Here is a 57,671-nt window from a genome sequence, read left to right as displayed (position 1 = left end):
AGGACGCCATTGCCCTGCACGACGGCCGGAGCGCGTTCCCCGCGGATCTCCACGCCCTTCGCGTCGGCCTCGGCGCGCACCTGGTCGACGGCGCGGTCGGCGACCTCGGCGAGGTCGACCGGTTTGCGCTCCACGATCTGGTTGTCGCTGCGGGCGAGCAGCAGCAGGCCCTCCACGAGCTGCTCGCTGCGCTCGTTGGTGGCGAGCAGGGTCTTGCCGAGCTGATGAAGCTCGGGCGGCGCTCCCGGGTCGGAGAGCGACACCTCCAAGAGCGTGCGGTTGATCGCCAAGGGCGTGCGCAGCTCGTGCGAGGCGTTGCCCACGAACCGCTGCTGGGCGGTGAAGGCCCGCTCCAGGCGGTCCAGCATCTCGTCGAAAGTGTCCGAGAGCTCCTTCAGCTCGTCGTCGGGCCCGTCCAGCTCGATACGGCGCGACAGGTCGGTGCCGGCCACCCGGCGCGCGGTGCGCGTGATGCGGCCGAGCGGCGAGAGCACGCGGCCCGCCATCGCGTAGCCGAAGGCGAACGCGATCACGGCGAGACCGAGCAGGGCGAGCAGCGAACGGCTGAGCAGATTGTCCAGGGCGTGCTGGCGCACCTGGTTGACGCACTCGTTGAGGGCGTCGTTGAGCTGCACCTCGGAGGGCCGCTCGGGCAGCCCGTGGAAGCTCGCGCAGGTGCTGCTGCTCACCTGGCTGTTGCCGGTGACGGTGAAGGGCAGCTCACTGCCCACGTTCAGCGCCTGGGCGGCGAGCAGATAGATGATCGAGAGCAGCAAGATGCCCGCGATCAGGAACATCCCGCCGTAGAGCAGGGTGAGGCGTATGCGGATGGTGGGGCGCAGCCAGGGATAGGGCGGTTCGACCTTCCGCGGGTCCCACGTGGGTTTCGGGGGCGCTCCTGGTGGCGCCGGGGTCGCGGCCACCGGGGGTCAGATCCGGTAGCCGGAGCCCGGCACCGTCACGATGACGGCGGGCTCGCCGAGCTTGCGGCGCAGCGTCATGACGGTCACCCGGACGACGTTCGTGAACGGGTCGGTGTTCTCGTCCCAGGCCTTCTCCAGGAGCTGCTCCGCGGAGACCACGGCGCCCTCGCTGCGCAGCAGCACTTCGAGGACGGCGAACTCCTTGGGAGCCAGCTGGATCTCCTTGCCCTCGCGGAAGACCTCGCGGCGGTTGGGGTCGAGCTTGATCCCGGCGCGCTCCAGGACGGGCGGCAGCGGCACGCTGGTGCGCCGGCCGAGGGCACGCACGCGTGCCGTGAGCTCGCTGAACGCGAAGGGCTTGGGGAGGTAGTCGTCGGCGCCGATCTCCAGGCCCTCGACGCGGTCGCTGACGTCGCCCGACGCGGTGAGCATCAGGACGCGGGTCGGCATGCCGAGCTCGACGATCTTGCGGCAGACGTCGTCGCCGTGGACGAGCGGGAGGTCCCGGTCGAGCACGACGACGTCGTAGTCGTTGACGCCGATGCGCTCCAGGGCCGCCGCTCCGTCGTACACGACGTCGACGGCCATGGCCTCCCGGCGCAGTCCGGTGGCCACCGCATCGGCGAGCAGCTGCTCGTCCTCGACGACGAGTACGCGCACGTCGCTGTCCTTCCTCTGTGCCCCTTGCGGGCAGGTCTGTGTGTCGGTCTCTCGGGGGTAGGGCTCCATCCTGCCCCTTTCGGCCATAAACCGGCTGTAAGACGGCCTGTCATCGCGTCCGGAGCGGGGAATGCCGGATTTTCTCCGGTGGTTGAGGTTTCTGCGGAAGGGAGCGAGGGGAGGACGGCTTTACACCCGCGATCACGCTTTGTATGTGGCACGCCCAAACTGCTTTCCGCAGAGCGGCTTGAGACGTGATCGCCCCTTCTTTGAGGCACACCCCGTGCCGACGACCCACGACCCAGCCGAGGGGGCGCAACCATGGACGCATTCACCGCAGGTCTCCTGCAGCGCATAAAGGCCACGGAGTCCGACCTCACGAAGGCCCGTGAGACGGGCGACGACTTCCTTGCCGAGGTCGAGCTGGCGGAGCTGGAGGATCTTCACCGCCTCGCGGCCGAGCACGGCGTCGAGGTGGGCGCTCTGCAGGCCTGACCGCCACCCCGGAACATACGCGCGAAGGGCCCCGACACCTGTGGGACGAGGTGTCGGGGCCCTTCCGCGTGCGGACCGCGCCAGTGGGCCGGTGGGCCTCGGCGGGGGTCAGTCGTGCCAGGCGCCGAGGTCCTCCAGGAGGCCCTGGAGCGTCTCGAAGAGGACGGGCGGGGCCGCGACGGCCAGCTCGCCCGAGAGGGCCTCTCCGGGGCGGCCACCGGTCAGCGCGCCCGCCTCCCGGGCGACGAGCTCGCCGGCCGCGAAGTCCCAGGGGTTGAGACCGCGCTCGTAGTACGCGTCGAGCCGGCCGGCCGCCACGTCGCACAGGTCGATCGCGGCCGAGCCGGCCCGCCGGATGTCCCGCACCCGCGGGATCAGCTGCCGGGCGACCTCGGCCTGCTGGACGCGGCGCTCGGTGATGTACCCGAAGCCGGTGCCGACCAGCGCCTGGTCGAGGGCGGGCGCGGGGCGCACGCGGGCGGGCTCGTCGTTGATGTGGGCGCCCTCGCCGAGCACCGCGCGGCAGGTCTCCCCGCGCATCGGGGCGTGCACGACCCCGACGAGCGTCTCGCCGTCCTTGCGGGCGGCGATGGACACGGACCAGTCGGGGCGCCCGTACAGGTAGTTGACGGTGCCGTCGATGGGGTCGACGACCCACTGGATCCCGCTGCTGCCCTCACAGCTCGCGCCCTCCTCGCCGAGCACCCCGTCGGCCGGCCTGTGCTCGGCCAGGAAGCCGGTGATCAGCTTCTCGGAGGCGATGTCCATCTCGGTGACGACGTCCACGGCGCTGGACTTGGTGGCGGCCACGCCGAGGTCGTCGGGGCGGCCGTCGCGCAGGAAGGCCCCGGCGCGGTGCGCGGCCTCCAGGGCGACGCGGAGCAGTTCCGCCTTGAGGTCGGTCGGGTCGGTCGGGTCGGTCACGGCGCTCACTTGGGGGTCCTCACGCGTACGGGCTGTCGGCGCCCGCGGCCGCGGGCTTGGGGGTGCGGGCGGGACAGCAGCCCACCGGGCACAGGTCGTGGCTCGCGCCGAGGGAGCCCAGGGCGCAGGGGGTGACGGGCGCGCCGCTCTCCGCGGCGGCCCGCTCCAGGACCAGTTCCCGGATGGCTGCGGCGAACCGCGGGTCGGCGCCGACGGTCGCCGAGCGGCGCACCGGAAGCCCCAGCTCCGCCGCCTTGGCCTCCGCCTCGGTGTCGAGGTCGTACAGGACCTCCATGTGGTCCGAGACGAAGCCGATGGGGACCATGACCACGGCGGGGACGCCTGCGGCGTGCCGCTCCTCCAGGTGGTCGCAGATGTCCGGCTCGAGCCACGGGATGTGCGGGGCGCCGCTGCGCGACTGGTAGACGAGCTGCCAGGGGTGCGCGACGCCGGTCTCCTCGCGGACGGCCTCGGCGATCAGCCGGGCCACGTCCAGGTGCTCACGGACGTACGCGCCGCCCTCGCCGTGTTCCGGCACCGGACCCGAGGTGTCCGCGGCGGCGGTCGGGATGGAGTGCGTGGTGAAGGCCAGGTGCGCGCCCTCCCGTACGTCCTCGGGAAGTTCGGAGAGCGACGTCAGGACGCCGTCGATCATGGGGCGGACGAAACCCGGGTGGTTGAAGTAGTGGCGGAGCTTGTCGACCTTCGGCGGCTCCAGGCCCTCGGACGCCAGGACGGCGAGGGACTCCGCGAGGTTCTCGCGGTACTGGCGGCAGCCCGAGTACGAGGCGTACGCGCTGGTGGCGAGGACCAGGACGCGGCGGCGGCCGTCGGCGGTCATCTCGCGCAGGGTGTCGGTCAGATACGGCGCCCAGTTGCGGTTGCCCCAGTACACCGGCAGGTCCAGGCCGTGCTCCGCGAAGTCCTTGCGCAGGGCGTCGAGCAGCTCGCGGTTCTGGTCGTTGATCGGGCTGACCCCGCCGAACAGGAAGTAGTGCTGCCCCACCTCCTTCAGCCGCTCCGTGGGGATGCCGCGCCCGCGCGTCACGTTCTCCAGGAACGGGACGACGTCGTCCGGGCCCTCCGGGCCACCGAACGAGAGCAACAGCAGGGCGTCATAGGGAGTCGAATCCAGCGCATCGGACATGCATCCGATCCTGCCACCCGCCACCGACAGCCGGAAAACGGCCTCCGCCGATCGGAAAACCCGGTGTGCGGATCCGCCCCGCGGCCGTAAGCTGTATCAGCCATCTTTACGCCTTACCCGGAGCCTCCGCCCTCGGATGCCGCCCGGAGCCCCAGCGGAGTTTCCCGTGCCCAGCCCCTACCGCGCCATCTTCGCCGCCCCCGGCACCAAAGCCTTCGCCGGGGCCGGTTTCCTCGGCCGTATGCCGCTGTCGATGATGGGCATCGGCATCGTGACCATGGTGTCGCAGCTCACCGGGCGCTACGGCCTCGCGGGCGCCCTGTCGGCGACGGTCGCCCTGTCGGCCGCCGCGATCGGCCCGCAGATCTCCCGGCTCGTGGACCGGCACGGCCAGCGCCGGGTGCTGCGGCCCGCGACGCTGGTCTCCCTGGCCGCCGTCGCCGGGCTGCTGCTCTGCGCGAAGTTCGAGACGCCCGACTGGACGCTGTTCGTCTTCGCCGCCCTGGTCGGCTGCGTGCCGAGCGTGGGCTCGATGATCCGGGCGCGCTGGGCGGCGCTCTACCGGGGCACCCCGCAACTGCACACCGCGTACTCCTTCGAGTCGGTGGTCGACGAGGCCTGTTTCATCTTCGGGCCGATCATCTCGATCGGGCTCTCGACCGTGTGGTTCCCCGAGGCCGGACCGCTGCTCGCCGGCGTCTTCCTCGCCGTCGGCGTCTTCTGGCTGACCTCCCAGCGGGCCACCGAACCGGTGCCGCACCCGCACGAACACCACACCAAGGAGTCGGCGCTGCGCTCGGTGGGGCTCCAGGTCCTCGTCGCCACCTTCGTCGCGACCGGCGCGATCTTCGGTTCGATCGACGTGGTCACCGTGGCGTACGCGGAGGACCAGGGCCACAAGTCCGCGGCCAGCCTGGTCCTCGCCGTCTACGCGCTCGGCTCCTGCCTGGCCGGTGCCGCCTTCGGACTGCTGCACTTCAAGGGGGCGCCGGCCCCGCGGTGGCTGCTGGGTGTCTGTGCGATGGCCGTGAGTATGATCCCGCTTCAACTGGTCGGGAACCTTCCGTTGCTGGCCGTGGCGCTGTTCGTGGCGGGCCTCTCCATCGCACCGACGATGATCACGACGATGGCCCTCGTCGAGCAGCACGTACCACGCGCGAAACTGACCGAGGGCATGACCTGGGTGAGCACCGGGCTCGCGGTCGGCGTCGCGCTCGGCTCCTCCGCGGCCGGCTGGGTCATCGACGCCGCCGGTCCGGACGCCGGGTACGCGGTGCCGGGGGTGTCCGGGGCCGTCGCGGTCGCGGTCGGCTTCCTGGGATATCGCCGGCTGAAGCGGCCGGTTCCGCGACGGGGAGGGACCCATGAGTACGGGCACGGGCAGCGGGAAGAGCACAGCGACGTGGCGTAACTGGGCGGGGAACGTGACCGCGCGGCCGGTCCGTGAGGCCACTCCCGCCTCGGTCGACGAAGTGGCCGCGGCCGTGCGCCGGGCCAAGGAGGACGGCCTGAAGGTGAAGCCGGTCGGCTCGGGTCACTCCTTCACCGCCACCGCCGTGACCGACGGCCTCCTGCTCCGTCCCGACCTGCTCACCGGCATCCGCGGCATCGACCGCGCGGCGGGCACGGTCACCGTGGAGGCCGGCACCCCGCTGAAGCGCCTGAACGCGGCGCTCGCGCGGGAGGGCCTGTCGCTCACGAACATGGGCGACATCATGGAGCAGACCGTCTCCGGCGCCGTCAGCACCGGGACGCACGGCACGGGCCGCGACTCGGCCTCGATCGCCGCCCAGATCACGGGCCTGGAACTGGTCACCGCGGACGGCACGGTCCTGACCTGCTCCGCCGACGAGAACCCCGACGTCTTCGCCGCCGCCCGCATAGGGCTCGGCGCGCTCGGCGTCATCACCGCCATCACCTTCGCCGTGGAGCCGGTCTTCTTCCTCACCGCCCGTGAGGAGCCGATGACCTTCGACCGGGTCACCGAGGACTTCGACGCGCTCGTCACCGAGAACGAGCACTTCGAGTTCTACTGGTTCCCGCACACCGGCAACTGCAACACCAAGCGCAACAACCGCAGCCAGGGCCCCGCGGCGCCGCCCAGCAGGATCAGCGCCTTCATAGAGGACGAACTGCTCTCCAACGGCCTCTTCCAGGTGGTCAATTCCCTCGGCCGGGCCGTGCCCGCGGCCATTCCCGGGATCGCGAAGATCTCCAGCAAGGCGCTCTCCGCGCGGACGTACACGGACATCCCCTACAAGGTCTTCACCAGCCCGCGCCGCGTGCGGTTCATGGAGATGGAGTACGCCGTGCCGCGCGCGGCCCTCGTGGAGACGCTGCGCGAGCTGAAGGCGATGGTGGACCGCTCCCCGCTGCGCGTCAGCTTCCCCGTGGAGGTGCGCACCGCCCCCGCGGACGACATCGCGCTCTCCACGGCCTCGGGCCGGGAGAGCGCGTACATCGCCGTCCACATGTACCGCGGCACGCCCTACCAGGCGTACTTCGCGGCCGCGGAGCGGATCTTCACCGCGCACGAGGGACGGCCGCACTGGGGCAAGGTGCACACCCGCGACGCGGAGTACTTCGCCGGGGCCTACCCCCGCTTCGGCGAGTTCACGGCCCTGCGCGACCGCCTCGACCCGGACCGCCTGTTCGGCAACGACTACCTGCGGCGGGTCCTGGGCGCCTGACCACGCTCCGGGAAGCGGCCGTCTCCTACGGAGTGGGCGTCGCGCCCTCCTTGGCGTTGTCACCGGCGCCCGATCCGCCGCCGTCGGACGGCGTGGGCGTCGGGGTCGGCGGGGTGGGCGTGGGGGTCGGATCCGTCTTGGAACCGTCGTCTCCGGAGTCGGAGCCGTTGTCCTTGTCGGTGTCCGTGCCCGTGCCCTTGTCCGGGTCGTCCTGGGAGCCGGTGCCGTTGCCGTTGCCGCTCCCCGGGGTCCGGCCGGTCCCGTCCGGGTCCTGCGTGCCGTTGCCGTCGCCCTTCTGGGAACCGTCACCCGTGCTCGGGGTGCCGTTGTCCGAGGGCTCACCGGAGGGTTCGTCGTCGGACGGCGTCGACTGCCTCTTCGGCGAGGAGTTGTGCCCCGAGAAGCCGTTGCCGATCGAGGTGCCCTCGCCGCCGCTCAGGTTCGCCCCGGAGACCACCTCGTATGTGGTGATCCCCGCCATCGAGACGCCGAACACGACGGCCGCGGCGATCAACGGCCGCTTCCAGCTGCGGACCTGTGAGCGGTGTGTGGTGCCGGCCGTGTACTCCTCCGGTGGGAGCGACGGCGGCGCGAAGGCGGTCGTCGGTGTCGGGTCCGGAGCCGCGCCGCCAGGTCCCGTGGTGCGGAGCACACGGGTGGCGTCGTCGCGCGGCACCGCCCGGGTGGCGTCGACCGCCCCGAGCAGCTGGGTCCGCTCGGCGTCCGCGCCGGGCGCCGCGGCGGGCAGCATCGTCGTCGCGTCGCCGTCCCCGGCGGCGGGCGGCACGGTGGTGGGGTCCGTACCCGCGGCGGGCAGCACCGTGGTGGGGTCCGCCTCCTCGGTGGTCGGCAGCAGCGTGGTCGCCTCCGCTTCGGCCGTGCCCTCCGCCGGCTGCGGCCGCCCCCAGGTCGTGGTCACGGGCCCGGTGGCCCGCACGGCTCCCGTGTACGCGGGCGATCTGAACGTCTCGGGCACCGGCGTCGCCGCGGTCACCGGGACCTGCCGCGCCCTCGGTTTGGCCTGCACCGTGACGTCACGTATCTGCTCGCCCGTACGCTTGAAGAAGTGCTGGAAGACGGTGCCGCCACAGGTCGCGATGGCGCTCACGACACCGGCGCCGAGGATCGTCCCGTAGACACCGAGGTTCGAGGCGAGCTTCGCCGCCACGACCGCGGCGATGGCGCTCCCCGCCACCTGCGGCAGACTCAGATCCAGGCGCCGCTTCTCGCCCGGCTCCTCCTGGCCCTTCGGCTGGTCCTTCGACTCCTTGCCGGAATCCGGCTTTTCACGCATCTCCGACCCTTGCCTGCCTTTCTCGACCTTTCTCAACTGACTACACGAGACAGGGACGTATGGGCGAAGTGTTTAGTTCCGGTTCGGGACATTCAGTGAAGTGCGCCACCCGCGCGCGGGCGCGGCACAGCGGAGGCGGGGGCCAACTCCCGTCCGGTACGAGAAGTTCGGCGGCGCGGCGGTCCACCCACATGGCCCGAATGGAGTACTGTTGCGAGCCCTGGGTCCGGTCTCCCGCCAGGGTGCCCGGGGCCTTCCAGGACCGCCGGGTGGGGGGCTCGCTGCACAGGGTGACGAACATCGTCACTTAGCGTTGCGAAAAAGGTAACCGTGCCATAACGGCGATCCAGGGCCCATGCCCGACACGCCGGGCAACTCGGCAAGGTTGTGGCAGGCTGCACCCGGGCAGGCCACACTCGACTAGCGGAAGCAGCGACGCACGTGACGTCGGCAGGCACCACCCGGGAGGTCCCCATGCCCGAACTGCGTGTCGTGGCCGTCAGCAACGACGGCACACGGCTGGTGCTGAAGGCTGCGGACAGCACGGAGTACACGCTTCCGATCGACGAGCGGCTGCGTGCGGCCGTCCGCGGCGACCGGCCCCGACTCGGACAGATCGAGATCGAGGTGGAGAGCCACCTCCGCCCGCGCGACATCCAGGCACGGATACGTGCCGGCGCCAGCGCGGAAGAAGTGGCCCAGTTCGCCGGCATCCCCGTCGATCGCGTCCGCCGCTTCGAAGGACCCGTCCTCGCGGAGCGCGCCTTCATGGCGGAGCGTGCCAGAAAGACCCCCGTCCGCCGCCCCGGCGAGAACACCGGGCCCCAGCTCGGCGAGGCCGTGCAGGAGCGGCTGATGATGCGGGGCGTCGACAAGGACACCGTCCAGTGGGACTCCTGGCGCCGTGACGACGGCACCTGGGAAGTCCTGCTCGTCTACCGCGTCGCGACCGAGCCGCACTCCGCGAGCTGGACGTACGACCCGCCCCGGCGGCTCGTCCAGGCCGTGGACGACGAGGCCCGTTCGCTGATCGGCGAGACGGACGACATCTCCGCGCCCGAGCCCAGCTTCCCGTTCGTGCCGCGCATCGCCCGACTGCCCCGGGACCGCCCGGCGGACCGGCCGCTCGACCGCGCCCTCGAACGCCAGTTGGAGCGTCCGAGCATTCCCGCCCCGCCGGCCGATCCGCCGGAGGAGGGCGCCACCGGCGCCGGCTCCGCGATCGCCGAGCAGGAGCGCGACTCCCTGACGAGCCTCCTGGAGGCGGTGCCCAGCTTCCGCGGCGACATGGTCGTGCCCGAGCGCCCGACGTCCGCTGCCACCACGGAACTGCCGCCGGCCGCCCAGGACGAGCCCGATGAGCAGGAGCCGGACGCCGAGGAGCCGCCCGCGGCCTCGGCGGGCGCCGGAGCGGCCTACGCGGACGTGCTCATGCCGCGCTCGGTGGCCAGTCACCGGGACCGCCTCGTCGGCTCCACGGACCGGCAGGCCGAGGCCGACGGCGTGCGGCCGGGACGCCGCGCGGCGGTGCCCAGCTGGGACGAGATCGTCTTCGGCACGCGCCGCAAGAAGCAGGAGTAGCCGGCCGGGGCGGTCCGAGGGACAGCGCCTGGGGAGGCGTGTTCGCGAAGGCAGCGCCTACGGAGACTGCGCTTACGGCAACAGCGCTTACGGAGAGGGGGTCCCCACCGACCTGGTGGGGACCCCCTCTCCGTATGTGCGCGCCGATGCGCCTTGCCGCAAGCGCTACTGCGGGTCCGGGCCCGTCGCCACGGGACGCGCGGAGTCGGCCGACCACTCCGACCAGGAGCCGACGTAGAGGGAGGCCGGGATTCCGGCCACCGCGAGCGCGAGCACCTCGTGGGCGCCCGAGACCCCCGAGCCGCAGTAGACGCCGATCTCCGACGTGTCGGACGCGCCCAGCGCCTTGAAGCGGTCGGCGAGTTCGGCGGCGGGCTTGAAGCGGCCGTCCTCCGCGACGTTCTCCGTGGTCGGCGCCGACACCGCCCCCGGGATGTGCCCGGCCACGCTGTCGATCGGCTCGACCTCGCCGCGGTAGCGCTCGCCCGCGCGGGCATCCAGGAGCAGACCGGAACGGGCCAGGGCCGCGGCCGAGTCCGCGTCAAGCAGGTCGGTACTGTTCGGCTCCGGCTCGAAGGTGCCCTCCGCGGGTGCCTCGCCGGGCCCCTGCTCCAGGGGACCGGTCCACAGATCGAGGCCGCCGTCCAGGACGCGTACGGACGCGTGCCCCGTCCAGCGCAGCATCCACCACAGCCGCGCCGCCGCCCAGTTCTGGCCACCGTCGTACACGACCACGTCGCGGTCCGCCGAGACCCCCGCCGCGCGCATCACGGCGCCGAACCGATCCAGATCGGGCAGGGGGTGCCGGCCGGCCGAGCCCGCGGCACCCGCCAGGTCGGCGTCCAGATCGATGAAGACGGCCGACGGAATGTGGCCCTCTTCGTAGGCGGAGCGCTGGGAGCCCTGGTGCTGCCAGCGGACGTCGAGAAGGACCGGCGGGTTCTGGCCCGCCAGCTCGCCCGCGAGTTGGGATGCGGAGATGATGGGATTCATGGGCCCATCCTTGCGTACGGGGTGGTCGTGTCGCCAAGGTCCGGCTACCCTGCTCGGCCGGGCCACACCGAACACGGGGCGTACGGAACCATGCACACCCTGTACGCCGGATGAACATCGCCCGGTCCTCGCGCGGTCACGGATGAGCAAGCAGAAATCGGGCATCCTCCGCGGGAAGCCGGACAGCGCGGCGCGGCCGGGACGCAAGGTGCGGCAGGCGGTGCGAGCATCTGCACGGGCGCGGGTACGCGCGGCGGTCGTGCGGCGATCGGGCGCGCAATTCGAGAGCGGTAGCTGACCGGCCGTCACGACGGCCGAGGAGAGGGTGACGATGACCGAGGCGCGGGCGAATGGGGTCCCCCCTGGTGAGGACTGGTCGGAGTCCTTGGGGAAGGCGCGGCGCGAGGGCGCGGGGACCGGCCGGCGCAGGCCCGGCACGCCCTGCTGGGTGAGCCTGATGACGCACGACCTGACCGCGACTCAGGAGTTCTACGGAGCGCTCTTCGGCTGGGACTTCCGGCCGGGCCCGGAGCAGCTCGGGCCGTATGTGCGGGCCTATCTCGACGGCCGCGAGGTGGCGGGCATCGGCCGGCTGCCGGCCGACCGTCATCTGCCCATCGCCTGGACGACATACCTGGCGTCGGACGACGCGGACGCCACGGCCGACGCGGTGCGGCACTGCGGTGGCACGGTCGGCGTCGGCCCGCTCGACGCCGGCGAGGAGGCCGGTCGGCTGGCCATCGCCTCCGACCCGACGGGGGCCGTCTTCGGCATCTGGCAGGCCGTGGCCCACCTGGGCACGGCGGTGCTCGGCAGGCCCGGGACGCCGGTCTGGAACGAACTGCTGACCCGGGAGACCGCGGGCGTGCTCAAGTTCTACCAGTCCGTGTTCGGCACGGACGAGGCCGTCGTCTCGGCCGGCTCCGGCGCCGACCACGCGACGATGTGCGTGGCGGGCCGCCCGGTGGCCTCCGTGCACGGCCTGGGCCAGGCACTGCCGCGCGATCGGGGCCCGCACTGGATGACGCACTTCGAGGTCGCCGACGTGGACGAGGCGGTCGAGCGGGTGGTGGAGCTCGGCGGCCACGTCGTCGAGACGCCGCGCGACGGTGATCACGGCAGGACGGCGACGGTGGCGGACCCGGAGGGCGCGGTGTTCTCGGTCGTGCACACCGCCGACGAGGGCTGACCTCCGAAGGCGTCGCCGGCCGGACGCGGGGGCGCGTGCGTACGTGTACAGGCAGATGCGCATGTGTACGCGTGCGTACATGTGTACACGCGTATGTGTATGCGTCAGTGCATGCGTATGCGCGAGTACATGTGTACGCGTCCGGCGTGCCGGCGTCAGGCGGAGGCGACGGGCAGGACGTCCGGTGACAGTGCCGCCGCGCGGGCCGTCGCGCTCGTCATCCGGTTGCGGTGGTGGCGTCGGCACACCACCTCGTAGCCGACTTCCTCGGCCGTACGGTCGACGTCCCCGACGACGACCTGCTCGCCCTCGACCACCATCTGCCCGCCGACCGTACGGGCGTTGTGCGTGGCCCGCGCCCCGCACCAGCACATCGCCTCGACCTGCAACGTCTCGAGGCGGTCGGCCAGTTCGATCAGGCGCTGGGCGCCGGGGAACAGCTTGGTGCGGAAGTCCGTGGTGATGCCGAAGGCGAAGACGTCGAGGTCGAGGTCGTCCACCACGCGCGCCAGCTGGTCGATCTGCTCCGGAGCCAGGAACTGCGCCTCGTCCACGATCACGTAGTCGACCCGGCCGCCCTGCGACAACTCCCCCACCACCCGGCCGTACAGATCGAGGCCGGGCCGCGCCTCCACCGCGTCCGTCACCAGGCCGAGGCGCGAGGACAGCTTGCCCTCCCCCGCGCGGTCGTCCCGGGCGAAGATCAGGCCCTGGAGTCCACGGGCGGAGCGGTTGTGGACGATCTGCAGGGCCAAGGTCGACTTGCCGCAGTCCATCGTCCCGGAGAAGAACACCAGCTCGGGCATGCGAAGTCGCGGACCTTTCAAGGGAGTGCGGGACAAGGGAGGGGGACGGTCAGGAGCGTACTTCGAGGAGCGGGACGAGCTGCTCGACGGGGGTCATGGAGCCGTGCATGCCGACCAGGGCCGACTCGTTGGGCTCGCGCTCCGTGGCGATGATCGCGGCGTCGTCGTGGGCGGCCGCGATGACGTCGCCGAGCCGCCCGTACACACGTTGATCAATGTGTGGACCGAACCAGCCGGCCTCGATCGCCTCGTCGCGGGAGGCCACCCAGAACTGCTCGCCGAGCACCTCGCGCCAGACCGTCAGGACGTCGTTCTCGGCACCGGGCACCGCGTAGACGTGGCGGGCACGGCCCTCGCCGCCGAGGAGGGCGACACCGGCGCGCAGCTCCCAGTCCTCGTCGAAGTCGATGCGGGACCGCTCGTCGAACGGGATGTCGATCATGCCGTGGTCCGCGGTGACGTAGAGGGCACTGCGCGGCGGCAGTTGCTCGGCGAGGCGCTGGGCCAGCCGGTCGACGTACATGAGCTGACCGCGCCAGGCGTCGGAGTCGACGCCGAAGCGGTGTCCCTTGCCGTCCACTTCCGCGTAGTACGTGTAGACCAACGACCGGTCACCGGCGGCCAGTTGCCGCGCGGCGAGGTCCATGCGGTCCTCACCGGAGAGCCGGCCGCGGAAGGTGCCGCCGCTCAGCGCGACCTTGGTGAGCGGGGTGTGCTCGAAGGTCGGGGACGAGACCTGCGCGGTGTGCACACCGGCCTCGTGGGCCCGCTGGAAGACCGTGGGGTAGGGCTGCCAGGCGTGCGGGTCCGTCCAGGGGTGCCAGCGGAGCTGGTTCATCAGCTCGCCGGTGGCGGGGTCGCGGACGGTGTAGCCGGGCAGGCCGTGCGCGCCGGGCGGCAGCCCCGTGCCGACCGAGGCCAGCGAGGCCGCCGTGGTGGCGGGGAAGCCTGCGGTCAGCGGCAGGCCGGTGCCGCCCCGCGAGCTCTCCAGGAGCGAGCTCAGGAAGGGCGCCTCGTCCGGGTGCGCCTTCAGCTGCTCCCAGCCGAGGCCGTCGATCAGGAAGACGCAGTTCCGGTCGGCCGGGGTCAGCTCGGGGATGGCGGGCGTGAAGCCGTCGACGCCCTGGTGGGCGACGAGCGTGGGCAGCAGGTCGGCCAGCGATCCCGTGCCGTACGCGGGCACCGGGGCGGTGTCGAGGGCGAGCGGTTGTACGTCGTCCCAGGCAGGCAGGGACATCAGCGGGCGGTGTCCGCGGTCGCCTCGGACAGTGCCTGGGCGAAGGCGAGGGTCTGCCGCACGGCGTCGGGGCCGTCGCCCGCCTCGCTGACGCGGAGACTGAGGTCGTCGGCGGTCGAACTGCCCGTGTAGCCGTGGTCCGCCTCGCAGTTGGGGTCGCCGCAGGCCGCGGGCTCCAGGTCGATGCGCGACACCGCGCCCCAGCCGATGGTCAGGACGACCTCGCGCGGCGGCGTCCCCGGCACGTACTTCTCCGGGTTGGCGACGACCCGGCTGACCACGACCGAGGAGATGCGGCCGATCTTGACCGACTCGGTGGAGGTGGTCGCGTACGGCGTCGGGGAGGTGCTGTCCGCCGCCTGCTCGTCGGTGTGGCTGACGATGAAGCGCGTGCCGGTCAGGACGAGAACGGTGACGTGCCGGCGCACTTCGTTGGCGTCGAACGTCGTCTCCTGGTGGACCAGGTAGGACCCGATGGCCTCGCCGCCGATCGCGGCCTCCACCGCCTCGGCCACGAGGGCCGGGTAGTAGCCGCTGCGCTCGATCGCCGCGCGCAGCCCCTGGGTCGTCGTACCGGTCTTTGCCATGCCGTCCATCCTACGGCCCGGTGCGGGGCGCACGGTGCCCCGTGGCCGCCTCCGGCCGGGAGCGGAACGCTCCCGTACCCGGAAAGGGCGGCTCAGTACCCCGGAAGGGTGCGCGGACCGAGGTCGTCGCGGGCGGGCGGGGGCGCGAGCCGTACGGAGGCGCCGAGCACGGAGAGGCCGCGCTGGGCGACCACCACGGGCTCCAGGGAGACCCCGACCACCTCCGGATGGTCGTCGACGAGCCGGGACACCCGCTGCAGCAGTTCTTCGAGAGCCGGTGTGTCCACGGGCGCGGAGCCGCGCCAGCCGAACAGGAGTGGCGCGGTCCGGATGGATCGGACCAGGGAGTTCGCCTCGCGGTCGGTGACGGGGACGAGGCGGTGCGCGGTGTCGCCGAGCAGCTCGGAGGCGGCGCCGGCGAGGCCGAACGAGAGCACCGCGCCGGCCGCCGGATCGATCACCGCGCGGACCACGGTGTCCACGCCGCGCGGCACCATGCCCTGCACCACGGGACGCAACTCGGCCGGCCCTCCGAAGAGGTCGGTCAACTCCTGGTACGCCCGGCGCAGTTGTTCCTCACCGGTCAGGTCGAGGCGGACCCCGCCGAGGTCCGCGCGGTGCCGCAGGTGCGGGGCGGTGGTCTTCAGGGCGACGGGATAGCCGATGGCCCGCGCGGCCGCCACCGCCGCGTCCGGATCGGGCGCGGGCAGCGCCTGCCGTACGTGGATGCCGTACCGCGCGAGCAGCTCGTCGGCGTCGTCCGGGGCGAGGGTGGCACCGCGCGGATCGCCGTCCTTGGCGAGCAGCTCCTCGATGCGGGTGGCGGCCCCGCTCTCGTCGATGTCGTCGTACTCGTGCACCCGGCCCGGCTCGTCGGCCTCGCGACGCCACTGCGCGTACTTGACCGCTTCGGAGAGGGCCCGCACGGCACGCTCGGCGGCGGGGTAGGCCGGAATGCGGTACTGGTCGGTGGGTTCGGCGGATTCCGTGGGTTCGCCTGGAGCCGCGGGGTCCGCGGGCCTGGCGGCGGGGGCGGCCGGGGGCATGGCGGGTACGGGGTCGGCGGGCCTCCTTGCCGTACCCCCCGCGTCCGGCACGGAGGCCGGGGCGGGCGCGTCCGGACGGGTACTGGTGGCGGCCGCCAGTGCCTCGGCGAGCCCGCCGAGCTCCACGTGTACCACGGCGACCGGTTTCGCGGGGCACCCCGCGGCGGCCGCCCGCAACTCCGTGGCCAGCGTCTCGGGGTCGGTGGTCGCCCCGTCCTCGCCCACCCAGGGGATCGCGTTGACGATCACCGCGTCACAGCCGTCGTCCGAGAGCGCCTCGGCGAGCGCCGCGCGGAAGTCGGCCGGGAGGGCGCCGGTCGTGAGGTCGCGGGGCGGCAACGGCCGCAGTCCGTCGGCGATGCACGCGTCGTACGTGAGCAGGCCGAGCGACTCGGAGTTGCCGAGGATGCCGACCCGGGGCCCGGAGGGCAGCGGCTGGCCCGCGAGCAGCAGCCCCGCGTCGACCATCTCGGTGACGGTGTCCACCCGGATGACGCCCGCCTGGCGCAGCAGGGCCGAGACCGTGGCGTGCGGCAGCCGGGTGGCCTGCACGGCGTGGCCGGTCGGCGCGATGCCGCTGTGCCGGGCGCCCTGGACCACGACGAGCGGCTTGGCGGTCGCGGAACGCCGCGCGAGGCGGGTGAACTTGCGGGGGTTGCCGATGGTCTCCAGGTACATCAGCGTGACGTCGGTGTCCGGGTCCTCGTACCAGTACTGGAGGAGGTCGTTGCCGGACACGTCCGCGCGGTTGCCGGAGCCGACGAACGTGGAGAGCCCCGCGCCCCGCCGGTGCAGTCCGGACAGCAGGGCGATGCCGATCGCGCCGGACTGGGTGAACAGCCCGATCCGCCCGCGCGTGGGCGACTGCGGGGCCAGCGAGGCGTTGAGGCGGATCTGCGGGGCGGTGTTGATGACCCCGAAGGCGTTCGGGCCGATGATCCGCATCCCGTAGGACCGGGCCTGGCGGACCAGTTCGCGCTGCCGCTCGCGCCCCTCGGGCCCGCTCTCCCCGTACCCGGCGGAGAGCACCACGAGGCCCTGTACGCCTCGCTCGCCGCACTCGGCGACGACCTGGGGCACCCGGTCGGCGGGGACGGCGATCACCGCGAGGTCTACGGGCTCCTCGATGTCCGCGACGGAGCGGAACGCCGGCACCCCTTCGATGTCCGGGCCGTCGGTCTCTTCGTCGAACGCGCTGTTCACCGCGGAAAGCCGCCCGGTGAAGCCGGAGTCCCTGAGGTTGCGCAGGACGCTGCGGCCCACGCCGCCCGCGGCCCGCCCCACGCCGATCACCGCCACCGAGCCGGGCGTCAGGAGGCGCTGCACGGAGCGGCCCTCGGCACGCTGTTCACGGGCGCGCTGCACCGCGAGTGAGCGGTCGGTGGGCTCCAGGTCGAACTCGAGACGGACGACGCCGTCCTCGAAGCTGCGCTTCTGCTGGTAGCCGGCGTCCGTGAACACCTTGATCATCTTGGTGTTGGCGGGCAGCACCTCGGCGGCGAAGCGGCGGATGCCGCGCTCCCTGGCGACGGCGGCGATGTGCTCCAGGAGCGCGGAGGCCACACCGCGGCCCTGGTGGGCGTCCTGCACGAGGAAGGCGACCTCGGCCTCGTCGGCGGGCGCGCTGGCGGCCATGCCGCGCTCGTCGATGCGGTCGTAGCGCACGGTCGCGATGAACTCGCCGCCCACCGTGACCGCGAGCCCCACCCGGTCGACCTGGTCGTGGTGGGTGAAACGATGGACGTCCTTGGCGGACAGCCGCGGATAGGGCGCGAAGAAGCGGTAGTACTTCGACTCGTCCGACACCTGTTCGTAGAAGCTGACCAGCCGGTCCGCGTCCTCGGCCGTGATGGGCCTGATCCGGGCGGTCCCTCCGTCGCGCAGCACCACATCGGCTTCCCAGTGGGCGGGGTAGTCGTGCCGATCCTGCTGATCCGACGCGGTCTGCATGGGGCCAGGGTACGGGTCGCGCGGCCGCCGGGGCCGGGGCAGGCTAGGACGGGTCGAACGGCCATCGGGACCAGGACGTATGTCCGACGGAGCACCCGTGACGGCATGAGACACTGGTCTAGACAAGTGTGAGACACCTGGAAGGGCAGCAACACATGGCTGAGCGCCACGTCAACGTCGGCTGGGCCGAGGGCCTTCACGCCCGACCCGCCTCCATCTTCGTCCGCGCGGCCACGGCCGCCGGCGTCCCCGTGACGATCGCCAAGGCCGACGGCAACCCGGTCAACGCCGCCTCGATGCTCGCGGTGCTCGGCCTGGGCGCCCAGGGCGGCGAGGAGATCGTGCTCGCCTCCGACGCCGAGGGTGCCGACGCCGCCCTCGACCGGCTGGCGAAGCTCGTCTCGGAGGGGCTCGAGGAGCTTCCGGAGACGGTCTAGGACGCGTTCCTGAAAATCGTTGAAGGGGTCACCCGGAATTTTCCGGGTGACCCCTTCAACGTTTTCACGGCGCACACCGAAAAACAGGGCCCAGAATTCCCGCATTTTCGCGCGGCCCCCTCTTTCCATAAGGTCCCTCTGTTTATACGGCTCCTCCGTTAATTCCGGAGGCTCACCGTGTTGACGGCATGTTGCGGATCCCTCACACCGTCGCGCTCCGCCCGCCGTGCGGGACGCAGCCGTTGGGCGGCCGCCGTCCGCTCGGCGTGCGCGGCGGCGAGCGCCCTGGCCCGCCCCGCGTCCTTGCGGGCCACCGCGTCGAGGATCGCGGCGTGCTCGGACCACGCCTCGGCCGGCGCCGCCGGGGACTCCACCACGTACATCCAGGCGACCTTGTGGCGCAGCTGGGTGAGCAGCGCGCCGAGGCCGGGGCTGGCGGACGCCTGGGCGAGCGTCTCGTGGAACCAGCCGCCCAGGGACCGCAGATCCTCCCCCAGGCCGCTCCTGGCGCGCTCCTGGCCCAGCCGGACGAGTCCGCGCAGGACCTTCAGGTGCGCGTCGTCGCGGCGCTGTGCGGCGCGCGCCGCGGCGAGCGGTTCGAGCAGCGTCCGCATCTCCAGGAGGTCCGCCGCCTCCTGCTCCGTCGGTTCCGCGACGCACGCGCCCGCGTGCCTGCGCGTGACGACGAAACCCTCGGCCTCCAGGGTGCGCAGCGCCTCGCGCACGGGGACGCGCGAGACGCCGTAGCGGCGCGCGAGGAGTTCCTCGGTGAGCCGGCCGCCCCTCACGTGGACTCCGGCGACGATGTCGTCCCGGATGGCCGTGCTGACCGAGTGCGCCGGAATGCGCGTGACCGGACCTCCACCCACTGACCGGACCTCCATTGAATTCCCCGCGCCGCGCGGTCGGCCGACGCTCGTCCGGTGACTCTATTGCAGAGCTCCGCAATTTCCGATGGCGTCCGGGAATTCATGGATATCTTTTGGCCAATACGGGACGGGGGCCGACACAGCCGCACGCGAAAGCCCCGGCTCACCAGGAGCCGGGGCTTTCGAAGCGATGCTGCGGAAATCCGCGTCCGTCAGACGTTGACGCCGTGTCCGCGCAGGTACGCGATGGGGTCGATGTCCGAGCCGTAGTCCGGGCCGGTACGGGCCTCGAAGTGCAGGTGCGGGCCGCTGGCGTTTCCGGTGGCGCCGGAGATGCCTATCTGCTGGCCCGGGGTGACCGTCTGGCCGACGGAGACACCGAGGGAGGACATGTGGCCGTACTGGGTGTACGTGCCGTCGTTCATCTTGATGACCACGTTGTTGCCGTAGGCGCCGCCCCAGCCGGCCTCGACGACGGTGCCGGAGCCGACCGCGTGGACGGAGGTGCCGGACGCGGCGTGGAAGTCGATGCCGGTGTGGCTACCGGAGGACCACATGGCGCCGCCGGTCTGGTAGCCCGTGGAGACGTACGAGCCGGAGATCGGGGAGACGTAGCTGTTCAGGCGCTTGCGCTCGGCCGCGCGGGCGGCGCGCTCCTTGGCCTCGCGCTCCTTCTCGGCCTTCGCCTTGGCCTCGGCCTCGGCCTTGCGCTTCTCCTCGGCGGCCTTCTTCTTGGCGGCCTCTTCGGCCTTCCGGGCGGCAGCGGCGTCGTCGGCGGCCTGGCGCTGGGCGGCGGCCTGCGCGTCGACGCTCTCGGCGAGCGTGTCGCCGACGGAGATGGCCTGGGTGAAGCCGGTGTGCTCGAGGGCCGCGTCATCGGCGGCGGCGAGCGCCGGACCGGCGAGGCCTCCGATGACACCGGTGGTGGTGAGCGCTGCGACGCCCGCGACGTTCGCGGTGGTACGCGTGAGGCGGCTCGGACGACGGTGCTTCCCGGTGGCACGGGTGAACGCCATGAAGCGGCTGATCCTTTCCTTCCTTCTCGCCTACCGGGTTAGCTGACGGGTTCGGAGCAGGAAGGTCTCCTACGGGTCCCTCGCCTCACGGCAAGGTGCCCGATTCACCCCAAGGGACGTGTGGGTCCCCGGCTCCCCTGGCTCGCGCCGTACGGGGACTCGGCGATGACTGTCCGGTGCCGCGGGTGCGGCTTACTGCGCGACGAACAGCCGGACCGACGCTAAACGGCCGCACTTTCAATCGACAAACAGAACGCGACTTTTGTAGCGCACGCCACAGGGCAGACGGGCAACCTCCATATGAATTCGGACATATGAGGACCCCGGCGCCCTAAGCGGTCACCGGGGTCCTGACATGTCCGGCCTGACGGTCACTCAGCCGGTGACCACCGTCACATCGCCGATCCCGAGGGCCCTGACGGGCTCCTCGATCTGCGCGGCGTCCCCGACGAGGACCGTCACCAGACGGTCCTCCGGGAAGGCGTTCACGACGGCCGCGGTGGCCTCCACGGTGCCGGTGGCAGCCAGCTGCCGGTACAGCTGCGCCTGGAAGTCGTCCGGCAGGTTCTGCTCGACCTGGTCGGCGAGGGTGGCCGCCACGGAGGCCGCCATCTCGTACTTGAGCGGGGCGACGCCCACCAGGTTCTGCACGGCGACGTCGCGCTCGGCGTCGGTGAGCCCGTCGGCGGCGAGGGTGCGCAGCACCTTCCAGAGGTCGTCGAGCGCCGGGCCGGTGTTCGGGGTGTCCACGGAGCCGCTGATGGCGAGCATCGCGGCGCCCGTGCCGTCCGGCGCCGAACGCAGCACCTGGCCGAACGCCCGTACGCCGTAGGTGTATCCCTTCTCCTCCCGCAGGACGCGGTCCAGACGGGAGGTGAGGGTGCCGCCCAGGCAGTACGTGCCGAGCACCTGGGCGGGCCAGACGCGGTCGTGCCGGTCGGGGCCGATGCGGCCGATCAGCAGCTGCGTCTGGACCGCTCCGGGGCGGTCCACGATGACGACGCGGCCGCGGTCGTCGGCGGTCACCGGCGGCACCGGGCGCGGCTCGCCCGCGGAGCCGGTCCAGGCGCCGACGGTGTCCGCGAGGACGGCGTCCAGGTCGGTGCCGGTCAGGTCGCCGACCACGACGAGGGTGGCCGTGGCGGGCCGGACGTGCTTCTCGTAGAAGGCCCGCACCGCCGCCGAGTCGATGGCGGTGACCGTCTCCTCGGTGCCCTGGCGCGGCCGGGACATGCGCGAGGTCGCCGGGAAGAGCTGCCGGGAGAGCTCCTTGGCGGCGCGCCGCGCGGGGTTGGCGGCCTCGTGCGGGATCTCGTCCAGGCGATTGCGTACGAGCCGTTCGATCTCGCTGTCGGCGAAGGCCGGGGCCCGCAGCGCGTCGGCGAGCAGGCCGAGCGCCTTGGGGAGCCGGGAGACCGGGACCTCCAGGGAGACGCGCACTCCGGGGTGGTCGGCGTGCGCGTCGAGGGTCGCGCCACAGCGGTCGAGCTCGGCGGCGAACTCCTCGGCGGAGTGCTTGTCGGTGCCCTCGTTGAAGGCCCTCGCCATGATCGTGGCGACGCCGTCGAGGCCCTCGGGCTCGGCGTCCAGGGGCGCTTCGAGGTGGATCTCCACGGCCACGACCTGCTGGCCGGGGCGGTGGCAGCGCAGGACGGTGAGGCCGTTGGGCAGGGTGCCGCGCCGGGGGGCGGGGAAGGCCCAGGGCTTGGCCGTGCCCGCCTGGGGCTGGGGGTGGAACTGCATGGTCGCGGCCTCGGTCACTTCGCCGCCTCCTCTTCTTCCTCGTCGTCCTCGTCCGCGTCGGCCGGGGTCGTCGGCTCGTACACGAGCACCGCGCGGTTGTCCGGGCGCAGGCGGGCCTTGGCGACCTCCTGGACCTCCTCGGCGGTGACGTCGAGGACGCGCTGCACGGCGGTGAGGGCGAGCTGCGGGTCACCGAACAGGACGGCGTACCGGCAGAGTTCGTCGGCGCGGCCCGCGACCGTGCCGAGCCGGTCGAGCCACTCGCGCTCCAACTGTGCCTGGGCGCGCTCCATCTCCTCCGCAGTGGGGCCTTCCGCGGCGAAGCGGGCGAGCTCCTCGTCGACGGCGGCCTCGATGACGGGCACCTCGACGTCACCGGACGTCTTCACGTCCAGCCAGCCGAGCGACGGCGCGCCGGCGAGCCGCAGCAGGCCGAAGCCGGCGGCGACCGCGGTGCGGTCCCTGCGCACCAGGCGGTTGTAGAGCCGGGAGGACTCGCCGCTGCCGAGGACGGTGAGGGCGATGTCGGCCGCGTCGCACGCGCGCGTGCCGTCCTCGGGGAGGCGGTAGGCGGCCATCAGGGCACGGGCCGGCACCTCCTCCTCGATGACCTCGCGCAGCTCCTCGCCGATGCGCTCCGGCAGGGAGCCGTCGCGCGGCGGCTGCTTGCCGTCGTGGCCCGGGATCGAGCCGAAGTACTTCTCCACCCAGGCGAGCGTCTGCTCCGGGTCGATGTCCCCGACGACCGACAGGACGGCGTTGTTCGGCGCGTAGAACGTACGGAAGAACGCGCGGGCGTCCTCCAGAGTGGCCGCGTCCAGGTCGGCCATGGAGCCGATCGGCGTGTGGTGGTACGGGTGGCCCTCGGGGTACGACATGGCCGTCAGCCGTTCGAAGGCGGTGCCGTACGGGACGTTGTCGTAGCGCTGGCGGCGCTCGTTCTTGACGACGTCGCGCTGGTTCTCCATGGACTGCTCGTCGAGCGCGGTGAGCAGCGAGCCCATCCGGTCGGCCTCCAGCCACAGGGCCAGCTCCAACTGGTGCGCGGGCATGGTCTCGAAGTAGTTGGTGCGCTCGAAGCTCGTCGTGCCGTTGAGCGAGCCGCCCGCTCCCTGGACCAGCTCGAAGTGGCCGTTGCCGTGCACCTGCTTCGAACCCTGGAACATGAGGTGCTCGAAGAGGTGGGCGAGGCCGGTAAGCCCCTTGACCTCGTGGCGCGAGCCGACGTCGTACCAGAGGCAGACCGCGGCGACCGGGGTCAGGTGGTCCTCGGAGAGCACCACGCGCAGGCCGTTGGCCAGCCGGTGCTCGGTCGCTGTCAGGCCGCCGGAGCCGGCCTCGGCCGTGGCCGTGTGACCCATGGGCATGTACGTCCCTTCGATCGCTGGATCATCGCTGGATCAGAACCATTGCTGCCAGTCCTGCCACTGTATGCAAGCGTGTCAGCACCTGACGAAGTTCCCGCTCCGCCCACGGCGTAGTCGCGTGTGACACCGCCGGTGCACGGGTCGTGGTCTGCGTTGTCAGTGGGACAGTCCACAATGGTCGGCGTCAGAACCCGCACTTGTTGGTGAAGGAGCCGCAGCAGCGATGGCCCGCCGCAGCACGAAGACCCCGCCGCCCGACGACGCGTACGAGGAGAAGATCCTCGACATCGACGTCGTCGACGAGATGCAGGGCTCCTTCCTCGAGTACGCGTATTCGGTCATCTATTCCCGTGCCCTGCCGGACGCCCGGGACGGCATGAAGCCGGTGCACCGCCGCATCGTCTACCAGATGAACGAGATGGGCCTGCGCCCCGACCGCGGCTATGTGAAGTGCGCCCGCGTCGTCGGCGAGGTCATGGGTAAGTTGCACCCGCACGGCGACGCGTCGATCTACGACGCCCTGGTGCGCATGGCCCAGCCCTTCTCGATGCGCCTGCCCCTGGTGGACGGCCACGGCAACTTCGGCTCGCTCGGCAACGACGACCCGCCGGCCGCCATGCGGTACACCGAGTGCAAGATGGCCGACGCCACCTCCCTGATGACGGAGTCGATCGACGAGAACACCGTCGACTTCGAGCCGAACTACGACGGCCAGGAGATGGAGCCCTCCGCCCTCCCGGCGGCCTACCCGAACCTCCTGGTCAACGGCGCGTCGGGCATCGCCGTCGGCATGGCGACGAACATGCCGCCGCACAACCTCGGCGAGGTCATCGCCGCCGCCCGCCACCTCATCAAGCACCCGGGCGCCGATCTCGAGACGCTGATGAAGTACGTGCCGGGCCCGGACCTGCCCACCGGCGGCCGCATCGTCGGTCTGAACGGCATCAAGGACGCGTACGAGTCGGGCCGCGGCACCTTCAAGACCCGCGCGACGGTCTCCGTGGAGAACGTGACGGCGCGCCGCAAGGGCCTGGTCGTCACCGAACTGCCCTTCTCCGTGGGTCCCGAGAAGGTCATCTCCAAGATCAAGGACCTGGTCGGCTCGAAGAAGCTCCAGGGCATCGCCGACGTCAAGGACCTCACCGACCGCGCGCACGGCCTGCGCCTGGTCATCGAGATCAAGAACGGCTTCGTCCCCGAGGCCGTCCTGGAGCAGCTCTACAAGCTCACGCCGATGGAGGAGTCCTTCGGCATCAACAACGTGGCACTGGTCGACGGTCAGCCCCTCACGCTCGGCCTCAAGGAGCTCCTCGAGGTCTACCTCGACCACCGGTTCACCGTGGTGCGCCGCCGCAGCGAGTTCCGCCGCGGCAAGAAGCGCGACCGTCTGCACCTGGTCGAGGGCCTCCTCGTCGCGCTCCTGGACATCGACGAGGTCATCCGCCTCATCCGCTCCAGCGACAACTCCGCGCAGGCCAAGGAGCGCCTGATGGAGCGCTTCTCGCTGAGCGACATCCAGACGCAGTACATCCTGGACACCCCGCTGCGCCGCCTCACCAAGTTCGACCGCATCGAGCTGGAGTCCGAGCGCGACAAGCTCAACGGCGAGATCGACGAGCTGACCGGCATCCTGGAGTCGGACGCGGAGCTGCGCAAGCTGGTCTCCTCGGAACTGGCCGCCGTCGCCAAGAAGTTCGGCACCGACCGGCGCACGGTGCTCCTGGAGTCCTCGGGCTCCCCGGCCGCCACGGTCTCGCTGCAGGTCGCGGACGACCCCTGCCGGGTGCTCCTGTCGTCGACGGGCCTCCTCGCGCGTACGGCCAACGGTGAGCCCTTCACCGACGGCGACACCAAGCGGGTCAAGCACGACGTGATCGTCTCGGCGGTGCCGGCGACGGCGCGCGGCGAGGTGGGCGCGGTCACCTCCGAGGGACGGCTGTTGCGCCTCCCCGTGGTGGACCTTCCCCAGCTCCCGGAGACGGCGTCGGCACCCAACCTCTCCGGAGGAGCGCCCGTCTCGGAGCTGCTCACCCTGGAGAAGGACGAGAAGCTGATCTGCCTGATGACGCTCGACGAGTCCTCGCCGGGCCTGGCGCTCGGCACGGCACAGGGCGTCGTCAAGCGCGTGGTCCCCGACTATCCCTCCCACAAGGAGGAGTTGGAGGTCATCACCCTCAGGGACGGCGACCGGATCGTCGGCGCGGCCGAGCTGCGCACCGGCGAGGAGGACCTGGTCTTCGTCACGGACGACGCCCAGCTGCTGCGCTACCAGGCCTCGCAGGTGCGCCCCCAGGGCCGTCCCGCGGGCGGCATGACGGGCATCAAGCTCGCCGACGGCGCGAAGGTCATCTCCTTCTCGGCGGTGGACCCGGCGGTCGACGCGGTCGTCTTCACGGTCGCGGGCTCGCGCGGCACGCTGGACGACTCGGTGCAGACGACGGCCAAGCTCACTCCGTTCGACCAGTACCCCCGCAAGGGGCGTGCGACGGGCGGCGTCCGCGTGCAGCGCTTCCTGAAGGGCGAGGACTGCCTGAGCTTCGCCTGGACCGGCCCGACACCGCCGTACGCGGCCCAGCGCAACGGCTCCCCCGCGGAGCTGCCGGAGATCGACCCGCGCCGCGACGGCTCGGGCGTCTCACTCGGCAAGCCGGTGGCGGCGGTGGCGGGGCCGGTGTAGCCGGGCTCAGCCTCGGGGCAAGGCCCAGCCTCCGGAGGCAAGGCCCGGCCTCCGGACCGGGGCCGGCCTCCGGACCGGACTGGGCTCAGCCTCCGGAGCCCGTTTCCTCGTCCGGCTCATGGGACTCCTCGTCCCGCGCCTCCTGGACGTACCGCAGGACGCCCCACATGCCGTGCTCATCGGCGTGTGGGGCGTCGTCGCGACAGGCCTCCAGCTCCTTCTCCAGCGCCGCCACGTCGACGCCCGACCCGATGAGCACGAGCTGGGTCAGCCGCGCCTCCCCCGGGGCCCACGGCTGGGGGTAGAAGCGCAGGAACCGCCCCACGGCATGCACTTCGTACCGGTTCCTCGGGTCGGCCGGGCCGAAGTCGACGTACCCCTTGATGCGGTAGAGCCCTTCGGGCCTGCTGTCGAGCAGGGCCATCAGGGGGCGCGGTCCCAGCGGCACGTCGGAGGTGAAGGAGAGGCTCTCGTAGGCGGAGTGCAGATGGCCGTGTTGGTCGCCGTTACCACCGGCAGCCGCCCCGGGCTCCACGTCCACCGCCTCGTGGCTGTCCACCGCCTCGCGACCGTCCACCGCCTCGTGATCGTGCAGGTCGTCGAAGGAGAGCTGTCCGACCCGCTCCCCCACCGGCGCGCGGTCGAAGAAGAGCTCCACGTCCACGCGCCCGTAGGAGGCGGCGACGACGGCCGCGCGCCCCGCGAGTCCGCGCACCACGTCGAGGACCCGTTCACGCTCCCGCTCGGCCACCCGGTCGGCCTTGTTGACGACGACGAGGTCGGCGATGCCCAGGTGCCGGTCGACCTCGGGGTGGCGCTCCCTGGTGGCGTCGAACTCGGCGGCGTCGACGACCTCGACGAGTCCCCCGTACACGGTGTTCGGGTTCTCGCTGGCGAGCACCATCTTCACGAGCTCCTGCGGCTCGGCGAGCCCGCTGGCCTCGATGACGATGACGTCGATGCGGGCGGAGGGCGCGGCGAGCCGCTCCAGGTACGTGTCGAGCTCGCTCGCGTCCACGGCGCAGCACAGGCATCCGTTGCCGAGGGAGACGGTCGAGTCGCCGAGCTGCCCCGCGACGGACATCGCGTCGATCTCGATCGACCCGAAGTCGTTGACGATCGCACCGATACGGGTGCCGCCGCTGCGGTGCAGCAGATGGTTGAGCAGGGTCGTCTTGCCGGAGCCCAGAAACCCGGTGAGGACGACGACCGGGATCTGTTGCTTGTTCACGCGGACCTCTCGTGCCGACGCTGGTACGGACCTCGGTCGGGCTCCGTACGACGAATGGAGACCGCCTCAGGATAGGTGGGCGTAGTCGGGCCGCGAAGTGAACGATTGTTAGCGGCGCTCGCGGGGCACACGTTAGGCACGGCGCCGGTCCGTGCGACCTCTGCTTCCTTCCGTGCGCCTCCTCTCCGCCTCCCCCGCCGATCAGAGCCGCTCGGCACCCTGGGAGACGGCAAGCGCACCGCCCACCGCTCGCCGGTCCGCTCCCTGTCGACCCGCATCCGACGACCGGCGGACGGTCGCCGATTCGGGGGTTGACATGACCACACAGAAAATGTCGATATGGGGGGTGGGTCCGGCTGCCATGGCGGGGCTCTCGTTCGCGACAGGAACGTATCTGCTGCTCCGCTCCAAGGGGCGGCGCCACTCGGCTCACACCGCGGAACACGAGCGCAGGGCGGCCGAGCGCGAACGCGCGGCCCTGGCCGTCCAGCGCCGGAACGCCGCGCTCACCGAACAGCACCGGCTCCAGTTCGACCTGCTGTGCAAGGCGATGGGGGACGCCGCGCTGGCCGCGGTCCTGGACACCTACGACGAGGACGTGCCGCCCGAGCGGCAGCGGCAGTTCCTCTTCGCCAACGCGCTCTATATCAACGCGCTGCACGCCCACCGCATCGGCGCCATCACCCTTCAGGAGCTCCACGGACACCTTCGGGTGATGTGCCAGAACCAGATCTTCCGGCAGTACTGGGACGCGACCCGCCACCATCGCGCGAGCCTGGACCGCTCGTCCGATGAGGCCAAGGTGGGTCGAGTGATGGACCACCTGGTCCAGGAGCTGGACAGCGCCGAGACGGACGAGTGGTGGGTGGTCGGCGAACCTCCCACCGGGTAGGGCCAGTTGGATTAGTTCAAGCCAACCTCACCGACATCGCCCGGTACGCTGGCCCCGTTTTCGCCTCTACTGACCCCAAGGACCGGGATCGCATTGAAGATCGTGCGCCGCATCGGTGTCTCTCCGCGCGAGCGGGGCAGCCAGACGGGGCAGACCTGCCCCGACATCTTCGAACTCACCGACGGCAACTTCGCAGTGATCGGGACCGACAGGACCGAGACCCTCGACAGCGAACTGCCCGCCGATGCCGCACGAGCAGACTACGAACGCATTGTCGTCATCACCCGGGAGACTCTGATCCGCGCCCGGGCGGACATCCCGGAGAACTGAGGCAGCCCGGCCCGGCCCTCCCGCCTCCGCCAGCCACAGGCCCGCACACGTACGGGCACCCGGCTCCGGCTCGGAGGGCCGCGTTCCTGCTTGGCCGGAGCTGCGCCTTCAGCGCCAGGAGCTGTCGTTCCAACACTTCGCGCCCCTGCACAGCTGGGGCGGCCACTCGGACGCGGAGATGCTCGTGCACGCACGGGACATGCCGTCCGGAGCCGCGTTCCGTCATGACTGGAACGCCGCACGGGCGATGAAGAGCGACCTCCCACCGGAAGGCGCAAGGCGCCGAAGGGCGGGTGTTCCGCGTGTTCGAGGCGGCCTGGAAGAGGAGCGTCGCCGTACACCCCCCTTCGGCCGCGCGAGATGCAGCCGCTCTAGGCCACCGCGTCGCCCCGCCGTTCGAGCGGCGGCACCGGAGCGGGCGGGGCCTCCCCCACATACCGCGCCGCCGGACGGATGATCTTCGAGTCCCGGGCCTGTTCCAGGATGTTGGCGCTCCAGCCCACCACCCGCGCGGACGCGAACGTCGGCGTGAACATCTCGCGGGGCAGCCCGCACAGCTCCATGACGACGCCGGCGTAGAACTCCACGTTCGTGTGCAGCTCGCGGCCCGGCTTCAGCTCCGCCAGGATCGCCTCGACGTGCCGTTCGACCTCGACCGCGAACTCCACCAGGCCCCCGCCGAACTCCTGGGCGATGCCTCGCAGCATGCGCGAGCGCGGGTCCTCCGTCCGGTAGACGGGGTGCCCGAAACCCATGATGCGGTCCCCGGCGAGGACCCGTTCGCGGATCCAGCCGTCGATGCGGTCGGGCGTGCCGATCGCGTCGAGGGTGTCGAGCGCCCGGCTCGGCGCGCCACCGTGCAGCGGGCCCGACAACGCGCCGACCGCACCCACCAGGCAGGCCGCCACGTCCGCTCCGGTCGAGGTGATGACCCGCGCGGTGAACGTTGACGCGTTGAACCCGTGATCAATGGTCGAGATCAAGTACTGCTCGATCGCCCGGGCCCGCGCGGCGTCCGGTTCCGAACCGGTGAGCATGTAGAGGTAGTTGGCGGCGTACGACAGGTCGTCGCGCGGCTCGACGGGGTCGAGGCCCTGCCCCAGCCGGTACAGCGCGGTGAGGAGTGTCGGCACCACCGCGGACGCGGCCAGGGCGTCCGCGCGGCGCCGCTCGTCGTCGATGTCGTACACCGGGCGGAAGCCGTGGGACGCCCCGAAGAGCGAGAGCGCGGTGCGCAGCCCGGAGAGCGGCCCCGACAGCACACTGGCGCGGGCGATGGCGGGAAGTGCCGCTCGCACGTCGTCGGGCAGCTGACGCAGCGAAGCCGTCCGCGCGGCGAAGGCGGCGCTCTGGCCGGCGTCCGGCAGCGCGCCGTGGAACATCAGATGCCACACGTCCTCGAAGCTGCGCTTCTGCGCGAGCTCGACCGCCGAGTACTGGCGGTAGTGGTAGAAGCCCTCGCGCCCCCGGACGTCTCCGAGTTCGGTCTCGGTGACGACGACCCCGGCGAGTCCTCGTGGGACCTCGACGGGCTCGGTGGGGCTGGCGGCGGAACCAATGATCGGCATGTTCTTCCTCGACTTCCTCCCTGGACTTGATTTGACTGTCCATGCTTGACTGAGATTCTGTCAATGTTGATTGAATCAATGTGCAGATGCATATGTCGGGATGCGGATACGGTGACGCCCATGACGGATCAAGGAACCACGCACGGAGACCGGCGGCTCAGCACCAAGGAAGCCGCCGAACTGCTCGGCGTGAAGCCCGAGACCGTGTACGCGTACGTGAGCCGCGGCCAGCTGAGCAGCCGCCGTGGCCCGGGATCGCGCGGCAGCACGTTCGACCCCAAGGAAGTCGCGGCACTGGCCCGCAGGAGCAGGCGGGAGCCTGCGGCACCCACCACCGGCAACGAACTCTCCGTCCGCACCCGCATCACCCTCATCGACAAGGACCGCTACTACTTCCGCGGCGTCGACGCGACGGAGCTCGCCCTCGGCCACTCCTACGAAGAAGTCGCCGAGTGGCTCTGGACCGGCATCCTGCGCCCCGGTATCGGCTTCACCGCCCCCGAGGAGACCGCCGCCGCGGCTCGCCGCGCGGTCGACGCGCTGCCCGAGCACAGCGGCCCCACCGACCGGCTGCGCGTCGCGGCGATCTCCGCCGCCACCGCCGATCCACTCCGCTTCGACCTCTCCGAAGAGGCGGTCATCGGCACCGGTCGCACCCTGATCCCCACCCTCGTGGCCGCCCTTCCGCCGCTCCTGCCAGGCGACCAGGAAGGCGGCCCCCTGGCCCGACGTCTGTGGGCCCGGCTGACCGGCCGCAAGCCCGACGACGCCGCGCTGCACGCCCTGGACACCGCCCTCGCGCTGCTCGTCGACCACGACCTCGCCGCGTCCACGCTCGCCGTCCGGGTCGCCGCCTCGGCGCGGGCCCACCCCTATGCCGCGGTCTCGGCCGGGCTCGGCGTCCTGGAGGGGCCACTGCACGGCGCGGCGAGCGCTCTCGCCCACCGCATGCTGCTCGACGTGCTCGACCGGGGCAGCGCCGCCCCCGTGGTGGCCGACGAGCTCCGCGCGGGTCGCCGCCTCCCCGGTCTCGGCCACCGCCTCTACCCCGGCGAGGACCCGCGCGCGCAGGCGCTGTTCGCCCTCCTGGAGAGGATGCCGAAGGCCGGCCCCGCCCTGGCCGCCGCCCGCGACGTGGTGGCCACCACCGCCCGCCACACCGACCTGCACGCCAACGTGGACCTCGCGCTCGCCGTCCTCACGGCCTCCTCGGGGATGCCGGCGGAGGCGGGCGAGACGATCTTCGCGGTGGCGCGTACGGCGGGGTGGATCGCCCATGCCCTGGAGGAGTACGGGGAGCGGCCGCTGCGCATGCGCCCCAGCGGCCAGTACGTCGGCTTGCGCCCGCCCCAGCCGATGCCCGCCGCAGAGGCTCCCGGTGCCGCCTCCGCGCCTCACTGACGTCCGTTGGTGCCTTCGGCCACCCGCCGCGGCCGCGGCTCTCCCCAGAGGGGTGAAAGAGCTGATGCGGTGCGCGAGTTAGGCTCACCTGCGTGAGTACGTGCGCCACCGCATCGCGGGATCTGGACGAGCCTCTCGTGGGCACCGCGGCCACCGCCAGGACATGGCTCCTGCTGGAACAGCCGGGCCCGTGGGGCGCCAAGGCGTTGCGGTCGAGCCACCTCGACCCGGAGGTCGGCCGCGCCCTGGAGAAGGCCACCAAGGGGACCGGCGTGCGCGTCGCCCTGATCCGCCGCCCCGGGCGCCACGCGGACGCCCACGCACCCGCCGGGCGGCAGGTGTACGTGGCGCACACCGTCCCCGGCCGCACCTGGCTGCGCGGCACGGTGACCGAGGACCCGAGCCAGTTGCTCGACCTCGACTTCGCGGCGCTCAGCGCGGGTGATCACGGCGGTTTCGGCGCCGCCCACACGGGCGCCCCTCTCGCGCTCGTCTGCACCAACGGCAAGCGCGACCAGTGCTGCGCCCTGCTCGGCAGGCCACTCGCCGCCGAACTCGCCGACGCGGGGGAAGCCGGCGTCTGGGAGATCACTCATCTGGGTGGCCACCGCTTCTCCCCCACGATGCTGGTGCTGCCCCACGGATACGCGTATGGCCGGGTGCGGGCCGCCGGCGTCAAAGAGATCATCGACAGCGTCCGCGTGGGGCGCGTCGTCACCGAGGGCTGCCGGGGGAACTCGGCCTGGGAGCGCCCCGGACAGGCCGCGGAGTTGGCGGTGCGCGCCGCGACCGGTGAGGACGCCGCGGGGGCCTTGCGCGTCATCACTACGGACGGTGCGACCCCGCACTGGGAGGTGACCGTCGCACACACCGACGGCCGCCGGTGGCAGGTCACCGTCGTCCAGGGCGCCTCGGTCCCGCCCCGTCCGGAGAGCTGCGGCGCGGCCCTGGCGTCACCCGCGCGGATGGACGTGACAGCGGTACGGGCGATCGCGGACTGAGCGGACGTCCACGGACGTCCACGGACGTCCACGGACGAGATCCCCACCACAGTGACTTCGAAGTAGCCCACCGGCCGCCGTACCGTTCGTACACATGAGCCCCACCTCCCCTGTGCGACGTCGCCGCCTCGGCCTCCCGCGGCGCGTGTTCTCGCAGGTGCTGCTGATGCAGCTGGCCGTCGCCGCAGGCGTCGCGGTGCTCGCCACCGGGCTCTTCCTCGCACCGCTCAGCGACCAGCTCGACGACCAGGCGATGCGGCGCGCGCTCGCCATCGCGCAGACGACGGCCGCACAGCCGGAGATCGCCGAGGAGCTGGCGGCCTCCCGGCCGACGCCCGAAGGCCCCGTCCAGGCGGCGGCCGAGCGGATCCGGCGGGCCAGCGGCGCCGAGTACGTCGTGATCATGAACAAGGACGGCGTGCGCTGGTCCCACACCGACCGTGGCCAGATCGGCAAGGTCGTCTCGACGGACCCCAGCGACGCCCTCGCGGGCCACGACGTCATGGAGATCGACAACGGCACCCTGGGGCGCTCCGCACGCGGCAAGGTGGCGCTGCGGGACGGGGACGGGCACATCGTGGGCGCCGTCTCCGTGGGCATCGAGTACGACAGCGTGCGGGCCCGCCTGATCCACTCCATCCCCGGGCTGCTCGCCTACGCGGGCGGTGCGCTCGCCGTCGGCGCGCTCGCGGCGTATCTGATCTCCCGCAGGGTGCAGCGACAGACCCGTGACCTGGCCTTCTCCGACATCTCCGCGCTGCTCGCCGAGCGTGAGGCGATGCTGCACGGCATCCGTGAGGGGGTGGTCGCCCTGGACCGCCGCGACCGGATCCGCCTGCTCAACGACGAGGCCCAGCGCCTCCTGGGACTCGGCGCCGAGGTGATCGGGCAGCCGCTGGACGTGGCCCTCGGCCCGGGACGTACGACCGACGTGCTCGCGGGACGGGTCACCGGCACCGACCTGCTGACCGTCCGCGGACAGCGGGTCCTGGTCGCCAACCGCATGCCGACCGACGACGGAGGCGCCGTCGCCACCCTGCGCGACCGCACCGAACTGGAACAGCTGGGTCGCGAACTCGACTCCACCCGCGGTCTCATCGACGCCCTGCGCGCCCAGGACCACGAGCACGCCAACCGCATGCACACCCTTCTCGGCCTGCTCGAACTGGAGATGTACGAGGAGGCGGCGGAGTTCGTCGGCGAGGTGGCTGGCGCCCACCGGGTGACCGCAGAACAGATCACCGAGAAGGTGCGCGATCCGCTGCTGGCGGCCCTGCTGGTCGGCAAGGCCACGGTCGCCGCCGAACGGGGTGTCGCCCTCCATGTGCCGCGCGACACCGCGCTGCCCGACCGGCTCGTCGACCCGAGCGGGGTCGTCACGATCGTCGGCAACCTCGTCGACAACGCCCTCGACGCCGCCGCGGGCAGCCGCCACGCGCGCGTGGAGGTCGATCTGCGCTCCGACGGTCGAACCGTGGTCCTCCAGGTGCGCGATTCCGGTCCCGGCGTCGCCGCCGAGCAGCGCGAGACGATCTTCACGGAGGGCTGGACCACCAAGGAGCCCCCGGCCCACCGTGAGCGCGGCATCGGCCTCGCCCTGGTCCGCAGGCTCGCCGAACGGCAGGGCGGCAGCGCACAGGTCGCCGAAGCACCGGACGGCGGTGCGGAGTTCACCGTCGTCCTGCCGGAGGCGCTGACGGATCCCGTACTCGCCGCCGTGGACGACACGCCGACCGACGACGCCATGAAGGAGCCACGATGACCAGGGTCTTGAAGGAGTCGCGATGATCGACGTCCTGGTCGTGGACGACGACACCCGTGTCGCGGACGTCAACGCCGCCTACGTGGCGAAGATCCCCGGCTTCCGGGTGACGGCCAAGGCGCACAACGCGGCCGAGACCCTGCGCCTCGTCGAGGACGTCCCCGTCGACCTGGTCCTGCTGGACCACTACCTGCCCGACGAGACGGGACTGTCCGTCGTACGCAGCCTGCGCGAACGGGGCCACCAGACCGACGTGATCATGGTGACCGCCGCGCGCGATGTCGCCACGGTGCAGGCGGCCATGCGGCACGGCGCACTCCAGTACCTCGTGAAGCCGTTCTCGTACGCCGGGCTGCGGGCCAAGCTCGACGCGTACGCGACGCTGCGCCGCACCCTGGACGGCGGAGGCGAGGCCGAACAGGCCGAGGTCGACCGCATCTTCGGGGCCCTCTCCGCCACTCCGGCACCGGACCTGCCCAAGGGGCACTCACCCACCACGGCGGAGCTGGTGCGGCGGGCGCTGCTGGGCGCTGAGGGGCCGCTCTCGGCCCAGGAGCTGGCGGACCGCACTCGGCTGAGCCGGCAGACGGCACAGCGCTATCTGAAGCTCCTGGAGCGCACGGGACGCGTCAGGCTGAGCCTCAAGTACGGCGACACGGGCCGCCCCGAGCACCGCTACGAGTGGGCGACCAGCATCTGATCGCCCCGAGTCCTCCGCGGTGCGCCCTGTCCACGAGGGCCCCCTACGCCGCCCCCGCCCCGGTCAGCGAACGTACTTCCGTCTCCGCGTGCTTGACCTCGTCGGCCTCCTCGCGCGAGGTCACCGTGCCGAGCCAGCCCGCCAAGAAACCCAGCGGGATGGAGACGAGGCCCGGGTTCTCCAGCGGGAAGTACTGGAAATCGACACCGGGGAAGAGCGAGTCGGGGCCGCCGGAGACCACGGGCGACAGGATCACCAGCGCGACCGCCGGCAGCAGGCCCCCGTACACCGACCAGACCGCGCCCCGCGTGGTGAAGTTCCGCCAGAACAAGGAGTAGAGCAGCACCGGCAGGTTGGCGGAGGCCGCGACCGCGAAGGCGAGCCCCACCAGGAACGCGACGTTGAGGTCGCGGGCCAGCAGGCCCAGACCGATCGCGACCACGCCGATCCCGGCCGCGGCGAGGCGGGCCACCGCCACCTCGCTGCGCGGTTTGGCGTTCCGGCGCCGCAGGGATGCGTACAGGTCGTGGGCCACCGACGCCGAGGAGGCGAGCGTGATGCCGGCGACCACGGCGAGGATCGTGGCGAAGGCCACGGCGGCGACGACCGCGAACAGAACCGTTCCGCCGGTGGAGTTCGCACCGCCGCCCAGATCGAGCGCGAGCAGCGGAACCGCCGTGTTCCCTGCCGCGTTCGAACCGCGCACCGCGTCCGATCCGACGAGAGCGGCCGCGCCGAAGCCGAGCACGATCGTCATCAGATAGAAGCCGCCGATGAGGCCGATGGACCAGATGACCGAGCGGCGTGCGGCCCGCGCGGTCGGCACGGTGTAGAAGCGGGACAGGATGTGCGGCAGTCCCGCCGTGCCCAGCACCAGCGCGATCCCCAGGCTGATGAAGTCGAGCCGGGCGGTCCAGTCACCGCCGTACCTCAGGCCGGGCGCGAGGAACCGGTCGCCGTGGCCGCTGCGGTCGGCGGCCGTGCGCAGCAGTTGGTTGAAATCACCGTGGAAATGCACCAGGACGAGCACGGTCAGCACGATCGCCCCGCCCATCAGCAGGACCGCCTTGACGATCTGGATCCAGGTGGTGGCCCGCATCCCTCCCAACGACACATAGATCACCATCAGCGCACCGACGCCGATCACCGTCCAGGTCTGCGCCGCCCCGCTCGTCCCTCCGAGCAGCAGCGCCACCAGCGAGCCCGCCCCCACCATCTGCGCCACCAGATAGAGAACGGACACGGTCACCGAGGAAGTTCCCGCCGCGATCCGCACCGGCCGTTCCCGCATCCGCGCGGCGACGACGTCACCGAGCGTGAACTTGCCGCAGTTGCGCACCAGTTCGGCCACCAGGAACAGCACGACCAGCCAGGCGACGAGGAAGCCCACCGAGTAGAGCAGCCCGTCGTATCCGAAGAGCGCGATGAGTCCGGAGATGCCGAGGAAGGAGGCGGCCGACATGTAGTCACCGGCGATGGCGAAACCGTTCTCCATCGGAGAGAAGAGCCGGCCGCCCGCGTAGAACTCCTCGGCCGATCCATGCCGGTTGCGGCTCGCCCAGGTGGTGATCGCCAGCGTGACCGCCACGAACACCCCGAACAGCAGCAGGGCGAGGTTCTGGTGATCATCCATCAGCGCTCCACCCCCCGATCACGGGACGCATCCGACTCGGCTGCGGCGCCTTGGTCCTGGCGCCGCTCCTCCGTCCGCCCTTGAGCCCGCTCCTGCTCCCTCTTCTGCTCGAACACGGCCCAGCGCAGGTCGAGCGCCGCCCTGTCCCGCCGCAACCGCGCGTGCCGCGCGTACGCCCACGTCAGCAGGAAAGTCGACAGGAACTGTCCGAGCCCCGCCACCATCGCCACGTTCACGGCACCGGTGACCGGACGCGCCATCAGGCTCGGCGCCGTCGTCGCCGCCACCACATACGCGATGTACCAGGCGGAGAAGACGGCCACGGCGGGGACGACGAACCGCCGGTACCGGCTGCGCACCTCCTGGAAGGCATCGCTGCGCTGCACCGCCAGGTAGATGTCGGCCGGGTCGGCGCTCCGCTGCGGGGGCACGGGCCGGGGCGGCACCACGGTCGCGGGCGCCCCCGCGCCGTCCAGTTCTCCCCAGCCGGAGGCGAGCGCGTCGTACCAGGGGTCCCTCAGGTCGCCGGACCGGCTCCGGTCGGCATCGGCCCGGCCCGGCACCACATCGGGCCCGTCGTGCTTCTCCACCGAACTCTCCTTAGTCCGCAGCCGTGTTCGGCCGCGTGCCCAAGGATGGGCAGAACGGGGAGATCCGTGACTCTTCTCCCCGCGCTCTTCACCCCATCAGGTGAAGCCACGTCAGGTGCGGGCCCGTCGGGCGCGGCCCGGTCAGGCGCGCGGGTCGCCTTCCGGCTTGGTGAGTCCGTGGCGGTAGGCGTAACGGACGGCCTGTGCGCGGTCCTTGAGCCCCGCCTTCGCGAAGAGGTTGTTGATGTGGGTCTTCACCGTCGCGGTGGAGACGTGCAGCGAGCGGGCGATCTCGTGGTTCGTCATCCCCTCGGCGATCAGGACGAGCACTTCGGTCTCCCGGACGGTGAGGCCGTCGGGTGGCTCCGCGGTCGCGGTGGCCTCCGGCTCCGACAGCCTTTCGAGAAGGCGCCGTTGGATCTGCGGGGAGAGCCCCGCGTCGCCCGACAGCACATCCTCGACGGCCCGGACGATCTCGTCCCCGCCGGCGTCCTTGGTCAGATAGCCGCGCGCCCCCGCCTTGAGCGCCGGGAACAGCGAGTCGTCGTCGGCATAAGTGGTGAGCACGACGACCTGCGTCCCCGGGTACTGGGCGCGGATGCGCCGCGTGGCCTCCGCCCCGTCGCAGCGGGGCATCCGCAGGTCCATCAGGACCACGTCCGGGGACAGTTCAGCGACGAGACGGACGGCCTCCTCGCCATCGGCAGCCGCACCCACGACCTCGATGCCGGGCAGCAGCCCCAGAAGCATCACGATCCCCTCACGCACCACGGTCTGGTCGTCGACCACGATCACCCGCGCGGGTGGTCTGCCTCCGCCCACGGCGGACCCCGCCGGGCTCTCGCCCGCGATCCCGGCGGCGCCTTCGTCCCCCGTCATCCCGGCACCCTCAGCGTCACCACGAAGCCCTCCTCACCTGGTCCTGCTTCCAGGGACCCGCCCAGCAACTCGGCGCGCTCGCGCATCCCGAGCAGACCGTACCCGGCGCCGGAGCCGGCCAGTTCCCCCGGCGACTGCCCTCCCGAGTCCCGCACGTCCAGCCGCACTTCACCCTCCCCGTACCGCAGGCACACCTGGATCTTCGCTCCCGGCGCATGCTTGCGGACGTTGGTCAATGCCTCCTGCGCCACTCTCCGCACCGCCTGGGACGCCTCGGCGGGCAGGGCCCGGCGGTCCCCCGTCACGGTGACCGACGCGCGGTCCGCCGTGACCAGCTCGCGCAGGAAGTCCTCGACCGGAGTCATCTCCCCGCGCAGCGCGGACAGCGCCTGTCTCGTCTCGGCCAGCCCCTCCCTCGCCATGGACCGGGCGGCCACCACCCGGTCCAAGACCTGGTCCTTCGCCGCGTCGCTCTCGATCAACAGGCGGGCCGCCTCCAGGTGGACGAGCTGCGCGGAGAGGCTGTGCGCGAGCACGTCGTGGATCTCGCGGGCGATGCGGGCCCGCTCCCCGAGCGCGGCCGACTCCGCCTCGGCGGCACGCGCCGCCCGCTCCTGGGCGAGCAGCCGCAGAGAGCTGCCCCGCGCCTCCGCGTCCAGGCGCAGGGTGTACCCGGCGAGCACCAAGCCGATGACGGTGAGCGCCGTGACGAGCCAGCTGTCGCTGTTGTACGTGGCGTATCCGGTCATCGTGGCCACCACGCAGGGTCCCGCCGCCACAAGGGGCAGCCGCTCCAGGGCGGAGACCGCCGTCCCGCACCACAACACCAGGGCCAGCAAGCGCCAGTCGGCGGCCTGCGCGGCGAACGCCGCCCCGATGAGCAGCGCCATCAGAGCCAGGGAGGGCCACAGTCGGTGAGCGTAGGAGACACGGAAGAAGGCCCACCCCGCCCAGGTGACGGCGAGGACCAGGGCCACTCCGTCGACCAGGCGCCAGCCACGGTCCGCGTGCAAGGCGTTCCACAGCAGGCTGCCGAGGATCACGACCCGTAGGACCCTGACGAACCACAGCCGGGCGAGGCTCAGGCCTGCCCGGGTGAGCGCCTCGCGGGAGGGCCATCTCGTCCAGCGGTCCCGATTCACACGGCTCCCTTCCGCACGGACTCACGCGCCGCGCGCGCCATACCGTACGTCGCCCGCTCGGCCCCGGTCCCGACCCCGGCCACCGCTCCCGAGCGCAGGAGGAGCAGACCGCCGCGGACCAGGAGCGTGGCCGCGAGAGCCAGCATCAGCGTGGCACTGCCCTGGCGCACCTGCAGCAACGAGCCGATGCCGTACAAGCCGGCCCGGAGCGCGATGCCGACGACCCAGACCATGGCGGTGGCCTTGGTGCCCTTGGACCATGCGGTGCCGTCCTGGTCGGCCCACACATGGGAGGTCCGCGCCCAGCCGGCTCCCATGGCCAGGGCGACGAGCAGCTCGGCGGCGAGCAGGGCCACCGACGCCGTGCGGTGATGGGGGTCGATCAGGTCGGGCTCGCGCACGGCCATGACGACCAGTACGGCCGGTATGAGCCACCAGCGCCGGTCCGTGCCGATCTGCTGGGCCTTGAACTGGCGGACGACCACCAGTACCACGACCGCACAGATCACCAGCGTGTTGGTGAGCCCAGACATGAGTGCCTCCGTACGACGAACGGGACGAGGCCGATCCGTGTGGGATCGACGCCTTCGACGCTACGGAAATCTCCAGGTCATGGGATCGGAGCAGGGGTGGATCATGGGTGGAGCCGGGTGCTCCACCCGTGGGTGGAGCACCCGGCTCCTGAGTGCTTGAACACGGCTCCCGAGGCCCCCGGGCCGCGTGTCAGGCGTCGATGCGCGAGCGGTCCAGCGTGGCCGCGGAGCTGGTGATGAACTCCTTGCGCGGGGCGACGTCGTTGCCCATCAGCAGATCGAAGACCTGCTCCGCCGAGTCCAGGTCGGAGATGTTGATCCGGCGCAGCGTACGGAACTTCGGGTCCATCGTGGTCTCTGCCAGCTGGTCGGCGTCCATCTCGCCCAGACCCTTGTACCGCTGGATGGAGTCCTTGTACCGCACGTTCTTGCGCTGCAGCTCCAGCAGCGTCTCGCGCAGCTCACGGTCGGAGTAGGTGTAGATGTACTTGTCCTGGCCCTTCTTGGGCTGGCTCAGCTCGATCCGGTGCAGCGGCGGGACCGCCGCGAACACACGACCCGCCTCCACCATCGGCCGCATGTAGCGCTGGAACAGCGTGAGCAGCAGGATCCGGATGTGGGCGCCGTCGACGTCGGCGTCGACGAGCAGGATGATCTTTCCGTAGCGGGCCGCGTCGATGTCGAAGGTCCGGCCCGAGCCCGCTCCTATGACCTGGATGATGGCCCCGCACTCGGCGTTCTTCAGCATGTCCGACACGGACGCCTTCTGAACGTTGAGGATCTTGCCGCGGATCGGCAGCAGTGCCTGGAACTCGGAGTTGCGGGCCAGCTTCGCCGTGCCCAGCGCGGAGTCTCCCTCCACGATGAACAGCTCGCTGCGGTCCACGTCGTCGCTGCGGCAGTCCGCCAGCTTCGCCGGCAGCGACGAGGACTCCAGAGCCGTCTTACGGCGCTGCGCGTCCTTGTGCTGGCGGGCCGCGATGCGGGTTCGGGCGGCGGCGACGGCCTTGTCCATGACCGCGCGGGCCTGCGCCTTCGCGTCCCGCTTGGTGGACGTCAGGAACGCCTTGAGCTCCTTGGCGATGACGTTGGCCACGATGCGGTTGGCCGCGGAGGTGCCGAGCACCTCCTTCGTCTGGCCTTCGAACTGCGGCTCGGCGAGACGGACCGTGACGACTGCGGTCAGACCCTCCAGGGCGTCGTCCTTGACGATGTCGTCCTCGGCGACGCGCAGCACCTTCTGGCTGCGCATGACCTCGTTCATCGTCTTGGTAAGGGAACGCTCGAAACCGCTCACATGGGTGCCGCCCTTAGGGGTGGCGATGATGTTCACGAACGACTTGATCGTCGTGTCGTAGCCGGTGCCCCAGCGCAGCGCCACGTCCACGCCGAGCTCGCGCGTGACCTCGGTGGGCGTCATCTGGCCGTGGTCGTCGAGGACCGGCACCGTCTCCTTGAAGGTGCCCTGGCCCGACAGGCGCAGGACGTCGCAGACGGCCTTGTCCTGCGCCAGGTACTCGCAGAACTCGCTGATGCCACCGTCGAAGCGGAAGGATTCCTCGCCCTTCGTGCCGCCGTCGCCGAGACCGAACTCGTCCCGTACGACGATCGTCAGGCCGGGCACCAGGAACGCGGTCTGCCGGGCGCGCTGGTGCAGGTGCTCCAGCGAGAGCTTGGCGTCCTTGAGGAAGATCTGGCGGTCCGCCCAGTAGCGGATGCGCGTGCCGGACCGGCTCTTGGGGACCTTCTTGACCTTGCTCAGCTTGGCCGAGGAGTCGAAGGGAGCTTCAGGCCCCACCTTCGCGAAGGCGCCGGGGACGCCCCGCCGGAAGCTGATCGCGTGGGTGTGCCCGGCCCGGTCCACCTCGACGTCGAGACGCGCGGAGAGCGCGTTCACCACGGAGGCGCCCACGCCGTGCAGGCCGCCGGAGGCCGCGTACGAGCCGCCGCCGAACTTTCCTCCCGCGTGCAGCTTGGTCATGACGACCTCGACCCCGGAGAGGCCGGTCTTGGGCTCGACGTCGACCGGAATGCCACGGCCGTTGTCCCGGACCTCCACGGACGCGTCGTCATGGAGGATGACCTCGATGTGGTCGCAGTACCCGCCCAGGGCCTCGTCGACGGAGTTGTCGATGATCTCCCAGAGGCAGTGCATCAGGCCGCGGCTGTCCGTCGACCCGATGTACATGCCCGGACGCTTGCGGACAGCCTCGAGCCCCTCCAGGACGAGCAGGTGCCGCGCGGTGTAGTTGGAACCGTCCCGGTCTGCTCCTGTCAGCAATGCTGTCGACGGCACGGACGTATCGGCGGTCACGCGGTTCGCTCCTCGCTGAATTTCAAGGGGGGTCCTTTGGGGTAAGGACGCGGCTTCGGTTACCGGTGAGAGGGTACCGAGGCCTGGTAGAGCCGTTGTAACGCCACCCTCGTCTCAACTCAGACTAGTCCACACTCGTATGCATGTTCGATCCCTCCATGGAGTGAAGCGCACGTCACGTTCCCTTCGAGGCATGAACCATTTAGGCTCCGGGCACGTCCTCATGAACAACCCGGCAAGCCAGCCGGGCGGACCCCGACCTGACAGACAGCGCGAAACCGTAAGACACGTAAGAGACGCAATACGGCACATTCGCCGCCAACCGGCAACGGACAACCTCCTCGAAAAGAAACTTTCGAGGAAAAGCCACGAGCGGGAACGTTTTCGGCCTGGTTGGATGTTGACCCTGGTACGACAGCTCGTCGAGCTAGAGAAGAGGCGACGTGACTACTGTTCTGACCCCCGCGAGCCCCCTGACGGCCGCTGATCGCTGCGACCGCTGCGGCGCCCAGGCATACCTGCGCGTCGTCCTGTTGAGCGGCGGTGAACTGCTCTTCTGCGCCCACCACGGCCGCAAGTTCGAGCCGGAACTCAAGAAGATCGCCGCTGAGATACAGGACGAGACGGAGCGTCTGACCGCCGTTCCCGAGAGCGCCACCGAAGAGGAACGCTGACACCTCGCATCCACGACGAGCCAGCTCCGGCACACCAGGCCGGTTAACGGGCGGCCGTCCCAGCCGACAGGCAGGGGCGGCCGCCCGCTCTCGTCTCGCGCCACAGGGGCCGCTGAGGCCCTTCAGGGGCCCATCAGAGCCGACGGCACGGCCCGCCCGGGCGGACAAGCCCCTCAGTGGCGCCTGCGCAGCTCCTTGGTCACACCCGAGACCCGCGTGTAGACGCCAGGGCTCCCTGCGCGCCCACAGCCGCTCCCCCAGGACACCAGCCCGATGAGCTTGCCCCGGGCGACGAGCGGCCCGCCACTGTCCCCCTGACAGGCGTCCCGCCCGCCCTCCATCTCGCCGGCGCAAACCATGGTCCGCGCGATGTAGCGTCCGTCGGCACTGCCTGGATAGGCCTTCTCGCACACCGAGTCGGCCAGTACTCCCACCCGCGCCGAATGCAGCGTCTTGGCGTAGTCACCCGTACCCGAGGTGTCCCCCCAGCCGTACACAGCGGCGTCCGTGCCCGGTGCGTAGGCGGGGTCGCCCGTCCCCGCCATGGGAATCGTGTACTCCTTGGGCAGCGGCTCGGCCAGGGTGAGCGCCGCGACGTCACCGGAGTTCGTGTAACTGTCGTACGCCGGGTTGACCCAGACGTCGCTGACCCTGGTCTCGGAGCCCTCCGTCGTGCGGAGGTCCGCGCGGCCGGCGATGACCTTCAGGTCCGACACCTGCCCCATGGACACGCCGAGTACGTCCTTGCTCACGCAGTGGGCCGCCGTCAGGACCGTCGAGCGTCCGACGACCACCCCACCGCAGTACTGTCCCCCGCGGGCGTTCCCGAATCTGGCACGGCTGGAGAGCGCCACCGCCCAGGGGCTGGCGGACACGTCCACCGGGTGGCCTCCGACCACCACGCTGTCGGCGGCGGCGGGCAGCGGGGAAGCCAACGGAAGGACGGCGGCACCGGCCGCAAGGGCCAGGGCCCCCGTCCACGCTCGGGCGAAGGAACGACGCATGCGATCTCCTCACTCTGGGTTGCCATCGAGTACCCAGAGTGATTCAGTATGGCCCACCGCGCACCCGCGCACGTGAAAGGCCCGAAGCCGTGTATCGCCGGCTTCGGGCCTTTCACGTGAGCGACCGACGCGTGTCCGCGCCGGGTCGCATGACTAGTCCAGGTAGTCGCGCAGGACCTGCGAGCGCGACGGGTGGCGCAGCTTCGACATCGTCTTCGACTCGATCTGACGGATGCGCTCACGCGTCACCCCGTAGACCTTGCCGATCTCGTCGAGGGTCTTCGGCTGGCCGTCCGTGAGGCCGAAGCGCATGGAGACCACGCCCGCCTCGCGCTCGGACAGCGTGTCCAGGACGGAGTGCAGCTGCTCCTGGAGGAGCGTGAAGCTGACCGCGTCGGCCGGCACGACCGCTTCGGAGTCCTCGATGAGGTCACCGAACTCACTGTCGCCGTCCTCACCCAGAGGGGTGTGGAGGGAGATCGGCTCACGGCCGTACTTCTGGACCTCGATGACCTTCTCGGGGGTCATGTCGAGTTCCTTGGCCAGCTCCTCCGGGGTGGGCTCACGGCCCAGGTCCTGGAGCATCTGGCGCTGCACGCGCGCGAGCTTGTTGATGACCTCGACCATGTGCACCGGGATACGGATGGTGCGGGCCTGGTCGGCCATGGCGCGGGTGATCGCCTGACGGATCCACCAGGTGGCGTACGTGGAGAACTTGTAGCCCTTGGTGTAGTCGAACTTCTCGACCGCGCGGATCAGACCGAGGTTGCCCTCCTGGATGAGGTCCAGGAAGAGCATGCCGCGGCCGGTGTAGCGCTTGGCCAGGGAGACCACCAGGCGGAGGTTGGCCTCCAGGAGGTGGTTCTTGGCGCGGCGCCCGTCCTCGGCGATGATCTCCAGCTCACGCTTGAGCTTCGGCGCGAGCTTGTCGGCGTTGGCCAGCTTGTCCTCGGCGAACAGGCCGGCCTCGATGCGCTTGGCGAGCTCGACCTCCTGCTCGGCGTTGAGCAGCGGGACCTTGCCGATCTGCTTCAGGTAGTCCTTGACCGGGTCGGCGGTGGCGCCGGCGGCGGCGACCTGCTGGGCCGGCGCGTCGTCCTCGTCCTCGTCGGACAGGACGAAGCCCTGGGCGCCCTCCTCGGCCGGCTCGCCCTCGCCGGGCTTGCCGGCGGCGGGTGCCTCCTCGGTGGTCTCCTCGTCCAGGAGCTCGTCGGCGTCCTTCTTGGCGGTGGTCTTCTTGGCCACCGTCTTCTTGGCGGTGGCCTTCTTGGCGACGGCCTTCTTGGCCGTCGTCTTCTTGGCAGCGACCTTCTTCGCGGGCGCGTCCTCGGCGACGCCGTCCGCGGTCGGCGCCTCAGTGGCGGCGGTGGCGGTGGGCTTCGCCGTGGCGGCCTTGGCCGCGACCGTCCTGGTCGCGGTGCGCTTGGCCGGGCTCTTCGCTGCGACGCTCTTGCGGGGGCGCTTCGGCTCCGCGGCACTGACCATCAGCGTCACACCCTCTTCCTCGAGGATCTGGTTGAGGCTGCGCAGAACGTTCTTCCACTGAGTGGCCGGAATCTGGTCAGCTTCGAAGGCACGACGCACGTCATCGCCGGCGATCTGCCCATCAGCCTTTCCCCGCTCGATGAGCGCCATGACAGAGACGGATTCGGCGATCTCCGGCGGGAGCGTACGGGATGTGCTGGCCGACACGAACAACCTCTCGGAACGTTGGAAAACGGCTTCCGGCCCCGTCCATTGTGGACCGGAGCCGACGACCGGCGGCTGGGGATTTGGGCCGACGGCGCGGGCGGGGCCTGGGAGCTGCACAGCGCCGCGAACGACGTCTGTATTCCTTCCTCGGCTATCACCTCTTAGGTCATCGCGCTGTTCCTTGGAGCGTTACGCCCAATCTGCGTGGCCCGAGTCACACCCCGTAAGTGCTCAAAAGCGCCCAGATACGGTCAGAAGCGTCCTATACGCATGCACGAATGATCCCCCGATGCCCCGTGAAGAAACCCTCCACGGTCGTGTCGCCGGACCCCGCCGGGCTCTCTAGGAGCCCTTGGGGGTCCGGCGACACGGGGAGCGGCGGCGGAGCGGTTCACGGCGTACGGATCGAGGTACGCGGGCGGCTCGGCGCCACCACGGGGCGCGCGCACGACCGCGGCGTCGGCGGAGCCGCGGTCAGTGCTCGCGCGGGGCGGGCACGACGCGCTCGACCTCGGGGTGGACGGTGAGCAGCTGGCGCATGGCGGCCTCGGCGCCCGCTCCGTCGCCCGCGGCGAGGGCGTCCACGACGCGGGAGTGGTGCACGAGGGAGGCCTCGGTGGGACGGTCGCAGCCGGAGGTCGGCCCACCGGAGACCTGGAGGGCGGCCGAGACGATTCCGGAGAGGTGCTCCAGCATGCGGTTGCCCGCCACCTGGATGAGCAGCGAGTGGAACTCCGCGTCGGCGCGGGAGAAGGTGATCACGTCTCCCTGGGCCAGCGCGTGTCCCATGATCTCGACCATGTCGGCGAGGCGCTGCTGCACCTCCTCACGGCCGTGTCCGGCGGCGAGGCGGGCGGCGAGCGGCTCGATCATCCACCGGAGCTCACCGAGCTCGCGCCGCTGGTCGTCTCGCTGTGGACCGAAGGCCCGCCACTCGATGATGTCCGGGTCGAGGAGGTTCCAGTCACTGACGGGCCGCACGCGCGTGCCGACGTTGGGCCGGGCACTGACCAGGCCCTTGGCCTCGAGCACGCGCAGCGATTCGCGCACGACGGTGCGGGAGACCTCGAAGCGCTGGCCGATCTCCTCGGGGACGAGCGGGCGGTCGGCGCCGAGGTCGCCGGAGACGATCATCTGCCCCAGTTGCTGGACGAGTTGGCCGTGCAGCCCGCGGCCGCGGTTTCCGGCGGCGCGGCGCCCCACGCGCCCCAGGTCGTGGTCGGCGCCGTCCCACATGGGCGCGGCGACGCGCTCGCCGCCGGGAGAGTCGGCATAGGGGTATCGGTCGAGGTCACCCGGGCCGGCGAGACCGGAGTCGGCGGAGCGGGCGGTGGTCATCATGGTGTGCGCAAGGGTACTCACGGATCAGTTGTCGGCTCTGCCTCCAACTCCCTTGAGGTCTTTGGTGAAAAGCACACGAAAGGGTGATCGCTTACCCTGCCGCAATTGACGCCTTATCGGAAAGAAATGGACGTCAACCGGGGAGTTGCGCACACCCCTGCGAAGGAAGGCGGTGGATGGTCCTCACCGGACGCGCGTGCGCACCGCCGTGAGCAGATATGCGCAGAGCAGAGCGGTCAGGGACAACATCAGTGCACTGCCCACAGGTTGGGCGATCATGCGCACTCCGACAGCCAGATACCGCTCGGCACCGAACGGCCACTGCACCAGGGCGAGGTCCCGGAGTCGGCCCGGAAGCCCGGCCGCCGATCGCACAGACGGTCCCTCAACGGCCTTCTGTACGAGTGGTACGACGAGGATCGGCACCGCGAGCACGGCGGCGAGTCCGGCGGTCGTGGACCGGAAGACACCCGCGGCCAGCACACCGGCCCAGGCGCATCCCATCACCAGCGCAGCCCAACTGGCGCCCTGTGCAAGCCAGTCCGCGGGAACTCTGGTGACCTCTTCTCCGTATACAAGGTGAAGCAGAGCGGCGTCGGAGACCACCGCGAGGGTGCTCAGCAGCAGCGCCGTGGCGGCGGCGACAAGCAGCTTGGCGCCGAGCAGTCCGAGGCGGCGCGGCACGGTGCCCCGGTCGGCGGCGAGGGCGGGGTGGCGGAACTCGTCGCCGAAGGCGAGGGCGCCGAGCAGTCCGGCGCCGAGAGCCGCGGGCGGCAGGGGGAGTTCGTCGGGCCAGGCCGCGAGGAGTCGCTGTTGCGGCGTGTGTCCGGCCCGCGCCAGGAAGACGCAGAGCACGGCGGAGGCGGCGAGGACGAGGCCCAGGGTGAGGTAGCCGGTACCGACGCCCGTGAGGCGGCGCAGCTCGTAGCGCAGCGGGCGCAGGGGGCTTCGGCTGGGGCGGACGGTGATGGGCGGCGGCAGGGAGGAGAGCGCGTCCCGTGGGGGCGACGGGGCGGGGGAGGACGCTTCGGAGTGCGCGGTGGCGACTTCGAGCGGAAGGGTGTCACCGGCTGGGAGTGAGACCTGAGAGGTCGAGACGGTGGGGGCGCCCTCGCCGGGGTTCTCGGACTCGATGATCGCGGCCAGAGCGGGAGCGGAAGAAGAAGCAACGACAAGAGGGGTGGCCGGGCCGGGCTCGTCGGGCGCCTCACGGTCGGGCAGGACAGCCGTGGGTTCCGAAGATCGCAGCGGGCCCGCGTCCCCGACCTCGTCGGCGAGTTGATGGACCAGGATGCCGTGGCGGTACGCGGTCTCCCCCACGTCGGCACAGCAGCTTCCGTACACGGAGAGCCTGTTGCCGTCCTCTCGCACCACCTCGATGGCGCGTCGGCTCGCGCGGGCCTCCTTGGCGAGCAGCGCGCCGAGGCGGGCGGCGTGCGGGCTGCGGACGGCGACGCGGGGGCGGAGCCTGGTACGGGCGAAGTCCCGGGCGTCCTGGTCCGCGACGAGCCGTCCCTCGTCCAGCGTGACGACGCGGTCGGCGGCGCGGGCCGCCTCCTTGGGGTCGTCCGTGGTGAACAGGACCGTGCCGCCCTCGTGCGCGTGAGCGCGCAGGATCCCGTGCAGCCACGCGGCCTCACGGGCCGAGAGGCCGTAGCCCGGCCCGTCCAGGACCAGCGTGTGCGGGTCGGCGAGCAGCGCGCAGGCCAGCCCCAGACGACGGTCCATGCCGCGCGAAAGGGTGCCCAGCCGCTGGTCCCGCAGGCTGACGAGACCGACGACCTCCAGGACGTCGTCGGCGCGCTGGACGGGCACGCCGGTGGCCGCGCACAGCATGCGCAGATGGCCGCGGACCGAACGTGCGGGATGCCCCGGAACCTCCCCCAGGAGCACGCCCACCTCGCGCGACGGATGGGCGATGCGATGCAGGGGGCGTCCTCTGAAGTACGTGATGCCACGGCCCTGTTCGAGTTCGAGCATGAGTCGCAGGGCCGTGGTCGTGCTGGTGGGGTCGGCGTCGAGCAGCGCCGTGACACGGCCGTTGCACGCCTCGAAGGAGACGTCGTCCACGGCGGGCGGGAGCTCATCGTGGGGATTGCTGGTCAGTCCGATGGCCTGGATCATCGCTTCTCTCGCAGGATGTGCGACCGCTCGGCGGCCGGGGCCCGTCCACCGGTCGGGGACGGACGAGCCCCGTGGGTACTGCAGCAAGATAACGCGACATTTACGGCTTTTCGGTCAGGATGCGGGCGCGGCGACCGGCCCGCCGCCGACCGTCGACAGGTTCCGTGGTTCATGGCGAGCCCGAGGTCAGACCTCGGGGCGCAGCATCGGCGGGTTGAGCAGCGTCGCGCCGCCCGCGCGGAAGAGCTGCGCGGGGCGGCCGCCCTGACGGGTGGTCGTCCCTCCGGTGGGCACGAGAAAGCCCGGGGTGCCCGTGACCTTGCGGTGGAAGTTGCGCGGGTCGAGGACGACGCCCCAGACCGCCTCGTACACGCGTCTCAGCTCGCCGACGGTGAACTCCGGCGGGCAGAAGGCGGTCGCCAGCGAGGAGTACTCGATCTTTGATCGGGCGCGCTCCACGCCGTCCGCGAGGATCTGGGCGTGGTCGAAGGCGAGCGGTGCCGCCTGCTCGTCCTCGCGGCCGTAACCCCCCTGGTGGAGCAGGGCTTCGACGGGGGCCCAGCGCGCGCTGTGCGCGTCGCCGCCGGGCCGGGGCGCGGGCAGGTCCGGGGCCAGGGCGAGGTGGGCGACGCTGACGACGCGCATCCGCGGGTCGCGCTTGGGGTCGCCGTAGGTGGCGAGCTGTTCGAGGTGCGCTCCGTTGGCCTGCGCGGGGGCGCCGGGGTCATGGGCGCACAGGCCCGTCTCCTCGCTCAGTTCGCGGGCCGCCGCTGCCGAGAGGTCCTCATCCGCCCGCACAAAGCCTCCAGGGAGTGCCCAGCGCCCCTGGAACGGCTGTTCACCACGCCGCACGGCCAGCGCGCAGAGCGCGTGACGGCGCACGGTCAGCACGACCAGGTCGACGGTGACTGCGAAGGGCGGGAAGGCCGACGGGTCGTAGGGCGACATGCCGCGATCATAGTCGTCTGCCTGACGATAAACACCTCCTTCGCCCATTGCCTCCCCGGTCCGGGTCACCCTGGCCGGTTGTCCGCACCTTGAGCCCTCCGCTCGGTGGCGCGCGGAGTCACACCCCCAACTGCAGCCCGACGGCCGCCTCCTCGACCATGGCGAGGCCGAGGCGGCTCACCCGTACGGAGAACGGGGCGTCCGCGACGCTCAGGCCGTGCAGACCCAGCTCCCCCAGCGGGGCACTGCGGACCGGGCGCAGCGTGACCGTGCCGGCCGGCGCGTCGGGCCGGATTCCGGCGAGCGCCACGAGGACGTGGATCCCGGCGGCAGCGGCGGCCCCCGCCGGACGGCAGGCGGCGGGGTGCGGCAGCGGGGCTCCACCCGCGGTGCGCTGCTCTCCCGCGAACATCTCGGGCAGCCGGTGGTCGAAGAACTCGGCCGCGGAGAGCATGCCGTGCAGCAGCGCGCTCGCCTCCTTCTCATATCCGGCTGCCACCAGACCGGTGATCGCGACCGCCGTCTCCTGCACGCGGACCGACCCGCTCCGGTGCCCGAACGGGTTGTACGCGGCCTCCTTCGCGCCCAGACTGCGCAGCCCCCAGCCGGAGTCCATGGCGGGGCCGCCGAGCAGCCGGGCGAGTTGCTCGGTCCTGACCTTGTCGAGCAGACCGGGGGCGAGTGTGCCGGACCCGAGCAGGCCGGTGTCCAGGAGGTGGGCCGCGCCGCCGGTGAGGTGCGGCACGGGCCGTCCGTCGGGCAGACGGGCGGCGGCCGGTCTGCCGCCGGCCCGGTCATCCACCCAGAACTCCTCCCGGAACGCGGACCGCAACCGCGCCGCCCACTCGCGCAGGCCCGCCGTGTCGCCACCGCCATGCGCGTCGAGCAGATCGGCACCGAGCAGTGCGGCCCGGTGCGCGTGCGCCTGCACCTCGCCGCGCGCGATCCCTCCGGGACGGGCTCCTCGACCGCCGGGACCACCCGCCGCTCCCTTGCCGTCGCGGTGAGCGTGATCTGCCTGGTGAGCATCCGGGCGGAGACCTGGATGAACGTCGGCCAGAAACACGCCGTCGTCGACCGCTGTCTGCAGCCACCGCAGACACCGCTGGGCCGCCGGCAGCAACTCCTCGACCTCCTGTGCGGGCATCCCCCAACGCCAGGCCTCCGACAGCAGTACCGGGAAGAGCAGCGTCGCCTCCGTGCCCGTGCACCCCGGGGGCAGGTGGGGGCCCGCGTCCCGCAACGGCCCCGGGATCATGCCCGCGCGGTGCCCGGGGCCGGTGATCTGGCTGCGGGCGAGGGTGCGCAGCGTCCCCGCGGCGATCCGGGTGCCCAGCGGCAGCGCCATGCGGGCGGCGGCCAGCGCTTCGGCCGGCGCGAGTCCGCAGCGCCACGGTGCCCCTGCGGCCGGGTACATGTCGGTCGGGTGGTCGGAGTCGCGCAGCAACAGAGCCTGCAGATCCTCCACGGATCGATCGAGGAGCGGCTTGACCCGTGGGTCGTCGCCGACCGCCCGCACCCCGGCGACGGATCTCATCCCACCGTGTCCCGCCATGCGCACCGGCCCGGCTCCCTCGGGCCGTACCCGCAGCTCCACACTCCGGGAGGCGCCGGCCGGCAGATCCATCTCCCAGCGCAGCAGGCCCGCGGAGGCCATGGCGTCGTCGGGTGCCGGGTCGGCCGTCACCACACAGTGGGTCGTGGCGGCGGACCATCGCATTCCGGAGGCGTGCACGCTGGCCGGGAGTTCGGGACCGGCCCGGCCAGAGGCGACCGCGCCCACGTCGGCCAGGTCCGTGCCGAGCGAGATCTCGACGGGCACTCGGAGAGGGCGCGCGGCCGCGCTGTGCAGGGTGATCCGCTCCGTGCCGTCCGCGTGACGGATCCGTTCGACGACGATCTCCGGATCGGGGCCGCGATCGGTCGGCAGCCGCAGCGTCGCGACGAACCGTGCGGTGTCGGCGGACAGCATACGGGCCTGCACGGCCACCGGTTCGCGTCCGGCCACCCGTACCTGACACCGCGACAGGGTCCGGCGGCCGGCGCGGTAGAACCCCTCCAGCCCCCGCCCGGTCAGCTGTCCCTGGTCCGTCGAGATCGCGAGGGCGGGCAACGCGACGCAGGTCAGCACCGTGTGCGCGGGCGGGAGTTCCACGGGGCGGGGCGGAGCCGGAGTCGGATTCCGGGCCGGCCCGCCGGGCAGGGGCGGGCGGGCCTGCACGGCCCGCCGGGGCCCCTCTCTGTCGGAGACGGAAGACGGAGCGGGGAGAGACATGGGGCAGCTTCTTCTGCGTCGTCTGCGCTACGGGAAGTCGGAGGACGTGCGGCGGCGCGACCCGGAGGCGGGTACCGCCACTCAGGTGAACGGGCCGACCCCGCTCCAAGTCACGCCCTCGCGGCGGGCAGCCGACCGTATGGCCCCGGCCTGTCACCCTCACCAGGACCTCCAGGAGCGTCAGCCTCACCACGCCCGTCAACCTCCCCGGCCTCTGTCGCAGCCGCGCCGCCCACCCGGCCGGCCACCGGAGCCGGCCGCTCATCGGTCGTCCCGTGCGCTGCGCCGCAGGGTGCGGCGGCGGTTGCGCGGTCCGGTGCCCGAGGCACCGACGGCGCGTGTGCCTCCGAAGGCCGCGCCGCCGGGCGTCCGGGAACCACCGGGCGTACGGGGCCGGTGAGCGTCGCCCTTTCCGGCCGGGCGCGGAAGACGTCGGCGGCGGCGCAGTGGAGGGGTGTCGTCCGAAGCGTCGACGCAGCTCGGGGCTCCTTTGCCCTCGGCCCCTCCTTCGCCCTCGCCCCGCCCGACGGCAAGCCCCTCCACCGCTTCCGCTCCCTCTACCTCTCCTTCTCCCGCTCCCTCGTGTGACTCTCCAGCCCCTTCCGCCTCTTCCCTCTCGCGGTCGTCGCGCTCCCTGCGCAGGCAGCGGCGGATCGCCTCCGGGTCCACGTCCTCGTTGCAGGCTTGGTTGAGGAGCCGTGCGAAGGCATACCCGGGGTCGGCGCGCAGCGCCATGGCCAGGGCCTCCTGGCCTTCCGTGACATCACCCAGGGACCACGCGACCCAGCCTGCGAGGGACAGGGGTGCCGCCGCGTGCTCCGCGTACGCCCCGACGCAGCGCCGGGACAGGCTCCTCCAGAGCCGGAGGGCGGGCGGCGCCGTGACTCCCTCCATCCACTCCGCCGCACGGTCGCGGGTCGTGCGGTCCTGGAGGCCGAAGATCAGCGCGGCCGCTTCGTCGTGTCCGATCAACTCGTCGTCCCTGCGGTCCGCTTCGAGAGCGTCCGTGAGCGGGGGTGCGGCGGCCAGGCGCGTCATGATGCGATGGGCCAGGTCGAGCGTCTCCGCCGCTACGAGTCCGTGGCGACCGGCGCCCTGCTCCTTCGCGCCCCGGCCGTCGTCCGTGCCGGCGCTCCCCCGGCTGTCGTCGCGCAGACTCGCGTCACCCAGCTCCATGTCCATCAGCATCCGGGGGATGAGGGCGAGGCCGGCCGCGTCGAGTGCGCGTTCCTGGTCCGCCGCCGCGGCGGTCTGCCAAGGCGCGAGCCGCCCTCGCAGAGCGCTCTGCGTGACGCCTGCCGGAATCCCCATGTAGGTCGCCGCCGCGGCCAGGACCGACGTGCCGGGCCTGGGCAGCGGCATGCCTTCCGGTGGGCAGCATCGGGTGTCCGGGCAACAGAAGGTCCAGAAGCTGCCCTCCGTGATGCACACGACCTCGATCACCGGGACGTCGAGGCGGCCGCACGCCCTGCGCAACTCCTGGGCCAGGGGACGCAGGCGCTCCTTCACCTGCTGTCCGGATTCCGTGCCGACCGGCTCCTGGCAGAGGAAGGCCACCACGCCGTCCGGCCGCGCTCCCCTCCGCTCGCAGCCACCCACCAGGCACTGGGCCAGTTGTTCCGCCACGCACGGCCAGTCTTCCGCGCGCTCGGGGACGCCGAGGCGGACGCGACCGCCGAACCGTCCTGTCTCGCCGTGCATGGCGATGAGCACGATGCTGTCCTCGGGCTTGAACCCGAGCAAGTACGGCAAGGCGTCGGCCAGTTCGGCCGGAGAGCGGAGGGTGACCACCGGCGCATCGAACGAACCCGCGGCACGGGCGGTGTTGTTGGGGTCGATCGGGCCGGTTGCTTCGCTGTGGTTCTTCGTCATGTGCCGACTCTCCCGCGGATCACCGAGTTCCGGTTGACCCTGTGGATAACCACGATCAGGAGCACGCCAAGAGTTATCCACAGCCCACGGCGGCCACTCGCCAGACCGCCCCCTCCGAGCGCAGAGTTGATGTCTCGCAAGCCGAACCCGGGAGGTGACAGAGGGTCATGCCATACCAGTGAATCAGTTAATTAGGTTAGGCTAAGCTAAGGTCAACATCGTCAGCGAGACGGGCGCGCACGAGAGACGGAGACCATGACAGTACGGGCCGCGGTGGCCGGGGCGAGTGGCTATGCGGGCGGGGAGATCCTCCGGCTGCTGGCGTCGCACCCGGAGGTCGAGATCGGCGCGGTGACCGCGCACAGCAGCGCCGGGCAGAGGCTCGGGGACGTACAACCGCATCTGAACCTGTCGCCCCTCGCGGACCGAGTGCTGGACGACACATCGGTGGACCAGCTGCGCGGTCACGACGTCGTCTTCCTCGCACTGCCCCACGGCCGGTCCGCCGAGGTCGCGCGGGAGTTGGGGGACGACACTCTCGTCGTGGACTGCGGTGCGGACTTCCGGCTGCGCGAGCCGGCCGACTGGGAACGGTTCTACGGCACCCCGCACGCCGGAACCTGGCCCTATGGGCTCCCCGAGCTTCCGGGCGCGCGAGACGAGTTGAAGGGCAGTCGCCGGATCGCCGTGCCCGGCTGCTATCCCACGGCCGTGACGCTGGCCCTGTTCCCGGCCTTTCTCGCGCGGTTGGTGGAGCCGGAGGCCGTCGTCGTCGCCGCCAGCGGGACGTCGGGAGCGGGCCGGGTGGCCAAGCCCCATCTGGTCGGAGCCGAAGTGATGGGGTCGATGTCGCCGTACGGGGTCGGGGGCGGACACCGGCACACGCCGGAGCTGACCCAGAACCTGTCGCAGGTCGCGGGCGAACGCGTGACCGTCTCCTTCACACCGACCCTGGCCCCCATGCCCCGGGGCATCCTCGCCACCTGCTCGGCGCGTCTGCGCCCCGGACTGACGGTCGGCGCGGCGGAGGGCGACGTGCGTGGCGCGTACGAGAACGCCTACGCCGACGAGCCGTTCGTACGCCTGCTGCCGCCCGGCGCCTGGCCGTCCACCTCCGCCGTCCTCGGTTCCAACACCGCCCAGATACAGATCACCGTCGACGCCGCCGCCCGCCGGCTCGTCTGTGTCAGCGCGATCGACAACCTGACCAAGGGCACCGCCGGTGGCGCGGTGCAGAGCATGAACATCGCCCTCGGCCTGCCGGAGCGGACGGGCCTGCCCATGAACGGAGTAGCTCCGTGAGCGTGACCGCTGCCCGGGGGTTCCTCGCGAGCGGGGTATCGGCCGGCCTCAAGGGGTCCGGGGACCCGGATCTGGCACTGGTGGTGAACCGTGGACCGTCGACCGCGGCGGCGGCCGTGTTCACCACGAACCGCGTGCAGGCCGCGCCCGTGCGCTGGTCCCGGCGCGTGATGGCCGACGGCGCGCTGTCGGCTGTCGTCCTCAACTCCGGTGGCGCCAACGCCTGTACCGGGCCTGCGGGCGCGGACGACGCACGGGAGATGGCGGGGCGCACGGCGCGGGCGATCGGTGCCGAGACAGGGCGGATCGCGGTGTGCTCCACTGGGCTCATCGGCGTGCCCCTGCCCATGGACCTGGTGGCGGCGGGGATCGAGGACGCCGCGGCCCGTCTCTCGGACGACGGCGGCGAGGACGCCGCCGTGGCGATCAAGACGACCGATTCCGTGCACAAGACGGCTGTCGCGTCCGGAGCGGGCTGGACCGTGGGTGGCATGGCGAAGGGTGCGGGCATGCTCGCGCCCGGTCTCGCGACCATGCTGGTGGTGCTCACCACCGACGCGGACGTGAGTGCGCCCGAACTCGACGCCGTGCTGCGGGAAGCGGTGCGCACCACTTTCGACCGGGTGGACTCCGACGGCTGCATGTCGACCAACGACACCGTGCTGCTGCTCGCGTCGGGCGCCTCGGGGACACGGCCCGACCCGGCCGCCTTCGCTCAGGCCCTGCACGACGTCTGCCACGACCTGGCACGCATGCTCATAGCGGACGCCGAGGGCGCTTCGAAGGAGATCGAGGTGCGCGTGATCGGAGCGGCCTCGGAGCGGGACGCCGTCGAGGTCGGCCGGTCGGTGGCCCGGAACAACCTCCTCAAGTGCGCTCTGCACGGCGAGGATCCGAACTGGGGGCGGGTGCTGTCGGCGATCGGGACAACCGCCGCCGCCTTCGATCCCGACCGCCTGGACGTGGCGATCAACGGCGTCCTCGTGTGCCGGGACGGTGCGGCAGGGGAGCCCCGGGACCTGGTGGACCTGTCGGGGCGTCAGGTGACGGTCGTCGTCGATCTGCGCTCCGGGACGGCGTCGGCGACGATCTGGACGAACGATCTCACCGCCGCGTACGTCCACGAGAACAGCGCGTACAGCTCGTGAACGGAGTAAGGGCAGACATGGACGTGGACGCGGCCACCGGAGCACTCCCCCACTGCCAGGAGGTGTCCGAGGAACTGCAAGGCAGCGTGGTCGTCGTCAAGTTCGGCGGCCACGCCATGGTGGACGCGACCCTGCAGCGGACGTTCGCCCGCGACGTCGTGGAGTTGTGGCGCGCGGGTCTGCGCCCGGTCGTCGTGCACGGCGGCGGGCCGCAGATCAGCGCGATGCTCGACCGTCTCGCCCTGGAGAGCCGCTTCGAGGCGGGCCTGCGGGTGACCACACCGGAGACCATGGAGGTCGTCCGCATGGTGCTGACCGGCCGGGTGCAGCGGGAGTTGGTCGGGCACATCAACGCCCACGGCCCGTTCGCCGTGGGGATGACGGGCGAGGACGCCCACACGATGACCGCCGTGCGGCGACCGGCCTGGGTGGACGGCCGGCCGGTGGACATCGGCCTCGTCGGCGACGTCGTCGACGTGAACCCGGACATGGTGCGCACGCTTCTCGAGCAGGGGCACATACCCGTGGTCTCCCCCGTGGCCCGTGGCGAGGGCGGCGAGGTCTACAACGTCAACGCCGATCTCGCGGCATCGGCGCTCGCAGTCGCCCTGGATGCCGAGCGCCTCGTGATGCTGACCGATGTGGAGGGCCTGTACGCGGACTGGCCGCACAGCACCGAAGTGATCGGGCGCCTGGCGGCCGACGAGTTGGAAGAGCTGCTGCCGGGTCTGGCGAGCGGAATGCTGCCGAAGATGGAGGGCTGCCTTCAGGCCGTCCGTGGGGGTGTGCGCAAGGCACACGTCCTCGATGGGCGGGTGGCGCACGCGGTGTTGCGGGGCGTTCTGGGGGAGACCAGCCCCGGCACGACCGTCGTTGGCGGTGATGGTGATGACGGCGATGACGGTGATGAGGGCGTGGCCGCCGGTGACGCCGGTGACGCCGGGGTCTCCGGTGCCGCTAGTGGCGCCGGGTCCCCTGGTACCCCCGGTACCCCCGCTACCCCCGGTGTGCCCGAGGCCCTCGTGCTGAGTGACAGCGCCATGGCGCCCGCGCCGTCGTGACCGCGGCCCCCCGCCCCCGGCCCGGTCCATTGGGTAGCGCCTAGGAGTGCGTAGGAACGCGTAGGAGTGCGTAGGCGAGGGACTGGACGACAGGTTCGGAGGTGATCTGAGGAGGCGGCCGGCCGCGCCTCCGACCTCACATCTCTCACCTCTCACATCTCACAGATCCATCGTCAGGATGTGCGCGTTGCGCCGGGGATCGAGGGATGCCGCCCAGGCGGTGGGCGCCCTGTGCGCGGTCGTGGGAGCGAAGCCGTACCGCAGGAAGAGGTCGCCGCCACCGGTCGTCGCCGTGAACAGGGCGCTCAGCGAGCGGGCACGCGCCACGGTCAGCACGGCGCGCAGCAGCCGTGCTCCCACACCGCGGCCCTGACAGTGCCCGGCGACGCAGAAGTTGTACAGCACGCCCACCGACCTGGAGTCTTCCCCAGGCCCCTCCAGCCCCTCCAGCTCCTCCCGTCCCCCCGGACCCTCCGGACTCCCCCATCCCCCCAGGCCCTCGGACCCCGCCGAACCCGCCGGGTACAACCGCAGGCCCACGCAGCCCACCAGGGAGCCCGGAGAGTCGACGGAGGCGTCCGCCACGAGGAAGTCATCGGCCTGGGCGGCGTACAAGGAGACCG

At 71.6% G+C, this 57,671-nt stretch carries 46 protein-coding genes, 1 pseudogene and 1 riboswitch (2 of these 48 cut by a window edge); of the genes and pseudogenes, 17 read left to right on the top strand and 30 right to left on the bottom strand.

Features of this window, described 5'->3' with window-relative positions; genetic code table 11:
• Together ACZ6B8_RS07090 and ACZ6B8_RS07085 are read right to left on the bottom strand one after the other, a co-directional pair.
• Positions 1-923: the 5' portion of a sensor histidine kinase gene (locus ACZ6B8_RS07090; RefSeq protein WP_471076873.1), read on the bottom strand. Its footprint begins 325 nt before the window's first position; 923 of the gene's 1,248 nt are visible here — the first part of the coding sequence; it begins with the start codon at positions 921-923; its stop codon lies off the left edge, out of view.
• A gap of 6 nt (positions 924-929) precedes the next feature.
• Positions 930-1,583, bottom strand: coding sequence for a response regulator transcription factor (locus tag ACZ6B8_RS07085; protein ID WP_055563081.1), 654 nt, complete (start codon positions 1,581-1,583; stop codon positions 930-932).
• A gap of 321 nt (positions 1,584-1,904) precedes the next feature.
• Here ACZ6B8_RS07085 and ACZ6B8_RS07080 point away from each other — a divergent pair, with 321 nt between their 5' ends.
• A complete protein-coding gene (locus tag ACZ6B8_RS07080) occupies positions 1,905-2,078 on the top strand; it encodes a hypothetical protein (RefSeq protein WP_167355562.1) in 174 nt (57 codons plus the stop codon).
• A gap of 108 nt (positions 2,079-2,186) precedes the next feature.
• Here the strand turns inward: ACZ6B8_RS07080 and ACZ6B8_RS07075 are convergent, their stop codons facing one another.
• Together ACZ6B8_RS07075 and ACZ6B8_RS07070 are read right to left on the bottom strand one after the other, a co-directional pair.
• Complete coding sequence (locus tag ACZ6B8_RS07075) at positions 2,187-3,002, bottom strand: inositol monophosphatase family protein (protein ID WP_471607159.1); 816 nt, start codon at positions 3,000-3,002, stop codon at positions 2,187-2,189.
• A 19-nt stretch (positions 3,003-3,021) separates the two neighbouring features.
• Positions 3,022-4,149 (bottom strand): ferrochelatase, encoded by a 1,128-nt coding sequence (locus tag ACZ6B8_RS07070; RefSeq protein WP_471606545.1) that lies wholly within the window; start codon positions 4,147-4,149, stop codon positions 3,022-3,024.
• A 166-nt stretch (positions 4,150-4,315) separates the two neighbouring features.
• Between ACZ6B8_RS07070 and ACZ6B8_RS07065 the strand changes: the two genes are divergently transcribed.
• Both ACZ6B8_RS07065 and ACZ6B8_RS07060 read left to right on the top strand, forming a co-directional pair.
• The gene (locus ACZ6B8_RS07065; RefSeq protein WP_471076865.1) at positions 4,316-5,560 is read left to right on the top strand and encodes an MFS transporter; all 1,245 of its coding nucleotides are present in this window, start codon (positions 4,316-4,318) and stop codon (positions 5,558-5,560) included.
• Positions 5,514-6,839 (top strand): D-arabinono-1,4-lactone oxidase, encoded by a 1,326-nt coding sequence (locus tag ACZ6B8_RS07060; protein ID WP_471606544.1) that lies wholly within the window; start codon positions 5,514-5,516, stop codon positions 6,837-6,839. The genes ACZ6B8_RS07065 and ACZ6B8_RS07060 overlap by 47 nt, the downstream gene beginning before the upstream one ends.
• 25 nt (positions 6,840-6,864) lie before the next feature.
• Here the strand turns inward: ACZ6B8_RS07060 and ACZ6B8_RS07055 are convergent, their stop codons facing one another.
• Positions 6,865-8,133, bottom strand: coding sequence for a hypothetical protein (locus tag ACZ6B8_RS07055; RefSeq protein WP_471606543.1), 1,269 nt, complete (start codon positions 8,131-8,133; stop codon positions 6,865-6,867).
• 474 nt (positions 8,134-8,607) lie between these two features.
• Here ACZ6B8_RS07055 and sepH point away from each other — a divergent pair, with 474 nt between their 5' ends.
• Positions 8,608-9,714 carry a septation protein SepH gene (gene sepH / locus ACZ6B8_RS07050; protein ID WP_471076857.1) on the top strand — a complete coding sequence of 369 codons (1,107 nt, stop codon included), beginning with the start codon at positions 8,608-8,610 and terminating at the stop codon, positions 9,712-9,714.
• Between the two features lie 165 nt (positions 9,715-9,879).
• Here the strand turns inward: sepH and ACZ6B8_RS07045 are convergent, their stop codons facing one another.
• Positions 9,880-10,707, bottom strand: coding sequence for a sulfurtransferase (locus ACZ6B8_RS07045; protein ID WP_471606542.1), 828 nt, complete (start codon positions 10,705-10,707; stop codon positions 9,880-9,882).
• 457 nt (positions 10,708-11,164) lie between these two features.
• On the opposite strand from ACZ6B8_RS07045, the gene ACZ6B8_RS07040 reads away from it, so the two are divergent.
• Positions 11,165-11,896, top strand: coding sequence for a VOC family protein (locus tag ACZ6B8_RS07040; RefSeq protein ID WP_471076851.1), 732 nt, complete (start codon positions 11,165-11,167; stop codon positions 11,894-11,896).
• 155 nt (positions 11,897-12,051) lie between these two features.
• Here ACZ6B8_RS07040 and ACZ6B8_RS07035 read toward each other — a convergent pair whose 3' ends face one another.
• From ACZ6B8_RS07035 to ACZ6B8_RS07020, 4 genes are all read right to left on the bottom strand, one after another.
• Entirely contained in the window at positions 12,052-12,702 is a 651-nt protein-coding gene (locus ACZ6B8_RS07035; RefSeq protein ID WP_471076848.1) for a thymidine kinase, read from the bottom strand.
• Positions 12,703-12,751: 49 nt separating this feature from the next.
• Positions 12,752-13,939, bottom strand: a complete 1,188-nt coding sequence (locus ACZ6B8_RS07030; protein WP_471076845.1) for an alkaline phosphatase family protein — start codon at positions 13,937-13,939, stop codon at positions 12,752-12,754.
• Positions 13,939-14,526 carry a DUF5998 family protein gene (locus ACZ6B8_RS07025; RefSeq protein ID WP_362375845.1) on the bottom strand — a complete coding sequence of 196 codons (588 nt, stop codon included), beginning with the start codon at positions 14,524-14,526 and terminating at the stop codon, positions 13,939-13,941. Before ACZ6B8_RS07025 ends, ACZ6B8_RS07030 begins: the two co-directional genes overlap by 1 nt.
• 92 nt (positions 14,527-14,618) lie before the next feature.
• Complete coding sequence (locus ACZ6B8_RS07020) at positions 14,619-17,522, bottom strand: bifunctional acetate--CoA ligase family protein/GNAT family N-acetyltransferase (RefSeq protein ID WP_471606541.1); 2,904 nt, start codon at positions 17,520-17,522, stop codon at positions 14,619-14,621.
• Positions 17,523-17,677: 155 nt separating this feature from the next.
• Here ACZ6B8_RS07020 and ACZ6B8_RS07015 point away from each other — a divergent pair, with 155 nt between their 5' ends.
• Positions 17,678-17,959 (top strand): HPr family phosphocarrier protein, encoded by a 282-nt coding sequence (locus ACZ6B8_RS07015; RefSeq protein WP_471076838.1) that lies wholly within the window; start codon positions 17,678-17,680, stop codon positions 17,957-17,959.
• Between the two features lie 158 nt (positions 17,960-18,117).
• On the opposite strand, the gene ACZ6B8_RS07010 is transcribed toward ACZ6B8_RS07015, so the two are convergent.
• From ACZ6B8_RS07010 to ACZ6B8_RS06995, 4 genes are all read right to left on the bottom strand, one after another.
• The gene (locus tag ACZ6B8_RS07010) at positions 18,118-18,828 is read right to left on the bottom strand and encodes a GntR family transcriptional regulator (protein ID WP_471076835.1); all 711 of its coding nucleotides are present in this window, start codon (positions 18,826-18,828) and stop codon (positions 18,118-18,120) included.
• Positions 18,829-19,040: 212 nt separating this feature from the next.
• Entirely contained in the window at positions 19,041-19,844 is an 804-nt protein-coding gene (locus ACZ6B8_RS07005) for a M23 family metallopeptidase (protein ID WP_471076832.1), read from the bottom strand.
• 13 nt (positions 19,845-19,857) lie between these two features.
• Positions 19,858-20,019: riboswitch (cyclic di-AMP (ydaO/yuaA leader) on the bottom strand.
• Between the two features lie 200 nt (positions 20,020-20,219).
• Positions 20,220-21,605 (bottom strand): M16 family metallopeptidase, encoded by a 1,386-nt coding sequence (locus ACZ6B8_RS07000; RefSeq protein ID WP_471606540.1) that lies wholly within the window; start codon positions 21,603-21,605, stop codon positions 20,220-20,222.
• The gene (locus ACZ6B8_RS06995) at positions 21,602-22,954 is read right to left on the bottom strand and encodes a M16 family metallopeptidase (RefSeq protein ID WP_471076826.1); all 1,353 of its coding nucleotides are present in this window, start codon (positions 22,952-22,954) and stop codon (positions 21,602-21,604) included. Before ACZ6B8_RS06995 ends, ACZ6B8_RS07000 begins: the two co-directional genes overlap by 4 nt.
• A gap of 223 nt (positions 22,955-23,177) precedes the next feature.
• Between ACZ6B8_RS06995 and ACZ6B8_RS06990 the strand changes: the two genes are divergently transcribed.
• Positions 23,178-25,631 carry a DNA gyrase/topoisomerase IV subunit A gene (locus ACZ6B8_RS06990; RefSeq protein WP_471076823.1) on the top strand — a complete coding sequence of 818 codons (2,454 nt, stop codon included), beginning with the start codon at positions 23,178-23,180 and terminating at the stop codon, positions 25,629-25,631.
• Positions 25,632-25,716: 85 nt separating this feature from the next.
• Here ACZ6B8_RS06990 and ACZ6B8_RS06985 read toward each other — a convergent pair whose 3' ends face one another.
• Positions 25,717-26,862 (bottom strand): CobW family GTP-binding protein, encoded by a 1,146-nt coding sequence (locus tag ACZ6B8_RS06985; RefSeq protein ID WP_471606539.1) that lies wholly within the window; start codon positions 26,860-26,862, stop codon positions 25,717-25,719.
• A gap of 316 nt (positions 26,863-27,178) precedes the next feature.
• On the opposite strand from ACZ6B8_RS06985, the gene ACZ6B8_RS06980 reads away from it, so the two are divergent.
• Both ACZ6B8_RS06980 and ACZ6B8_RS06975 read left to right on the top strand, forming a co-directional pair.
• Positions 27,179-27,754, top strand: coding sequence for a DUF6082 family protein (locus tag ACZ6B8_RS06980; protein WP_471606538.1), 576 nt, complete (start codon positions 27,179-27,181; stop codon positions 27,752-27,754).
• Between the two features lie 93 nt (positions 27,755-27,847).
• Positions 27,848-28,084, top strand: a complete 237-nt coding sequence (locus tag ACZ6B8_RS06975) for a hypothetical protein (RefSeq protein ID WP_471076814.1) — start codon at positions 27,848-27,850, stop codon at positions 28,082-28,084.
• Positions 28,085-28,455: 371 nt separating this feature from the next.
• Here the strand turns inward: ACZ6B8_RS06975 and ACZ6B8_RS06970 are convergent, their stop codons facing one another.
• The gene (locus ACZ6B8_RS06970; RefSeq protein WP_471606537.1) at positions 28,456-29,652 is read right to left on the bottom strand and encodes a citrate synthase/methylcitrate synthase; all 1,197 of its coding nucleotides are present in this window, start codon (positions 29,650-29,652) and stop codon (positions 28,456-28,458) included.
• 120 nt (positions 29,653-29,772) lie between these two features.
• Between ACZ6B8_RS06970 and ACZ6B8_RS06965 the strand changes: the two genes are divergently transcribed.
• The 4 genes from ACZ6B8_RS06965 to ACZ6B8_RS06950 all read left to right on the top strand — a co-directional run bounded on the left by ACZ6B8_RS06965 (position 29,773) and on the right by ACZ6B8_RS06950 (position 34,516).
• Positions 29,773-31,053: a citrate synthase family protein gene (locus tag ACZ6B8_RS06965; protein ID WP_471606536.1), complete on the top strand. Its 1,281-nt coding sequence runs from the start codon at positions 29,773-29,775 to the stop codon at positions 31,051-31,053.
• A gap of 92 nt (positions 31,054-31,145) precedes the next feature.
• The gene (locus ACZ6B8_RS06960) at positions 31,146-32,054 is read left to right on the top strand and encodes a sucrase ferredoxin (protein ID WP_471606535.1); all 909 of its coding nucleotides are present in this window, start codon (positions 31,146-31,148) and stop codon (positions 32,052-32,054) included.
• Positions 32,055-32,148: 94 nt separating this feature from the next.
• Positions 32,149-33,816, top strand: coding sequence for a sensor histidine kinase (locus tag ACZ6B8_RS06955; protein WP_471606534.1), 1,668 nt, complete (start codon positions 32,149-32,151; stop codon positions 33,814-33,816).
• A 22-nt stretch (positions 33,817-33,838) separates the two neighbouring features.
• Positions 33,839-34,516: a response regulator gene (locus ACZ6B8_RS06950; RefSeq protein WP_471606533.1), complete on the top strand. Its 678-nt coding sequence runs from the start codon at positions 33,839-33,841 to the stop codon at positions 34,514-34,516.
• A 43-nt stretch (positions 34,517-34,559) separates the two neighbouring features.
• Here the strand turns inward: ACZ6B8_RS06950 and ACZ6B8_RS06945 are convergent, their stop codons facing one another.
• The 6 genes from ACZ6B8_RS06945 to ACZ6B8_RS06920 form a co-directional block, all read right to left on the bottom strand.
• Positions 34,560-36,152, bottom strand: a complete 1,593-nt coding sequence (locus tag ACZ6B8_RS06945; protein WP_471078416.1) for a solute symporter family protein — start codon at positions 36,150-36,152, stop codon at positions 34,560-34,562.
• Positions 36,149-36,739, bottom strand: a complete 591-nt coding sequence (locus ACZ6B8_RS06940) for a DUF485 domain-containing protein (protein ID WP_471606532.1) — start codon at positions 36,737-36,739, stop codon at positions 36,149-36,151. The genes ACZ6B8_RS06945 and ACZ6B8_RS06940 overlap by 4 nt, the downstream gene beginning before the upstream one ends.
• A gap of 141 nt (positions 36,740-36,880) precedes the next feature.
• Complete coding sequence (locus ACZ6B8_RS06935) at positions 36,881-37,618, bottom strand: response regulator transcription factor (RefSeq protein WP_471606531.1); 738 nt, start codon at positions 37,616-37,618, stop codon at positions 36,881-36,883.
• Positions 37,615-38,760, bottom strand: a complete 1,146-nt coding sequence (locus ACZ6B8_RS06930) for a sensor histidine kinase (protein WP_471076791.1) — start codon at positions 38,758-38,760, stop codon at positions 37,615-37,617. Before ACZ6B8_RS06930 ends, ACZ6B8_RS06935 begins: the two co-directional genes overlap by 4 nt.
• On the bottom strand, positions 38,757-39,293 hold the full coding sequence (locus ACZ6B8_RS06925) for a DUF1453 domain-containing protein (protein WP_471606530.1): 537 nt from the start codon (positions 39,291-39,293) through the stop codon (positions 38,757-38,759). Before ACZ6B8_RS06925 ends, ACZ6B8_RS06930 begins: the two co-directional genes overlap by 4 nt.
• 190 nt (positions 39,294-39,483) lie before the next feature.
• Positions 39,484-41,607, bottom strand: a complete 2,124-nt coding sequence (locus ACZ6B8_RS06920) for a DNA gyrase/topoisomerase IV subunit B (RefSeq protein ID WP_471076786.1) — start codon at positions 41,605-41,607, stop codon at positions 39,484-39,486.
• A 443-nt stretch (positions 41,608-42,050) separates the two neighbouring features.
• Here ACZ6B8_RS06920 and ACZ6B8_RS06915 point away from each other — a divergent pair, with 443 nt between their 5' ends.
• Positions 42,051-42,281 carry a DUF7455 domain-containing protein gene (locus ACZ6B8_RS06915; protein WP_055544920.1) on the top strand — a complete coding sequence of 77 codons (231 nt, stop codon included), beginning with the start codon at positions 42,051-42,053 and terminating at the stop codon, positions 42,279-42,281.
• Between the two features lie 173 nt (positions 42,282-42,454).
• Here ACZ6B8_RS06915 and ACZ6B8_RS06910 read toward each other — a convergent pair whose 3' ends face one another.
• The 7 genes from ACZ6B8_RS06910 to ACZ6B8_RS06880 form a co-directional block, all read right to left on the bottom strand.
• Positions 42,455-43,285: a serine protease gene (locus tag ACZ6B8_RS06910; RefSeq protein ID WP_471076782.1), complete on the bottom strand. Its 831-nt coding sequence runs from the start codon at positions 43,283-43,285 to the stop codon at positions 42,455-42,457.
• Positions 43,286-43,438: 153 nt separating this feature from the next.
• Positions 43,439-44,983 carry an RNA polymerase sigma factor gene (locus ACZ6B8_RS06905; RefSeq protein WP_471606529.1) on the bottom strand — a complete coding sequence of 515 codons (1,545 nt, stop codon included), beginning with the start codon at positions 44,981-44,983 and terminating at the stop codon, positions 43,439-43,441.
• Between the two features lie 468 nt (positions 44,984-45,451).
• Complete coding sequence (locus ACZ6B8_RS06900) at positions 45,452-46,339, bottom strand: FadR/GntR family transcriptional regulator (RefSeq protein WP_471076776.1); 888 nt, start codon at positions 46,337-46,339, stop codon at positions 45,452-45,454.
• 162 nt (positions 46,340-46,501) lie between these two features.
• The gene (locus ACZ6B8_RS06895; protein ID WP_471606528.1) at positions 46,502-48,442 is read right to left on the bottom strand and encodes an ATP-binding cassette domain-containing protein; all 1,941 of its coding nucleotides are present in this window, start codon (positions 48,440-48,442) and stop codon (positions 46,502-46,504) included.
• A 186-nt stretch (positions 48,443-48,628) separates the two neighbouring features.
• Positions 48,629-49,390 carry an NUDIX hydrolase gene (locus ACZ6B8_RS06890; protein WP_471606527.1) on the bottom strand — a complete coding sequence of 254 codons (762 nt, stop codon included), beginning with the start codon at positions 49,388-49,390 and terminating at the stop codon, positions 48,629-48,631.
• 118 nt (positions 49,391-49,508) lie between these two features.
• Positions 49,509-51,665 carry a glycogen debranching N-terminal domain-containing protein gene (locus ACZ6B8_RS06885; protein WP_471606526.1) on the bottom strand — a complete coding sequence of 719 codons (2,157 nt, stop codon included), beginning with the start codon at positions 51,663-51,665 and terminating at the stop codon, positions 49,509-49,511.
• Positions 51,666-51,926: 261 nt separating this feature from the next.
• The gene (locus ACZ6B8_RS06880; RefSeq protein WP_471606525.1) at positions 51,927-53,537 is read right to left on the bottom strand and encodes a DUF4192 domain-containing protein; all 1,611 of its coding nucleotides are present in this window, start codon (positions 53,535-53,537) and stop codon (positions 51,927-51,929) included.
• 255 nt (positions 53,538-53,792) lie between these two features.
• On the opposite strand from ACZ6B8_RS06880, the gene argC reads away from it, so the two are divergent.
• From argC to argB, 3 genes and pseudogenes are all read left to right on the top strand, one after another.
• Positions 53,793-54,839 (top strand): N-acetyl-gamma-glutamyl-phosphate reductase, encoded by a 1,047-nt coding sequence (gene argC / locus ACZ6B8_RS06875; protein ID WP_471606524.1) that lies wholly within the window; start codon positions 53,793-53,795, stop codon positions 54,837-54,839.
• Entirely contained in the window at positions 54,836-55,987 is a 1,152-nt protein-coding gene (gene argJ, locus ACZ6B8_RS06870) for a bifunctional glutamate N-acetyltransferase/amino-acid acetyltransferase ArgJ (protein ID WP_471606523.1), read from the top strand. Before argC ends, argJ begins: the two co-directional genes overlap by 4 nt.
• 17 nt (positions 55,988-56,004) lie before the next feature.
• A pseudogene (gene argB, locus ACZ6B8_RS06865) lies at positions 56,005-56,862 on the top strand (acetylglutamate kinase); the annotation flags it as partial.
• 345 nt (positions 56,863-57,207) lie between these two features.
• Here argB and ACZ6B8_RS06860 read toward each other — a convergent pair.
• A protein-coding gene (locus ACZ6B8_RS06860) for a GNAT family N-acetyltransferase (RefSeq protein ID WP_471606522.1) crosses the window boundary here: on the bottom strand, positions 57,208-57,671 show its 3' portion. 85 nt of this gene lie beyond the right edge of the window; only the last 464 of its 549 coding nucleotides appear in the window; its start codon lies off the right edge, out of view; the stop codon is at positions 57,208-57,210.

The sequence above is a fragment of the Streptomyces sp. NPDC041122 genome, from assembly GCF_055592445.1.
This window is presented reverse-complemented; position numbering and strand designations above follow the sequence as displayed.

Coding starts and splice junctions, on each gene's coding strand:
- ACZ6B8_RS07080 (WP_167355562.1), top strand. CDS start 1,905: ATGGACGCATTCACCGCAGGTCTCCTGCAGCGCATAAAGGCCACGGAG.
- ACZ6B8_RS07070 (WP_471606545.1), bottom strand. CDS start 4,149: ATGTCCGATGCGCTGGATTCGACTCCCTATGACGCCCTGCTGTTGCTC.
- ACZ6B8_RS07060 (WP_471606544.1), top strand. CDS start 5,514: ATGAGTACGGGCACGGGCAGCGGGAAGAGCACAGCGACGTGGCGTAAC.
- ACZ6B8_RS07055 (WP_471606543.1), bottom strand. CDS start 8,133: ATGCGTGAAAAGCCGGATTCCGGCAAGGAGTCGAAGGACCAGCCGAAG.
- sepH (WP_471076857.1), top strand. CDS start 8,608: ATGCCCGAACTGCGTGTCGTGGCCGTCAGCAACGACGGCACACGGCTG.
- ACZ6B8_RS07045 (WP_471606542.1), bottom strand. CDS start 10,707: ATGAATCCCATCATCTCCGCATCCCAACTCGCGGGCGAGCTGGCGGGC.
- ACZ6B8_RS07040 (WP_471076851.1), top strand. CDS start 11,165: ATGACGCACGACCTGACCGCGACTCAGGAGTTCTACGGAGCGCTCTTC.
- ACZ6B8_RS07035 (WP_471076848.1), bottom strand. CDS start 12,702: ATGCCCGAGCTGGTGTTCTTCTCCGGGACGATGGACTGCGGCAAGTCG.
- ACZ6B8_RS07030 (WP_471076845.1), bottom strand. CDS start 13,939: ATGTCCCTGCCTGCCTGGGACGACGTACAACCGCTCGCCCTCGACACC.
- ACZ6B8_RS07025 (WP_362375845.1), bottom strand. CDS start 14,526: ATGGCAAAGACCGGTACGACGACCCAGGGGCTGCGCGCGGCGATCGAG.
- ACZ6B8_RS07020 (WP_471606541.1), bottom strand. CDS start 17,522: ATGCAGACCGCGTCGGATCAGCAGGATCGGCACGACTACCCCGCCCAC.
- ACZ6B8_RS07015 (WP_471076838.1), top strand. CDS start 17,678: ATGGCTGAGCGCCACGTCAACGTCGGCTGGGCCGAGGGCCTTCACGCC.
- ACZ6B8_RS07005 (WP_471076832.1), bottom strand. CDS start 19,844: ATGGCGTTCACCCGTGCCACCGGGAAGCACCGTCGTCCGAGCCGCCTC.
- ACZ6B8_RS06995 (WP_471076826.1), bottom strand. CDS start 22,954: ATGCCCATGGGTCACACGGCCACGGCCGAGGCCGGCTCCGGCGGCCTG.
- ACZ6B8_RS06990 (WP_471076823.1), top strand. CDS start 23,178: ATGGCCCGCCGCAGCACGAAGACCCCGCCGCCCGACGACGCGTACGAG.
- ACZ6B8_RS06980 (WP_471606538.1), top strand. CDS start 27,179: ATGACCACACAGAAAATGTCGATATGGGGGGTGGGTCCGGCTGCCATG.
- ACZ6B8_RS06970 (WP_471606537.1), bottom strand. CDS start 29,652: ATGCCGATCATTGGTTCCGCCGCCAGCCCCACCGAGCCCGTCGAGGTC.
- ACZ6B8_RS06965 (WP_471606536.1), top strand. CDS start 29,773: ATGACGGATCAAGGAACCACGCACGGAGACCGGCGGCTCAGCACCAAG.
- ACZ6B8_RS06955 (WP_471606534.1), top strand. CDS start 32,149: ATGAGCCCCACCTCCCCTGTGCGACGTCGCCGCCTCGGCCTCCCGCGG.
- ACZ6B8_RS06950 (WP_471606533.1), top strand. CDS start 33,839: ATGATCGACGTCCTGGTCGTGGACGACGACACCCGTGTCGCGGACGTC.
- ACZ6B8_RS06935 (WP_471606531.1), bottom strand. CDS start 37,618: ATGACGGGGGACGAAGGCGCCGCCGGGATCGCGGGCGAGAGCCCGGCG.
- ACZ6B8_RS06925 (WP_471606530.1), bottom strand. CDS start 39,293: ATGTCTGGGCTCACCAACACGCTGGTGATCTGTGCGGTCGTGGTACTG.
- ACZ6B8_RS06910 (WP_471076782.1), bottom strand. CDS start 43,285: ATGCGTCGTTCCTTCGCCCGAGCGTGGACGGGGGCCCTGGCCCTTGCG.
- ACZ6B8_RS06895 (WP_471606528.1), bottom strand. CDS start 48,442: ATGATCCAGGCCATCGGACTGACCAGCAATCCCCACGATGAGCTCCCG.
- ACZ6B8_RS06890 (WP_471606527.1), bottom strand. CDS start 49,390: ATGTCGCCCTACGACCCGTCGGCCTTCCCGCCCTTCGCAGTCACCGTC.
- ACZ6B8_RS06885 (WP_471606526.1), bottom strand. CDS start 51,665: ATGTCTCTCCCCGCTCCGTCTTCCGTCTCCGACAGAGAGGGGCCCCGG.
- ACZ6B8_RS06880 (WP_471606525.1), bottom strand. CDS start 53,537: ATGACGAAGAACCACAGCGAAGCAACCGGCCCGATCGACCCCAACAAC.
- argC (WP_471606524.1), top strand. CDS start 53,793: ATGACAGTACGGGCCGCGGTGGCCGGGGCGAGTGGCTATGCGGGCGGG.